55 protein-coding genes (2 of these 55 running past the window's edge) are annotated in these 56082 nt (G+C 63.3%); 26 read left to right on the top strand and 29 right to left on the bottom strand.

From position 1 onward, the window contains the following. The 3 genes in view from LRQ04_RS03100 to LRQ04_RS03090 are tightly spaced (at most 28 nt apart) and all read right to left on the bottom strand, a layout consistent with a single transcriptional unit that may run on beyond the window. Positions 1-349, bottom strand: partial view of an enoyl-CoA hydratase/isomerase family protein gene (locus LRQ04_RS03100; protein WP_235517611.1) — the 5' end (the start) only. Its footprint begins 464 nt before the window's first position; 349 of the gene's 813 nt are visible here — the first part of the coding sequence; it begins with the start codon at positions 347-349; its stop codon lies off the left edge, out of view. Beyond that, positions 346-1578: a CaiB/BaiF CoA-transferase family protein gene (locus tag LRQ04_RS03095; RefSeq protein WP_235517610.1), complete on the bottom strand. Its 1233-nt coding sequence runs from the start codon at positions 1576-1578 to the stop codon at positions 346-348. The genes LRQ04_RS03100 and LRQ04_RS03095 overlap by 4 nt, the downstream gene beginning before the upstream one ends. A 28-nt stretch (positions 1579-1606) precedes the next feature. Beyond that, a complete protein-coding gene (locus LRQ04_RS03090; RefSeq protein WP_235517608.1) occupies positions 1607-2992 on the bottom strand; it encodes an SLC13 family permease in 1386 nt (461 codons plus the stop codon). A 111-nt stretch (positions 2993-3103) separates the two neighbouring features. Here LRQ04_RS03090 and LRQ04_RS03085 point away from each other — a divergent pair, with 111 nt between their 5' ends. The 12 genes from LRQ04_RS03085 (at position 3104) to LRQ04_RS03030 (ending at position 13827) form a co-directional block, all read left to right on the top strand. Next, positions 3104-3868, top strand: a complete 765-nt coding sequence (locus LRQ04_RS03085) for an IclR family transcriptional regulator (protein ID WP_235517605.1) — start codon at positions 3104-3106, stop codon at positions 3866-3868. 384 nt (positions 3869-4252) lie between these two features. Continuing rightward, positions 4253-4516 carry a hypothetical protein gene (locus tag LRQ04_RS03080; protein WP_235517603.1) on the top strand — a complete coding sequence of 88 codons (264 nt, stop codon included), beginning with the start codon at positions 4253-4255 and terminating at the stop codon, positions 4514-4516. 102 nt (positions 4517-4618) lie between these two features. Beyond that, a complete protein-coding gene (locus LRQ04_RS03075; protein WP_235517602.1) occupies positions 4619-4822 on the top strand; it encodes a hypothetical protein in 204 nt (67 codons plus the stop codon). After that, entirely contained in the window at positions 4819-5304 is a 486-nt protein-coding gene (locus LRQ04_RS03070; RefSeq protein WP_235517600.1) for a hypothetical protein, read from the top strand. The genes LRQ04_RS03075 and LRQ04_RS03070 overlap by 4 nt, the downstream gene beginning before the upstream one ends. Continuing rightward, complete coding sequence (locus LRQ04_RS03065) at positions 5301-6530, top strand: Nramp family divalent metal transporter (RefSeq protein WP_235517598.1); 1230 nt, start codon at positions 5301-5303, stop codon at positions 6528-6530. Before LRQ04_RS03070 ends, LRQ04_RS03065 begins: the two co-directional genes overlap by 4 nt. Continuing rightward, on the top strand, positions 6527-6949 hold the full coding sequence (locus tag LRQ04_RS03060; protein WP_235517594.1) for a hypothetical protein: 423 nt from the start codon (positions 6527-6529) through the stop codon (positions 6947-6949). Before LRQ04_RS03065 ends, LRQ04_RS03060 begins: the two co-directional genes overlap by 4 nt. Continuing rightward, on the top strand, positions 6936-7271 hold the full coding sequence (locus LRQ04_RS03055; RefSeq protein ID WP_235517593.1) for a PRC-barrel domain-containing protein: 336 nt from the start codon (positions 6936-6938) through the stop codon (positions 7269-7271). Before LRQ04_RS03060 ends, LRQ04_RS03055 begins: the two co-directional genes overlap by 14 nt. A 126-nt stretch (positions 7272-7397) precedes the next feature. Next, on the top strand, positions 7398-7775 hold the full coding sequence (locus LRQ04_RS03050) for a hypothetical protein (protein WP_235517592.1): 378 nt from the start codon (positions 7398-7400) through the stop codon (positions 7773-7775). A gap of 117 nt (positions 7776-7892) precedes the next feature. Then, positions 7893-8408, top strand: a complete 516-nt coding sequence (locus LRQ04_RS03045) for an SRPBCC family protein (RefSeq protein ID WP_235517591.1) — start codon at positions 7893-7895, stop codon at positions 8406-8408. Between the two features lie 127 nt (positions 8409-8535). Next, positions 8536-10059, top strand: coding sequence for a CYTH and CHAD domain-containing protein (locus LRQ04_RS03040; RefSeq protein ID WP_235517582.1), 1524 nt, complete (start codon positions 8536-8538; stop codon positions 10057-10059). Positions 10060-10138: 79 nt separating this feature from the next. After that, positions 10139-11872, top strand: coding sequence for an ABC transporter ATP-binding protein (locus LRQ04_RS03035; protein WP_235517580.1), 1734 nt, complete (start codon positions 10139-10141; stop codon positions 11870-11872). Further along, positions 11869-13827 carry an ABC transporter ATP-binding protein gene (locus LRQ04_RS03030; RefSeq protein ID WP_305082597.1) on the top strand — a complete coding sequence of 653 codons (1959 nt, stop codon included), beginning with the start codon at positions 11869-11871 and terminating at the stop codon, positions 13825-13827. The genes LRQ04_RS03035 and LRQ04_RS03030 overlap by 4 nt, the downstream gene beginning before the upstream one ends. 19 nt (positions 13828-13846) lie before the next feature. On the opposite strand, the gene LRQ04_RS03025 is transcribed toward LRQ04_RS03030, so the two are convergent. The 6 genes from LRQ04_RS03025 to LRQ04_RS20565 form a co-directional block, all read right to left on the bottom strand. After that, complete coding sequence (locus LRQ04_RS03025) at positions 13847-14542, bottom strand: hypothetical protein (RefSeq protein ID WP_235517578.1); 696 nt, start codon at positions 14540-14542, stop codon at positions 13847-13849. Between the two features lie 63 nt (positions 14543-14605). Then, positions 14606-15178 carry an MOSC domain-containing protein gene (locus LRQ04_RS03020; RefSeq protein WP_235517576.1) on the bottom strand — a complete coding sequence of 191 codons (573 nt, stop codon included), beginning with the start codon at positions 15176-15178 and terminating at the stop codon, positions 14606-14608. Beyond that, the gene (locus LRQ04_RS03015; protein ID WP_235517575.1) at positions 15168-15650 is read right to left on the bottom strand and encodes an NUDIX domain-containing protein; all 483 of its coding nucleotides are present in this window, start codon (positions 15648-15650) and stop codon (positions 15168-15170) included. Before LRQ04_RS03015 ends, LRQ04_RS03020 begins: the two co-directional genes overlap by 11 nt. Positions 15651-15728: 78 nt before the next feature. Beyond that, positions 15729-17063 (bottom strand): glycoside hydrolase family 5 protein, encoded by a 1335-nt coding sequence (locus tag LRQ04_RS03010; protein WP_235517573.1) that lies wholly within the window; start codon positions 17061-17063, stop codon positions 15729-15731. Continuing rightward, positions 17060-18676 (bottom strand): glycosyltransferase family 39 protein, encoded by a 1617-nt coding sequence (locus LRQ04_RS03005; RefSeq protein WP_235517571.1) that lies wholly within the window; start codon positions 18674-18676, stop codon positions 17060-17062. The genes LRQ04_RS03010 and LRQ04_RS03005 overlap by 4 nt, the downstream gene beginning before the upstream one ends. After that, positions 18670-18792: a hypothetical protein gene (locus LRQ04_RS20565; RefSeq protein ID WP_255773709.1), complete on the bottom strand. Its 123-nt coding sequence runs from the start codon at positions 18790-18792 to the stop codon at positions 18670-18672. The genes LRQ04_RS03005 and LRQ04_RS20565 overlap by 7 nt, the downstream gene beginning before the upstream one ends. Positions 18793-19149: 357 nt before the next feature. On the opposite strand from LRQ04_RS20565, the gene LRQ04_RS03000 reads away from it, so the two are divergent. Further along, complete coding sequence (locus LRQ04_RS03000) at positions 19150-20475, top strand: hypothetical protein (RefSeq protein WP_235517569.1); 1326 nt, start codon at positions 19150-19152, stop codon at positions 20473-20475. 85 nt (positions 20476-20560) lie between these two features. On the opposite strand, the gene LRQ04_RS02995 is transcribed toward LRQ04_RS03000, so the two are convergent. The 4 genes from LRQ04_RS02995 to LRQ04_RS02980 form a co-directional block, all read right to left on the bottom strand. Then, positions 20561-20740 carry a hypothetical protein gene (locus LRQ04_RS02995; RefSeq protein WP_211713326.1) on the bottom strand — a complete coding sequence of 60 codons (180 nt, stop codon included), beginning with the start codon at positions 20738-20740 and terminating at the stop codon, positions 20561-20563. 6 nt (positions 20741-20746) lie between these two features. Beyond that, positions 20747-21877: a glycosyltransferase family 2 protein gene (locus LRQ04_RS02990; RefSeq protein ID WP_235517567.1), complete on the bottom strand. Its 1131-nt coding sequence runs from the start codon at positions 21875-21877 to the stop codon at positions 20747-20749. 186 nt (positions 21878-22063) lie between these two features. Beyond that, positions 22064-22234 carry a hypothetical protein gene (locus tag LRQ04_RS02985; protein ID WP_186313584.1) on the bottom strand — a complete coding sequence of 57 codons (171 nt, stop codon included), beginning with the start codon at positions 22232-22234 and terminating at the stop codon, positions 22064-22066. Positions 22235-22414: 180 nt separating this feature from the next. After that, positions 22415-23245, bottom strand: coding sequence for an oxidoreductase (locus LRQ04_RS02980; protein WP_235517566.1), 831 nt, complete (start codon positions 23243-23245; stop codon positions 22415-22417). Positions 23246-23711: 466 nt separating this feature from the next. Between LRQ04_RS02980 and LRQ04_RS02975 the strand changes: the two genes are divergently transcribed. The 3 genes from LRQ04_RS02975 to LRQ04_RS02965 all read left to right on the top strand — a co-directional run bounded on the left by LRQ04_RS02975 (position 23712) and on the right by LRQ04_RS02965 (position 25322). After that, complete coding sequence (locus LRQ04_RS02975) at positions 23712-24008, top strand: hypothetical protein (protein WP_235517563.1); 297 nt, start codon at positions 23712-23714, stop codon at positions 24006-24008. Positions 24009-24082: 74 nt separating this feature from the next. After that, complete coding sequence (locus tag LRQ04_RS02970) at positions 24083-24520, top strand: hypothetical protein (RefSeq protein ID WP_235517559.1); 438 nt, start codon at positions 24083-24085, stop codon at positions 24518-24520. 79 nt (positions 24521-24599) lie between these two features. After that, positions 24600-25322, top strand: coding sequence for a zeta toxin family protein (locus tag LRQ04_RS02965; RefSeq protein WP_235517558.1), 723 nt, complete (start codon positions 24600-24602; stop codon positions 25320-25322). Between the two features lie 99 nt (positions 25323-25421). Here the strand turns inward: LRQ04_RS02965 and LRQ04_RS02960 are convergent, their stop codons facing one another. Genes LRQ04_RS02960 through LRQ04_RS02950 form a run of 3 tightly spaced genes read right to left on the bottom strand, consistent with a single transcriptional unit; the run spans position 25422 to position 28248 of the window. Beyond that, the gene (locus LRQ04_RS02960; RefSeq protein WP_235517556.1) at positions 25422-25961 is read right to left on the bottom strand and encodes a GNAT family N-acetyltransferase; all 540 of its coding nucleotides are present in this window, start codon (positions 25959-25961) and stop codon (positions 25422-25424) included. Beyond that, the gene (locus tag LRQ04_RS02955) at positions 25958-27307 is read right to left on the bottom strand and encodes an LLM class flavin-dependent oxidoreductase (protein WP_235517554.1); all 1350 of its coding nucleotides are present in this window, start codon (positions 27305-27307) and stop codon (positions 25958-25960) included. Before LRQ04_RS02955 ends, LRQ04_RS02960 begins: the two co-directional genes overlap by 4 nt. A gap of 56 nt (positions 27308-27363) precedes the next feature. Continuing rightward, positions 27364-28248 (bottom strand): MetQ/NlpA family ABC transporter substrate-binding protein, encoded by an 885-nt coding sequence (locus tag LRQ04_RS02950; protein WP_235517552.1) that lies wholly within the window; start codon positions 28246-28248, stop codon positions 27364-27366. Positions 28249-28436: 188 nt separating this feature from the next. Between LRQ04_RS02950 and LRQ04_RS02945 the strand changes: the two genes are divergently transcribed. The 4 genes from LRQ04_RS02945 (at position 28437) to LRQ04_RS02930 (ending at position 31738) form a co-directional block, all read left to right on the top strand. Continuing rightward, positions 28437-29570: a methionine ABC transporter ATP-binding protein gene (locus LRQ04_RS02945; RefSeq protein WP_235517545.1), complete on the top strand. Its 1134-nt coding sequence runs from the start codon at positions 28437-28439 to the stop codon at positions 29568-29570. Beyond that, positions 29570-30229: a methionine ABC transporter permease gene (locus LRQ04_RS02940; protein WP_235517544.1), complete on the top strand. Its 660-nt coding sequence runs from the start codon at positions 29570-29572 to the stop codon at positions 30227-30229. The genes LRQ04_RS02945 and LRQ04_RS02940 overlap by 1 nt, the downstream gene beginning before the upstream one ends. Positions 30230-30248: 19 nt before the next feature. Next, the gene (locus LRQ04_RS02935) at positions 30249-31403 is read left to right on the top strand and encodes an LLM class flavin-dependent oxidoreductase (RefSeq protein WP_235517543.1); all 1155 of its coding nucleotides are present in this window, start codon (positions 30249-30251) and stop codon (positions 31401-31403) included. 134 nt (positions 31404-31537) lie between these two features. Next, a complete protein-coding gene (locus LRQ04_RS02930; RefSeq protein WP_235517542.1) occupies positions 31538-31738 on the top strand; it encodes a hypothetical protein in 201 nt (66 codons plus the stop codon). Here the strand turns inward: LRQ04_RS02930 and LRQ04_RS02925 are convergent. Both LRQ04_RS02925 and LRQ04_RS02920 read right to left on the bottom strand, forming a co-directional pair. Then, positions 31735-32142, bottom strand: coding sequence for a rhodanese-like domain-containing protein (locus LRQ04_RS02925; RefSeq protein WP_235517541.1), 408 nt, complete (start codon positions 32140-32142; stop codon positions 31735-31737). The genes LRQ04_RS02930 and LRQ04_RS02925 overlap by 4 nt on opposite strands. Before the next feature lie 36 nt (positions 32143-32178). Next, entirely contained in the window at positions 32179-33321 is a 1143-nt protein-coding gene (locus LRQ04_RS02920) for an LLM class flavin-dependent oxidoreductase (RefSeq protein WP_235517539.1), read from the bottom strand. 453 nt (positions 33322-33774) lie between these two features. Between LRQ04_RS02920 and LRQ04_RS02915 the strand changes: the two genes are divergently transcribed. Then, positions 33775-35793: a rhamnogalacturonan lyase gene (locus LRQ04_RS02915; RefSeq protein ID WP_255773708.1), complete on the top strand. Its 2019-nt coding sequence runs from the start codon at positions 33775-33777 to the stop codon at positions 35791-35793. A gap of 60 nt (positions 35794-35853) precedes the next feature. On the opposite strand, the gene LRQ04_RS02910 is transcribed toward LRQ04_RS02915, so the two are convergent. The 4 genes from LRQ04_RS02910 to LRQ04_RS02895 all read right to left on the bottom strand — a co-directional run bounded on the left by LRQ04_RS02910 (position 35854) and on the right by LRQ04_RS02895 (position 39783). Continuing rightward, positions 35854-36579 carry an SRPBCC family protein gene (locus tag LRQ04_RS02910; protein ID WP_235517538.1) on the bottom strand — a complete coding sequence of 242 codons (726 nt, stop codon included), beginning with the start codon at positions 36577-36579 and terminating at the stop codon, positions 35854-35856. Positions 36580-36669: 90 nt separating this feature from the next. Next, complete coding sequence (locus tag LRQ04_RS02905; protein WP_235517535.1) at positions 36670-37890, bottom strand: amidohydrolase family protein; 1221 nt, start codon at positions 37888-37890, stop codon at positions 36670-36672. 1 nt (position 37891) lies between these two features. Continuing rightward, the gene (locus tag LRQ04_RS02900; protein WP_235517533.1) at positions 37892-38383 is read right to left on the bottom strand and encodes a GAF domain-containing protein; all 492 of its coding nucleotides are present in this window, start codon (positions 38381-38383) and stop codon (positions 37892-37894) included. Next, positions 38380-39783, bottom strand: coding sequence for an MFS transporter (locus LRQ04_RS02895; protein WP_235517531.1), 1404 nt, complete (start codon positions 39781-39783; stop codon positions 38380-38382). The genes LRQ04_RS02900 and LRQ04_RS02895 overlap by 4 nt, the downstream gene beginning before the upstream one ends. Before the next feature lie 108 nt (positions 39784-39891). On the opposite strand from LRQ04_RS02895, the gene LRQ04_RS02890 reads away from it, so the two are divergent. Then, entirely contained in the window at positions 39892-40770 is an 879-nt protein-coding gene (locus LRQ04_RS02890; RefSeq protein ID WP_235517530.1) for a MurR/RpiR family transcriptional regulator, read from the top strand. A gap of 7 nt (positions 40771-40777) precedes the next feature. On the opposite strand, the gene LRQ04_RS02885 is transcribed toward LRQ04_RS02890, so the two are convergent. Beyond that, positions 40778-43441, bottom strand: coding sequence for a Tat pathway signal sequence domain protein (locus LRQ04_RS02885; protein ID WP_235517529.1), 2664 nt, complete (start codon positions 43439-43441; stop codon positions 40778-40780). Positions 43442-43635: 194 nt separating this feature from the next. Here LRQ04_RS02885 and LRQ04_RS02880 point away from each other — a divergent pair, with 194 nt between their 5' ends. Further along, positions 43636-44229, top strand: a complete 594-nt coding sequence (locus LRQ04_RS02880; protein WP_235517528.1) for an adenylate kinase — start codon at positions 43636-43638, stop codon at positions 44227-44229. Here the strand turns inward: LRQ04_RS02880 and LRQ04_RS02875 are convergent. Genes LRQ04_RS02875 through LRQ04_RS02865 form a run of 3 tightly spaced genes read right to left on the bottom strand, consistent with a single transcriptional unit; the run spans position 44226 to position 47418 of the window. Continuing rightward, positions 44226-44975, bottom strand: coding sequence for a glycosyltransferase family 2 protein (locus tag LRQ04_RS02875; protein WP_235517527.1), 750 nt, complete (start codon positions 44973-44975; stop codon positions 44226-44228). The two genes, LRQ04_RS02880 and LRQ04_RS02875, sit on opposite strands and share 4 nt — an antisense overlap. After that, positions 44972-46351, bottom strand: coding sequence for a bifunctional PIG-L family deacetylase/class I SAM-dependent methyltransferase (locus tag LRQ04_RS02870; protein ID WP_235517526.1), 1380 nt, complete (start codon positions 46349-46351; stop codon positions 44972-44974). The genes LRQ04_RS02875 and LRQ04_RS02870 overlap by 4 nt, the downstream gene beginning before the upstream one ends. After that, positions 46345-47418, bottom strand: a complete 1074-nt coding sequence (locus LRQ04_RS02865; protein ID WP_235517524.1) for an acyl-CoA dehydrogenase family protein — start codon at positions 47416-47418, stop codon at positions 46345-46347. Before LRQ04_RS02865 ends, LRQ04_RS02870 begins: the two co-directional genes overlap by 7 nt. A 263-nt stretch (positions 47419-47681) precedes the next feature. Here LRQ04_RS02865 and LRQ04_RS02860 point away from each other — a divergent pair, with 263 nt between their 5' ends. Together LRQ04_RS02860 and LRQ04_RS02855 are read left to right on the top strand one after the other, a co-directional pair. Then, on the top strand, positions 47682-49964 hold the full coding sequence (locus LRQ04_RS02860; protein ID WP_235517523.1) for a bifunctional SulP family inorganic anion transporter/carbonic anhydrase: 2283 nt from the start codon (positions 47682-47684) through the stop codon (positions 49962-49964). Positions 49965-50151: 187 nt separating this feature from the next. Next, positions 50152-50748, top strand: coding sequence for a DUF1992 domain-containing protein (locus LRQ04_RS02855; protein WP_235517521.1), 597 nt, complete (start codon positions 50152-50154; stop codon positions 50746-50748). Positions 50749-50825: 77 nt separating this feature from the next. Here the strand turns inward: LRQ04_RS02855 and LRQ04_RS02850 are convergent, their stop codons facing one another. Together LRQ04_RS02850 and LRQ04_RS02845 are read right to left on the bottom strand one after the other, a co-directional pair. Then, positions 50826-52154 (bottom strand): ammonium transporter, encoded by a 1329-nt coding sequence (locus tag LRQ04_RS02850; protein WP_235517519.1) that lies wholly within the window; start codon positions 52152-52154, stop codon positions 50826-50828. A gap of 170 nt (positions 52155-52324) precedes the next feature. Continuing rightward, positions 52325-53566 (bottom strand): MFS transporter, encoded by a 1242-nt coding sequence (locus LRQ04_RS02845; RefSeq protein ID WP_235517518.1) that lies wholly within the window; start codon positions 53564-53566, stop codon positions 52325-52327. A gap of 147 nt (positions 53567-53713) precedes the next feature. Here LRQ04_RS02845 and LRQ04_RS02840 point away from each other — a divergent pair, with 147 nt between their 5' ends. Continuing rightward, on the top strand, positions 53714-54445 hold the full coding sequence (locus LRQ04_RS02840; protein ID WP_235517517.1) for a glutamine amidotransferase: 732 nt from the start codon (positions 53714-53716) through the stop codon (positions 54443-54445). Positions 54446-54716: 271 nt separating this feature from the next. Here the strand turns inward: LRQ04_RS02840 and LRQ04_RS02835 are convergent, their stop codons facing one another. After that, positions 54717-56082 carry the 3' portion of an FAD-dependent oxidoreductase gene (locus LRQ04_RS02835; RefSeq protein ID WP_235517508.1) on the bottom strand. 263 nt of this gene lie beyond the right edge of the window, so only the last 1366 of its 1629 coding nucleotides appear in the window; its start codon lies beyond the right edge, outside the window; the stop codon is at positions 54717-54719.

The following is a 56082-nucleotide window of genomic DNA, read 5'->3' as shown; positions in this document are numbered from 1 at the left end:
CCATGCACGCGCCGTCCACCAAGGCCACCGTCGGCTTCGCCACGGAAGCAATGGCGGAATCGGCCAGGCTGAGATGGTCCACCGTGGAACCATCGGGTTGTGGGTCGGTCAGGACGGAGGAGAGCTCGCTGATGGACGCGCCAGCGCAAAACGTGTCCCCGGCGCCGCGCAACACGATTACTGAAACATCAGGATCGGCGTCCAAGCGAGGCATGATTTCCTGGAACTCCAGGCACATGGCTTTAGTCAGGGCGTTGCGCTGGGCAAGGTTGGAGATCTCCACTGTCGCCACACCGCCGGCAACTGAAACGGAAAGGCGGCCGGTGCGCACCTCGGAGGCGATGCTCATGAGCGTGCTCCCGCGTCCGCGGAAGTCCGGAATGCCGGCCCGCACACAACGCGACCCTCGCGCTCAAGCCGGGACACGTCGTCGTGCGTCATTCCACGTTCCAACAGAACCTCCGCTGTGTGCTCGCCAAGAAGCGGCGGCGGCGTATGGATTTCGCTCGCCTCGCCGTCCAGGCTCAGCGGCCCGCGCAGGAGGGGGAGTTCGGAACCGTCCCGTCGCTGGCGGCGCTGAATGAGCTTCAACGCGGCCACTTGCTCAGTAGCCAGCGCCTGCGTGTAGTTGAAGATGGGCCCGCAAGGGATACCGGCTTGGCTGATCAGCGGAACCCACTCGGAAGCGGGCCTGGTGGCAAGCGAGGACTCAATGAGTTCTGTCAGCTGATCGCGGTTGGCCGAACGATCCGCTCCGGTGGCGAACCGGGGATCCTCCAGCGCGGAGGGAACGCCGATCAGCGTGCAGAACGCCCGCCATTGCTTGTCGCTTCCCACGGCGATGTTGATGGATTCCGTGGAGGTGGCAAACGTGCCGTAAGGCGCGATGACGGGGTGGTTGTTGCCTTGCGGGGTGGCTGCTTCACCAAGGCTAAGGGCTTTCTGGCCCTGGAATGCGGACAGATTCAGCGCGGTTTCAAGCAAGGAAGTAGACACCCGGCCGGGCCGTTCGCCGTTCCGGGCGCCGAGCAGCGCGGAGACGATGCCGAACGCACAAACCATTCCGGATGTGATGTCCACGATCGGAAGACCCACACGATATGTTTCCCCGGGTCCAGGCCCTGTGACGGACATCAGGCCCGACATTCCCTGGATGACCTGGTCCAGTCCGGCGTCGTCCTTGAGGGGCCCGGTGTTCCCGAACCCGCTGACGGAACCCAACACGAGGTCCGGGTTGACTTCCTCGAGTCGCGCGGCTGTGAAGCCCATTTTGTCCAGCGTGCCGGGTTTGAAGTTTTCCACCAGGACATCGGCATCGGCGATCAAGCCGGCGAGGATCTCGCGACCCTCGGCAGAATAGAAGTCCAGGCACACGGAAGCCTTGTTGCGGTTGACGGAGTCGAAGTAGAGGCTGTGGCCGTCCTGGAATGGCGGCCATTGCCGGGCGGTGTCACCGCCGTTGACGCTTTCCACCTTGATGATCCTGGCGCCCATGTCAGCCAGGAGTGCCGTGCAATAGGGCCCGGCGAGAGCCCGGCTGAGGTCGATCACGGTGATCCCGCGGAGTGGTTTGAGCATGGTTTGTGTACCTAACGTTGGAGCGGATTCAGAGGCTGGAGGGCAACACCAGGGCACCCACCAGAAGGAGCGGGCCGACCACTACCATGGACAGGCCCCACCGGGTGAGGAGGGTGGTGATGCGGGGACGTTCGTCGGCGTCGACTGTGGCTACGAACGTGGCGCCGACAGTGGAGAACGGTGAAACGTCCACTATGGATGAACACACGCCCAGCGCCGCGATGACCGCCCACCCGGCGATGTCACCGGAGGCCACCAGTGGCAAGGCAAGCGGCACAAGGGCCGCGAGCATGCCGGTGGTGGAAGCGAACGCGGACACGAGGCCGCCGATCGCGCAGATCACCAGCGCGGCCAGGAGCGGGGTTCCGACGGCGCCGGCTGCTTCGCCGAGCAGGGTGACCGCTCCCATGGTCTGAAGCACTCCGACGAACGTGATGATCCCGCCCACCAGCAGGACCGTGGACCAGTCGATCTTGGCCACGGCCGACTTGCCGGACTGCGGATCGCACAAGGTGAGGACCGAGGCGAAAGCGAAGCACAGAACGCCGATGTCCGGGCTGGCGCCGAGCGCGGACATCAGGATGACGGTGATGACCAAACCCGCCATGCAGAGCACAGTGATGACCTGGTTGCGGTTGAGTTGAGGGACCGATGCCGGTGCCTCCGCGGGTGGGCCGTCCAGGACTTGGACGGTTTGTTGTGCCGCTTGCTTGCCCCTCGCGATGTTGCCGTCGCGCTCAAACGGGTGCGACGGCGTCGGGCGTTCTTTGCTGAATCGTGGCACAACTGTGCCAAAACCCTCTGCGGCACGGGTGTTGAGCAGTTTGAAGCCGCCGAAGAGGACGTAAGCGGCAGCAACGAGGGCCAGGTTGGTGCCCAGTGCCACGCTGAAGAGAACCAGTGGGTCGAGGTCGATTCCCGCTGCCCGCGCCGTGCCGTAGGTGACGATGCCGAACAAGCTGGTGGGCGCGAATCCTCCAGCACTGAGGCCCGAGCCGATGGCGATCCCCATGAGCATGCGGTCGATGCCGTACCGCTTGGCCAGCGGCATCCCAATGGGCGCCATGACCAGTCCGGCCAGGGGCGAACCCATGGCAGAGATTCCAATGGTCAGCGCGAAGAAGGCCAAGGGCAGGAAGAATGCCCTGTCGCCCACTTTGGCGATGGCCCGCTCAATGATCACGTCGATGGTCCCGTTCGCTTGGGCGATCGCGAAGAAATAGGTGACGCCTACCAGGAGGACCAGGATTCCGATGGGGAATCCCGCTACTACCTTGTCGATGGTCATCCCCGCCATCCACACGCCGACGCCTGCTGCCGCTGCGAACATGAGCACTCCGATGTGCACTTTGCGCAGGGTAGCCATGACGAACACGCCCACAAAGATGGCGAGAGCCGCGATTTGTAATTCCATAGCCCGTTCTCCAATCAAACTTCTTCGGTTCACTGGATGAACCAACGGTTCATTTTGGGAAGTCGCCTGTAATGTAGAGGACAGGGAAAAGGCCGTCAAGCGGGAGAGTGGATGAGTACGCAGAGTGTGGTCACGGCAATCCGGGTGCTTGAAGCGGTCTCCGACAACCAGCCGGCGGGTTTGTCCGAACTCAGCCGGGAAGTGGATGTTCCCAAGGCCACGGTTCTCCGGGTCCTGAGGACACTGGGGGAGCTGGGCTGGGTTTCGCAGTCCGAAGCCCAGGCCGGCAAATGGGTGCTGACGAATCACGCGTTCGCTGTTGCCAGCCGTGGAAGCAGTGGATCTGTTATCCGCGACGCCGCCATGGGCCCACTCAACGCGCTGCAGCTGGACACCACCGAAACAGTCCACCTGGCGGTGCCGGACCGCGGCTATATGCTCATCATCGAGCGCCTGGACACGCCGCACGTACTCCGGGCTTTCCTGCCGCTGGGCTCGCGTTTGCCCATGCACGCTTCCTCGACCGGCATGGCGTACCTGTCAGCCGCCGATGAAGCTTTCGTCGACGAATACCTGGCCGGTCCGCTTGAAGCACTGACACCGCAAACCGTCGTGGACCCGGCCAAGCTCCGGGCGATGATCGGAGACACGCGGGCCCGCGGATATTCCATCAACGAGCAGGGGCTCAGCACTGGCATCACCTCGATCGGTGTTCCGCTTCTGGGGCCCGGCGGCGTGGCGGCGGGATCGATCTCCATTTCGGGGCCCTCAAGCAGGATTGTTCCCACCAAGTACCAGGAGTACGGCGAGGCTGCAGCAGGAACCGCCCGGGAGATCAGTCGTGCTCTGGGAGCTTCTTCATCAAAAGGTTACTAAGTTTCCTGACCAACTACTGCGCTGGAAGTCATTGCACGCCTATCATGATGCTGTGAACGTGCTTCTGCCGGGCAATTGTTCGTTTGAACTCTTTTCCGGGAGGGTACGTAAGCGATAAGGAGATGAATTTCTCCGATCGGTGCCCGTTGGCATGGGTGGCGCTCCTCCGGGGGTACCAGCGGACGCCTTCCTGAATAGACAAACATTTATTGAAGGGATGCGTAGCTCAATGAACACACTCCTGATAATCGCTGGCGTAATTGCGATCATCTTGCTTCTCGTCGGTGGATTTAACCAAGCCCTCAGTTTCCTGCTGTGGGTAGGAATTATCCTGCTGGTGCTGGCCCTCATTGGATGGGTGCTGGGCCGGGGCCGGTCTCGCGTATGACAACTGATCCAAGCGAAGTTGCCGGCTACGCCCAGGTTCGCGACGGAACAACTACGCCCGGGCGCCCCCTTCCCAGGGACCCGGACGTGCCCGGAACCGGTGGGCAGGTGCCGGTCAGCGACGGTCCCGAGGAAGCTCCAGAGGATGCCGTTGATGCCGGACCCAGCGAATCAGCAAATCCGCCGGGACCGGCAGAGGAAAAGGATGAGAAAACCGCGGATAATCGCGGTTTGACCACCGAAACCAATCCCACGGACTGACAGTGGGCTTTTGCGGCCGCGGGCGGAAGAAATTCCGGCTGCGGCCGCACTCGTAATCAGTGACTGCGGCGGGGTGCAGCCAACTCAGCGATTGAGGTTGATATGCGGTTCGGTTCAATCATCGGGCTTCTGGTAGTGGTGTGGCTGGTTATTGGAGCGGTGGCTGCCGGCCAGCGGGGTTACTACAGCGACCCGCCCGCGCAATGCTCGCAGTTTGCAACCATTGCGCTCAACATCGTCGCGGGTCCACTGAATTACACCGGCCTGAATCCCCAAGGCGGGTGTGAGATTCCGAAGCCGTCATGACCCGAAGCCGGAAGCTCCTGGCAGCAACCCTGGCCGCCTTGGTCTTCCTGGGCGGACTGCTTTCCGGGTGCGCCCAAAGCCCTTCAGCGGACTCCCTTAAAGGCCCCGCCAAGGAAGCCGCCTCCGCTGTCCGGACCGCTTCCCTTACGGTGGACCTCAGGCTCCAAGAACGCGCGACGGCGGCGGCGGCGACTACCACTGCGGACGACATGCTCAAGGGCATGCAATCCGCCACCGATCAGCTGGAACATTTCGGCGCGAAAACGCAGGATGAACAGTCGCTGCGGGACAGTATGCTGGCAATCTTCTCCACCATCTCCCGGTCTCTCCTCCACGCCAGGGACGCCCTCGCCGCACCCACCTCAGCACCCGGCGGCGGAACCGACCTCGCCGGAATTGCACAGCTCCCTGCGGTCCAGGGTGAGCTCCGGGCGGCCACTGAACAACTTGACGAACTCATGACCAAGGCCGGCATCCAGTGAAACGGCTCCTCGGTGTTGCACTCGGCATCCTGACAGCGATCGGGGGCTTTGTCGACATCGGGGACCTTGTGACCAACGCTGTGGTTGGCTCCCGATTCGGCCTCTCACTCGCATGGGTTGTTCTTGTGGGTGTGGTGGGTATCTGCCTGTTCGCCAATATGTCCGGACGGGTTGCCGCCGTCTCTGGACGGGCCACCTTTGAAGTGATCCGGGAACGCATGGGTGCGAGGGCGGGCCTTGCCAATCTCACCGCATCCTTCCTGATCAACCTCATGACTGTCACTGCGGAGATCGGCGGAATTGCCCTTGCCCTCCAGCTGGCCAGCGGCGTTTCCTACATGCTGTGGGTTCCGTTCGCCCTGATCGCGGTATGGCTGGTGATTTGGCGGGTGAAGTTCAGCATCATGGAAAACGTGACAGGACTTGTGGGCCTGTCCCTGGTGGTCTTCGCCGTGGCGCTCTTCCTGCTCAAACCGGACTGGGGTTCGCTGGCCTCCCAGGCGCTGCATCCTTCAGTCCCGTCAGAGGAGGGCCCGGGGACGTACTGGTACTACGCGATCGCCCTGTTTGGAGCGGCCATGACGCCCTACGAAGTGTTCTTCTTCTCCTCCGGTGCCGTGGAGGAACGCTGGAAGGTCAAGGACTTGGTGCAATCACGGATCAACGTCCTGTTGGGCTTCCCGCTGGGAGGTTTCCTGTCCCTCGCCATCGCGGCGTGCGCCGCCGTCGTCCTCCTGCCGGCCGGCATCAGCGTGACGACGCTGTCGCAGGTGGCCCTGCCGGTGATCCAGGCGGGCGGTCAACTGGCTCTGGCTGTCCTGATCCTCGGCGTTGTCGCCGCGACTTTCGGTGCTGCGCTGGAAACGACCCTGTCCAGCGGATACACGCTGGCCCAGTTCTTCGGTTGGTCTTGGGGTAAGTTCCGGCGCCCGGCGGAGGCGGCCCGCTTCCACGTGGCCATGATCGTGGTCCTGCTGGCGGGTGTCGCTGTCCTGGCCACCGGTGTGGACCCTATCCTGGTCACCGAATATTCCGTGGTGTTTTCCGCGATAGCGCTGCCGCTGACCTACCTGCCCATCCTGATCGTGGCGAACGATCCCCAGTATATGGGCAAGCACGTCAACGGCCGGGCTGTGAACATTGTGGCCTTCGTTTACCTGGTCATCATCTTGGTGGCCTCTGTGGCGGCCATCCCCCTCATGATTGCGACGGGAGCAGGGGCATGAGAAAAGCGAAACCGCTCCCGGCTCAGGACATCAAGCCCGCGCCGCGCCAGGCCGGCTTGGTGCTGGATGCCCAGCTGCACTTGCTGGACCGGCAAATACTGGACGTCGACGGCGTACCCGTCACCACGGTTGACGACGTGGAGTTGAGCGGCCCCGCACCTGGAGAACCCATCCCCGAAGGAACCGAGGCGCCCCACATCACCGCCTTGCTGACCGGAGCCGTCCTCGGGACGCGCATCTTTGGCGGCAGGCCGCCGTCGAGCAGGTTCATCAGGATCCCGTGGGAAGTGGTGGCTGGCGTGGACACGGTAGTGTCCTTGGGTGTCCGGGCCAATTCGCTCGATGCTTCCTGGCTTGAGCGCTGGATGCGCGACCAGATCATCGCCAAAATTCCTGGAGGCCGGCATGATCCTGAATGACCTTTTGGGTACAGATGTCGTGGACAGCACCGGCCAGCGGTTGGGTGAGGTGTCGGACGTCCGGTTTGCCCTGGACGCTGCTCCGGCGCAGCTTCTGAGCCGGGCCCGGATGGTGGGCGTCGTGGTCTGTCCCAGGACGGCCACATCGTTCCTTGGGTATGAACGGATGGACGTGAACCAGCCTTGGCCCCTAGCCCAGCTGCTGAGGTGGCGGCATCGGGGATCGTTCCTGGTGTTGTGGGAGGACATCGCGGTGATGGGTCCCGACGGCGTGAGGCTGCGCTCCGAGTTCACGGCGTACGAATCAACATTGCCAAGGTAGCCGCTGTTTGCAAATGCTAAGTTTGCTGATTAGTTTGGTAGTAGGGCATGGACATGCCATAGAACGCCCTTAGGGGTTCGAAGAGTTCCATATACACGTTCACCGCTTTTGGAAAGGACAGGTCGCATGGACAAGCAGAACGCCACACCGGAAGAGGAAGTGGGCGGCTACGGCACTCCCACCGCGGAGCAGGAAGCCGGCGGTGGCCAAGCGCAGCCCCGGGTGGAGGAAGACCTCTCCGAAGCCGGTCTCAGCCAGGACAGCCCCGACGGCGAAACGTTCGCCACCGGTGCGCCGAACCTCAGCCACTTGGACCCCGAAGACTCGGACAGCTCAGGGGAGCCGGGCGCTGGTCGCTTCGGCGGGACTGAAGACCAGTCGCACGCCGAGCAGTCCTTGCAGCCGGACGGCAACGACGATGACCTGCCGGACGGCAGCGGCAACGACCTCCCCCAAGAGGAGTCTCCGAATGACGATGACGAAGAAGATTTCGACGCCGGCTAAAAACTCCAGCTGGCGCGCTTAAGCAGGCGCGCCTCCGGTTAAGCAGCCAGCCGGCTGGCGTGCCACTGGCACAACCCGCAATAAAGCACCCGAGACGCGATCGAAGGAGCAAAACCTATGGCCACCGTAAACAAGTCAATTGAAGTAGACGTCCCCGTATCCGTCGCCTACAACCAATGGACACAGTTCGAGACGTTCCCCGAGTTCATGAACGGGGTGGACGCTGTTGAGCAGATCGACGAAACGGGCCTCCACTTCTCAACCAACGTGGGCGGGGTAAAGCGCGAGTACAACGCGCAGATCGTGGAACAGGTCCCGGACACCTTGGTCAGCTGGGCCAGCGTGGACGGCCCCCGCAACGGCGGCACGGTGAGCTTCGAGTCGCTCGAACCTGCCAGGACCCGGGTCTCGGTCGAGATCGTGTGGGAGCCGGAGAGCCTGGCGGAGAAGGCCGGCTCAGCGCTCGGCGCGGACAGCCTGCGTGTGGGCGCCGACTTGGACAAGTTCAAGAAGTTCATCGAAGCGCAAGGGCACGAAACCGGTGCTTGGCGCGGCACGGTAACCGGCGGCGACGTTGACGACACCGGCGCCGGACCCGCGGACTCAGCCCCGTCGCGTCCACCCAGCATCTAGCGCGGCGCCGCCCGCTGATTCACACTGGATACAGCACCAATAGATAGCTCCATCGAGGGCCGGCACCGTCACGGGCCGGCCCTCGTGGCATACCCGGAACTGAAACCGCAGAGGAGAACAGACCGCCATGGCAACGTCGGGGAACATTGAGTCTGAGCGGAAATTTGATGCCGACGCCTCCACTCCGCTTCCCGACCTCCAAGGCATGGAGGGGGTCGCCCGGGTGGGTGAGCCAGCGGTCCATCAGCTCGAAGCCGTCTACTTCGACACCAAGCAACTGGCACTCGCTGCCCGCGGGATCACGCTGCGCCGACGTTCCGGTGGTACCGACGCCGGCTGGCACCTGAAACTTCCGCATAGCCCGGGCAACAGGACGGAAGTCCAGGCCCCACTGGGCTCCGTGGATTCCGTTCCCGATGAACTCCTGGAACGCGTCCTTGCCTACACCCGCGGTCGGCCGCTGGCGGCGATCGCCACATTGAATACCGAACGCACCAGCTTCGCCCTCTACGGTGACGACGGCGGACGACTTGCCGATTTCGTCGACGACCAGGTGCGTGCCCTCGTAACCATCGATGGGCCGCGTGAGTCCCGCTGGCGCGAGTGGGAGCTCGAACTGGCGGCGAAGGACGGGCAAGACGATGCATTGCTGGAGGCTCTCGCCGGACAGTTGGCGGACGCCGGAGCCGTGCCCAGCAAGCGTGCCTCCAAGTTGGCCACGGCCCTGGGCGATTCATGGCCGCCGCCCCGGAAAGCAGCTGGGCATTCTTCCAGCGGCAAGGCCCCGGCCGTAACTCCGGTGCTGGAGTACCTGGAGTCGCAAATCGCTGACCTGCTTCTCCAGGACGCGCACGTCCGGCAGGACCGGGACGACGCCGTGCATCAAATGCGCTCCCTGATCCGGCGGATCCGTTCGGTGCTGCACACCTACAGAAAGCTCTTCGATCCAGCGGCAGTGGAAGGGCTTGAATCTGAACTGAAGTCCTTGGCCGAAACGCTGGGCCGCTACCGGGATGCGGAGGTCCTGCACGAACGGCTTCGCGCGTCCCTGGACGAGTTGCCGGCGAAGCTGGTGCTGGGTCCGGTGCATGACGAACTCGACCAGCGCATGCAGGTCAGGTTGGACACGGCGTTGTCGGCCATCCGGGAGCGATTGGACAGTGCGCGTTACTACAAGCTGCTGGAACGGCTCGAGGAGTTCACCCAAGCCCCACCCACCACCCTCAAGGGGAGCCGTCCGGCCGGCAAAACGACCGCCAAGCTCGTCAACAAGGCCGCCCAACGGCTCGGCAAACGCCATGACGCCGCGGTGGGTGCCGCCGTCGGGCCCCAACGCGACAAGGCTTTCCATGAGGTCCGGAAGGCAGCCAAGAAGCTGCGTTTCGCCGCCGCGGCTGTAGGAAGCGTGCACGGCAAGCGCGCCGGCAGGATTGAGGACGCGGCCCACAAGGTGCAGTCGATCCTGGGGGAGCACCAGGACAGTGCCATGGCCCGCGAAGAGCTGCTGAAACTGGGCTCGGCGTCGGACGTCGGGAACGCGGCGTTCACCTACGGGGTGCTTCATGCGCAGGAGCGCAGTGCGGCAGATGCGACAGAGCTCCAGTACCTGCAGAGCGGCAAGAAAGCGCGAAAACTACGACTCAAGCCCTGACACAGCATTGACCCTAGTTGCCCGCGGCAACCAGACGTAAACTGGCCTTCGGTTCATACAGCGTCTGCTTGGAGATCTCATGCTTTGGAAGGTCCTTGTCCGGTTCCTGCGGCCGCATCAGCGGCTGTTGATTGCCGTCGTCGTCTTCCAGTTGGCGCAGTCCATCGCCTCCCTGTACCTGCCCACACTCAACGCGGACATCATCGATAACGGTGTGGCCACCGGCGATACCGACTACATCCTGCGCATGGGCGGGCTCATGCTGCTGATTACCCTGCTGCAGATAGCGTGTGCCGTGGTGGCCGTGTACTTCGGCGCCAAAGCGGCCATGGGGATGGGGCGCGACGTCCGCGACGCGATCTTCAGCCGGGTCGGCGAGTTTTCCGAGCAGGAGGTCACCAGGTTCGGTGCGCCATCCCTGATCACACGCTCCACCAACGACGTCCAGCAGATCCAGCAACTGGTCCTTATGTCCTGCACCCTGATGGTCGCGGCGCCCATGCTCAGCATCGGCGGGGTGATCATGGCCGTGCGACAGGACGCGCAACTGTCCTGGCTGATTGCGGTCTGCGTCCCTGTCCTGCTGGTGGCGGTCGGCCTGATCGTGACGCGGATGGTGCCGCTGTTCCGCAAAATGCAGGTGAGGATCGACGCCGTCAACCGCGTCCTGCGCGAGCAGCTCACCGGTATCCGGGTGGTCCGGGCGTTCGTGCGCGAAGACATGGAGACAGCCCGTTTCGGTAAAGCCAACGACGACGTCACTGACGTAGCGCTGCGGGCGGGCCGTCTCATGGCGCTCATGTTCCCTGTAGTCATGCTGGTCATGAACGTCTCCAGCGTTGCGGTGATCTGGTTCGGCTCCTTCAGGATCGAGGACGGGTCCATGCAAGTGGGGACCCTGATCGCGTTCCTGAGCTACCTGATGCAGATCCTCATGTCCGTCATGATGGCCACGTTCATGGCCGTGATGATTCCCCGGGCGTCCGTTTCCGCCGACCGGATCGGTGAGGTGCTCGATACCCCCTCCAGCGTCCAGCCGCCGTCGAACCCGGTAGCCGCCGGCATCCGCCGGGGCGAGCTGGCCATGCACGACGTCGGATTCGCCTACCCGGGTGCCGAGCAACCTGTACTGAGCGGCGTCACTTTCACCGCCGCCGCAGGGCAGACCACCGCGATCATCGGCAGCACCGGTGCCGGTAAAACCACTCTGGTGAACCTTATGCCGCGCCTGTTCGACGCCACCAGCGGATCCGTGGAAATGGACGGCGTTGACGTCCGGGACCTGCACCCCGACAAACTATGGGGCCACATCGGCCTGGTGCCGCAACGGCCGTACCTGTTCTCCGGAACGGTCCGCAGCAACCTCCAATACGGCAAGCCCGACGCTACCGAGGAAGAGATGTGGCAGGCACTGTCCGTGGCCCAGGCGCGGGACTTCGTCGAAGAAATGGAAGGTGGCCTCGACGCAGCCATCTCCCAGGGCGGCACCAACGTCTCGGGCGGGCAGCGCCAGCGGCTCGCGATTGCGCGGGCCTTGGTGAAGCAGCCGGAACTGTACATTTTTGATGATTCGTTCTCCTCGCTGGACACCGCAACGGACGCCCGGCTGCGGCAGGCACTCAAACGGCACACCAACGGAGCCACCCTGGTGATCATCGCCCAACGCGTGTCCAGCATCGCCGACGCGGACCAGATCCTGGTGCTCGACGACGGCAGGATCGTGGGGCAGGGAACGCACGATGAGTTGCTGGAGTCCTCCGAAACCTACCGCGAAATCGTGTCGTCCCAGCTCGCATCGGAGGAAGCAGCATGAGCACGGCCACCCGGGGACCCCAACGGCCCGCCATGGGTCCAGGACGCGGCGGACCCTTCGCCGGGATGAACGTCCCGGCCGAGAAAGCATCCAACTTCGGCGCCTCCGCCCGGCGCCTGCTGGGAACCCTCCATCCGGAGCGGTTCTGGCTGACCCTGGTCCTGGTGTTCGCCGTGGTCAGCGTTGCGCTGTCCGTGATCGGGCCCCGGCTGCTTGGCGAAGGCACCAACCTGATCTTTGCCGGCGTCGTCTCCAAACAGCTGCCCGCAGGCGTCACCAAAGCCGAGGTGATCGACAGGCTCCGCGCCTCAGGCGAGGGCAGCAAAGCCGACATGCTCAGTGCCATGACCCTCACACCCGGCGTCGGAATCGACTTCGGCGCGCTGTCCTCCGTGCTGCTCTGGGCGCTGGCCTTGTATGTCCTGGCCTCCGCGTTCGGTTGGATGCAGGCGTACGTCCTCAACGGCGTCGTCCAGCGCACCGTCTACCGGCTGCGTGAGCGGATAGAAGCCAAAATCCACCGACTGCCGCTCCGGTACTTCGACTCCATCCAACGCGGCGAGCTACTCAGCCGGGTGACCAATGATGTGGACAACATCTCCCAAAGCCTGCAGCAATCCATCAGCCAGGTTGTATCGTCCCTGCTCACCGTGTTGGGCGTGCTGGTGATGATGTTCATCCTCTCGCCACTGCTGGCGCTGATCGCCCTGGTGACCATCCCCCTGACCCTGGGCATCACCATGCTGATCGCCAAACGGTCCCAGAAAATGTTCGTGGCCCAGTGGAAAAACACCGGCGAACTCAACGGCCAGATCGAGGAAACCTACACCGGCCACGCGTTGGTGAAGGTGTTCGGGCGGCAGAACGAGGTCCAGGAGAAGTTCCGCGCGAAGAACGCGGAGCTGTACCAGGCCAGCTTCGGGGCGCAGTTCGTGAGTGGGCTGATCATGCCGGCCATGACATTCATCGGCAACCTCGTCTATGTGGGTATCGCCGTGGTGGGAGGCCTGCAGGTCGCCTCCGGTGCCATGCAACTGGGCGATGTGCAGGCGTTCATCCAGTACTCGCGGCAGTTCACCATGCCGCTGGCCCAGCTCGGATCCATGGCCAACATGCTCCAATCCGGGGTCGCATCCGCCGAACGCGTCTTCAACCTGCTCGATGAAAAGGAGGAGTCCGAAGAGCCGGCAGCTACCGCAACCGGTCCCTCCCGCGGCCGGCTCGTGTTCGAGAACGTGTCCTTCCGCTACTCGCCGGACAAGCCGCTGATCACGGACCTCAGCCTGGTCGCCGAGCCGGGGCAGAGCATTGCGATCGTTGGGCCCACGGGTGCCGGCAAGACAACGCTGGTGAACCTCATGATGCGGTTCTACGACCTCGACGGCGGCCGGATCACCTTGGACGGCGTGGACATCGCGTCCCTGTCACGGCAGGAACTGCGCTCGCGGATGGGCATGGTGCTGCAGGATACGTGGCTGTTTGGCGGGACCCTCCGGGACAACATCGCCTACGGGCGGCCCACAGCTTCCGAATCCGAGATTGTTGAAGCCGCACAGGCAACCTATGTCGACCGCTTCGTGCGGTCGCTCCCGGAAGGTTACGACACCCTGCTCGACGACGAGGGCGGCAATGTGTCGGCAGGTGAGAAGCAGTTGCTGACCATCGCGCGTGCTTTCCTTTCCCGTCCGTCCGTGCTGATCCTGGATGAAGCAACCAGCTCCGTTGATACGCGGACCGAGGTGTTGGTGCAAAAGGCCATGAACGCGCTGCGCTCGGACCGTACCAGCTTTGTAATCGCGCACCGGCTTTCCACTATCCGCGACGCAGACCTCATCCTGGTCATGGAGGCCGGGCAGATCGTGGAGCAGGGGACGCACTCGGAGCTGTTGGCCGCCGGGGGAGCGTACTCCAGGCTGTACGAGGCACAGTTCGCAGCACCGGCCGCCGAAGTTTAGGGCCCTTGGGGGCAGCGGCTCAGCCCCGTTGTCGGGCCAGCGCGTAGGACGGTTCGCGGAGGCGTCGTGTCCAGTCGTACGTTCCTGCACCGGGGAGGGGGTTGAGGACGGGATCGAAACGCTCGTCCGAATCCTGACCGTCGGCCACGGTGAGCGTCAACGTCCCAAAGCGGCACCAAGGACCCAACGGGCTGGCGTGATGGAGTTCCAGTGTCCACGGCCCACGTCCAAGAGCGGCACGGAACGCCCGGGGTTCAACGGGCAATTGCCCAGGTCCTTCAATGGTGCGTGCTGCTATCAGAACGGGTCCGGAGTCCGATTTGTAGGGCATCATGCTGGAGAACACGGCGGATGCGGCGTTGCGTCGGAGCCGGAGGATGAACCTGCCGATTCCTGTGGGACCGGTGGTAGCCAGCAACATGTCGGCCTGCTTGCCCTGTTCCGTGAAGCGTATGGCCAGGCCAATGATGTCCGGCAGGGCGTCGGGCAATCCGATCGAGCGCGAAAGCCGCGCATTCACCGGGTTGGTCCCTGAATCGTCCAGCCACGGGATGCCAGACGGCCTGCGGTGCCCTGGATCCCGCTTCAGCGTTCCCACCAGGTGGATGCCCGTCGGATGGATGGGGCGGTGCGGGCGGGTGACCTTGATGGCCCGGAAGAGACCGGCAAAGGTGGCCCCGGCCATTCCTTGTGCCCTGCTGCTCAATGTACCCATCTGATCACCCTATGCGGGACACACCCGGAAAGACAGCAACCTGATGAATGGGTGGATTGATTCCTAGGGCAGGCGTGAGGGGCGGAGCACGTTTGCTTCGCCGGCCTTGGCTGGGTCCAGGGGAACCGGGCTCACCAGAGTGGCTGGGCCCTTATTCAGCAGTCCACCCGAAATGATCTGGCATCGCACGCCGCCGCGGCCCCGCATCGCTTTGTGGGCGCCGGGAGCAAGCATTTGGTCCATCCATGCGCACGGGTGGGCTGGGCGGCCCGCCTTCAACCGCACCGCATCGTCCCCGGACTCCAGGGTGAATTCGTGTCCGAGCAAGGGCGCCAGCTCGGCACCCCTGAGGACAACATTGCGGCGCGTCAGCAACGGGTCAAAAGGCCCGGCGTCGAGTTCGTCCGCGATTGCCTCCAACGCCTCTACTGAGAAGAGCGTGACTGCTGCGTCCATGTGGGCGGCCTTGCCGAAGAACCTGTCCCCAACAATTCCCTTGCCGGTGACCAGTTCCGCGTGGTGGGCATCCGTGGTGGGGACATCCGCAGCCCCCTCCCGGGCACGACCAAAGTAGGCATGCGCCGGCGACACCAATAGGTGCAGAACCTCGACGTCGTACCTGTATTCAGTGGCCATCCCTTAACGCTAGCCGACTGACCAACGCATCAACGATGGGCAGCTGCCCTTTGACCAGCTTGGTCCGGGCCGTGGCTTCATCAAACCAACGTGCGTCATCAATTTCGGGGAATTCCTTGATGGCCCCTGAGCCTTTTGGCCACTCCATGGGGAAGGTGTTGCTGACAATTGTGTCCGGCTGGAATTCCCTGGCTTCGGCGGCGAAAGCGGTGATGAGTTTGCCGGAGGGCTGCCGGAAAACCCCCAATAATTCGTAGTCCACGGATGGGGGAGGGGAGCCAATTTCCTCCAGAAATTCCCGTTTCGCTGCGTCCAGGGCGTCTTCATCGTCAGTGAATTCGCCCTTGGGAATGGACCACGCGTGCTGGTCTTTCCGTGACCAGAATGGGCCGCCCATGTGGGCTATCCATAGTTCCAACGGACCAGATGGAGGCTGCCGGTAAAGAAGTATGCCTGCGCTGCGAATTGCCATGTTTTCCTTCGAACCATCCAGGACGTCCAAGGTCAGGAACCGAGCCTACCGGATGCGTTGCCCTAGAGGATTGCTGCATCAACGCCCGTCTGCCCGGAGCTGCTGGATCGCCCTGCCGTAGTCCGCTACGCCCACCTCCCTTCCGGCGTGGCCCTCGCCCCGGAAGAGGTCCTCTTCGAAACCGAACAGGAACATGCTCATCCCGCACTCCGCGGCGTACTCGGGCGCCAGCCGCAACTGATCGGCAAGGCTGTGGGAGAGCGGGGAACCCCCAGTGAAGGGCGCATCTGGAGGGCCGGGATTTTCGCCGACCAACCCGAGCCCGGAGCGCCTCGCCAATGCACTGGTGTATCTGTGGGACGACCATTCAGAGACGTCATCCTGGACCACTCTGGTTTGGTCATCCGGGCGGCAGTGGTCCTGCGGGGGATCGGCTGCCCCTGCCACCACATCAGAGACGTCGTCCAGACCAGTGAAGTCAATAGCCAGTCCGGGCAACGCTGCCAACACCGCGAACTGGGCAACGTAATCAAGGCCGCGTTCCAGGGCACCATCCGGGTTGGCGCGGCCATCGAGGCGTCCCTCCGCCGCTTTCCCGACGTCGGCAGGCAAGGCGCCCCGGCCGGCCACCGGAACGTGAACCAGCCCTTGGTAGCCGAGCTTCCGCAACTCGCCCACCTGCCAAACCACCGCATCCACAGCTGATCCCGTGTACCAGTCCCACCAGTTCCGGACCTGCTCAGGCGTTACCAATCGTCCGTTCCACGATCGGGAGCCCGGAACCCAACCTGGCATGGGCGACCGTGCCGCGCCTTCGGCCAGTCCGATCCCGCGTTGGGGAGCGTCACCAAAGGCCCAATACTCGCGTTCATTTCCGCCATCCTCGGGTCCCGGATATCCCAGCTCACCGCTGGCATCCGTACCAACCCTTATGGCCGTGAAGTGCTCTAGCCCGAGATCCGATGCGACGCGGGCCAGATATTTTTGGGCGGCATCCCGGGTTGCAGCGCTGAAGATCAGCTCCGCTCCGCCGTGGCGGGCTACGCCTCCGGAGCTGCCCTTCAGGACACCGCCGGTCAACCGCCGGACCCAGTTCGGCGCATAGTGAAGGCCCGGTGACAGGATCACTCCCATTCCGGCCTGGCGGCACGCGTCCAACCGTGCCTGCACCTCAGCGACGTAGCGTGAATCCACCCGGCCTTCCACTGGCTCGTAGCGATCCCAAGCCAGTGGCAGCTCCACTACGGTAACTCCAACCGTCCGAAGCGCGGCCAGACGGTCCGGGGAACAGCTGGAGCCCAGGACGCCGAAAGCCATCGAGGCAGGGCTGACGCGCCCGGTTCCGGCCGAACAGCCAACAGTTGAGCCCAGGATCATCAACGCCAGGAAGGTCAAGAGGCTAACGCGCCTCATGGGTAACCCCCGGTCACCGGTGGCAGCGTCATTCCGCCCGCCACAGCGGCGTCCAGCTTGTCGCGATCCAGTTTCCACACCACCGTGTTCCCGGACGTTGGCCCGGAGAAGGTGAAGACGGGCTGGGCATTCTTCTCTAGCCAGTCCAGGAACGCAGGTGATGCGTAGCCGTACCCTTCGCCCAGTTGCCTGCCTTGCGTCAGGACATACTCCGCGTTCCGGTCATGCAGTGACTGCAAGGACGGCAAAACCTCCCAGCCCTCGTGCGGCAAAAGTGCGAACTCACCCGTGACGGACGTCAGCCCTACTATCGCGGACGGAGGCAGCTCCGTCGTCATGAAGGCCCGCGCACGGACCAGTCCGTCGTCAACCACTGACCTTGCCTGAACACCCAAAAACAGGCCCAGGCCTGTCATGAGGATGACGACGGCGGTTACGGCACCCCGCAGGCGGGGTCGCCACGTCACCACCATGACCGTGGCTACAGGCGTTGAAACCAAGGCCGCCAGCACCACGCAATAGCCGAACTGCTCCTCAGCCGCACCGAAAAACACGGAGTAGACGCCCACCAGGCCGGTGATTAATGAGAACAAGCCAATAATGCGTCGTTCCACCAGCGGCGAGGCGGCGGCCAGCACGCCGGCCACGATGGAAAGTCCAAGAAGCACGTAGCTTGTGCCGAAGCGCCCCAACAGAACCATCAGCCGATCCAGCAGGCCGACACCAGGGACGGCATTGAAGCCGGTCATTTGCACCACGCCGGCCATTCTCAGGACACCCACGGACTTTTGTTCCAGGAACTGGGGGAGCAAACCACCCGCGGTGATCAAGCTCAGATAGATGAGGTACGGAACCACGGAACAACCCACAATCCGCAGTGCAGTCAGCGGAGGAACCGTTCGCCGCCAGAGCACACCGGCCAGCAATGGGACCACGGTGAAAATCGCCGTCATGTCTTTCATGACGATCGCCAGTCCAAAAACCAATCCTGCTGCTGTTTCGAGCCTTAGCCTGGTGTGTGTCCGTTCACGCTTGAGCAGCAGCAGGACCAGGAGCCAGCCGGACAGGACCGCCAGGCCAGTGGGCGTCTCCATCATCAACCGACCGTCCATTCGGAGCACGAAGGGGTCGCTGGCCAGGATGATGCCGGCCACGGTGGCGGGCCCCAGCCCTACCAGACGGCGGACCAGCATGAAGCAGACAACAACGGTGGCCACGCCCAGGAAGGCGTTGAACCAGCGCAGTTGAAGTGCCAGGTCCATGGGATGCCCATCGAGGCCCAGGATCCGGATAACCAAGGCATTGAGTGCGTAGGAGCCGGGAGGATGAAGGAAAAAGGGAGAGCCGGAAGTTGAAGGTACCTGTCCAGCCGCAAGTTGCCTGGCCAGATCGGCGTATGTCACCTCGTCGATGAAGACGTCGTTGGCCCGCTCGACTCCTGTCACTCGGAATACCAGGGCAAGCAGACCCACCAGCCCGGCAAACCACACAGGATGCCGGGCGAGCTTAGAGCTCCAGGACTCCTTCCGGATCCGGACCCGCAGCATGGGTGTCCCGGATTGGTCCTGTGCGTTCGTGGGATGCCCGGGAATTATTGTGCTCGAGGTCAGCATGTAGGGGCTTGGGTGTTCCCGATGTGCGGTGTCTTGGCTTCGGCGGAGGACAGCTCACCCGGGGCTGCGTTGGGCAAAACCGGTCCGGGCTCAGCGGTGCCGCTGCGGCTTGTCATTGGATGAGTCTCCGATCGAATGTCCATGTCTTTCTGCGACAAGGCATGTGTCCTGTCACTTGGTTAGTGCAGGCAAACGAGTGATCGTGACGCGGCCGGAGTCGCCCCGGAATGCAGCGCCAGAGGTAGTGCGACGTCCCGCCGTTATCCAATTGATGTAGTAGTGCCGATTTTGCTGGCCCATTTCGCTTCCGACAGGACCCTGCCTAATCGATAATCGAGGAGTTGCACGTTCCTCGGGGGTGGAACGTCACGGCGGCCTCGGGCAATTGCCGGAGGCATTTCTGGGCGCATCAGCAGGAGGACACAGCTATGGCATTGTCAGTGAAGCTCCTTCCACATGGGGGAAGAAAAGCAATGGGATTGGCCGTCATTGCGGCGGTAGGTTTATCGATGTTCACGGGTATGGGCCCCTCAAGTGCCGCGGATACCACGCCGATGGCTGATGATCCCGGGCCGGTGGGCAGTTTTGCGTGGAAGGGATTCAACTGGCAAAAGCGTTTTTGGGGTGGGGCGCCCATGTACAACGCCAGCTGGGACGCCAACAATGTGAGCAATCCTGACGCCAACGGGTACGTCAAACTCTCCATCACCAATCCCACCGGGTCCGCTCCCAAGGGGGCGGAGTTCCAGTCCACCCGTGAAGGATTTGGCTATGGCACCTACAGCACCACGGTGGAAAAGGACGTCAGCGCCCTGCAGAAGGAAGTTGTATGGGGTTGCCTGTTCACGTACGACCCCGCAGCGGAACCCGGGTACACCGAAATCGATCTTTGCGAAGCATCGGCATGGGGTGGCGGAGCGGCTTACGGTGAGAACTGGCCGGTAACGCAGGGGCATGGCTACTGGTTCGATGCCACCAAGCCGCCGGGGCAGGGGAACAACACTGTCACCTTCGATGTCACCAATGCCCCGATTCTCACGCACAGGATGGTGTGGGAACCGGGCAAGATCACTTTTGAGACATTCGCGGGCGAGGGCTATACCGGACCGCTTCTGAAGAGGACTGTCCTCCAGGGATCCACGGTTCCGGTTCCCGCCAAGGAACAGATCCATTTCAACCTTTGGGTGACCGGGGGTGGCGGTGGAAACGCCGCAGCTGTTGCTCCGGAATCCGTCACCATCCGCGATTTCTCCTTTGTCCCGGGCATCCCGCTGACAGCCCCGACTCCCACGGTGACCGGTACGGCAGCGGTGGGTTCAACGTTGACGGCCGCGCCGGGAACGTGGACCACAGGCACCGCATTGACGTATCAGTGGTACAGGAATGGAGTGGCGATTGCAGGCGCCACCAACGCAACCCGCGTCTTGGCTGCGGCAGACCAAGGCACCAAATTGACTGTCCGCGTCACCGGAACCAAAGCCGGGTACGCAACAACAACCAAGGAGTCCGCGCCAACGGCAACAGTTGTCGCAGGCACCCTGGTGGCACCGGTTCCCACCATCACTGGCACGTTGACCGTGGGCTCCACACTGACAGCCAATACGGGCACCTGGACCTCAGGAACCACCCTGACGTACCAGTGGTATCGGTCAGGGGTGGCGATTTCGGGGGCAACGGCTAAAACCTACACGCTGGTGAGCGCTGACCAGGCCGACACGATGAGTGTGAAGGTCACAGGCACCAACCCTGGTTACACCACGGCGGCCAAAACATCCGCCAGCACAGCGGTTGTGGCCTGAGTCTTAAAACAACGGGCCCGCAGTTGTGTCGCGCTGGGGGGAAAGCGACACACCTGCGGGCCTGTTGGGCTTTGGGGAGAAGCGGCTAGGCCTTCTTCTCGGCACGGACTGGGACGATCCTCTTGATGGCGAGGCCCAGGGCGAGCATTGCGAAGGCAGCCAGGGCGAACCAGAACAGATCGCCTGCGCCTGTCATGGCGAGCGTTCCTGAGCCTGTGGCACCTACGAATGCGCCTGCTGCGGGTCCTGCTGGGTTGTTGTACATCTGTGATTACCAAACTTTCTTGCGGTTGAGGGCTGCATCCAGGTAGGCCTTGGCGTGAACGGCCTGGAGGAAGATATCGATGACGGTTTCGTACATGGTGGCGGCCAGCAGCATGTACCTCCAGCCGCGGAAACGCAGTGTGACGATGCGTTCCAGGACGAAGATGCCGGTGACTGCGATCCAGAATGGCTGGAGGTTCAGGCCCATTCCGGTGGTCAAAGCAAAAATGATGGAGCCGAAGTAGGCGATGGTTACTACGACGCCGATCATGGACAGGAACTGCCGGCCCCAGTAAGCGCGCGTTACCTTGGTCCAGCCGTACTGCACGCAGTTCTCCACAGCGCCCCGCTTCCAGCGGAGCCGTTGCGCCCAGAGTTCACGCCAGGTGGGCATGACCTCGGTGACCAGGGTGCAATTGGAGGGCGAAGCGATGCGGTACCCGAGGGTCAGCAGGGCGAAGGAAAGCTCGTTGTCTTCGGTGAGGACGGAGGTGTCGTAGACGCCGCCCTTGCCGTTTCCGGGAGGCAAGGTGCCCGCCAAACGGGCTGCGACCACATCGCGCAACGTCTTGACCCTGAACAGTGCGGCCGTTCCGGTCACCACCAGGCATTTGCCGTGGAGGCGCTTGACGTCCCTTGCGTAGCGGGCGTACTCGTTGCGCTGCAGGTGGCCCACAAAACCGCCGCCGGGACCACCGCTGAACACGCCACCAACGGCGCCGAGCAGATCGTCCTTGAGCAGGTTGGCGGTGGCGTTCTCGATGAAGTCCAGGGCCAGCTGGGAGTCGGCGTCCTGGACCAGCACCAAGTCTTCGGGATCGGCGTCCGGAAGCAATTGGCTGAGTGCGAAGTTCAGGGCACCGGCCTTCTTGTCCTTGTTACCGACGGTTGGCAGGACCTCAACGCCCTGGGCAAGCGCCAAAGTCTCGGTGTCATCGGTGCAGTTATCGGCGACCACGATGATGCGGTCCGGGCGGCGGGTTTGGTTCTTCAGAGATACCAGCGTCTCGGTGATTCCGGCCGATTCGTTGTGGGCCGGGACCAGGACTGTTACTACTCCGCCGGCGGCACGGTGGGATCCGCGCGGTGAGGCATCCGTGTCCGGTGCGTCTGCACGAACCGTGATTTCCGTGAGCATTGTGATCCCTCCGTTCGTTTGTTGAAGCGTTGACTCACTTAGAGTTCCAACGCCAACGCAAGAAATACGCAGGCAAAGCGTCAAGGAAAACTCAAGGTTTGCTCAGGACTTCCAGACGGACTTAAACGCAAGAGGACGACGCCGGCAAGTACCGGCGTCGTCCTCTTGTGTTTTGGTTTGGGCTGCTTAGCGGCTCAAGGCGACCGTAAAGGTTTTCGGTCCGCTAAGGGTTACTGCGATGCCGCAGTTTTCGGCGGCGGCGCGGTGTGAGAGGGACTGGATGGCGGCATCGATGGTGTGGTCGATGGCCGACTTGTCCCAGATTTTCAGCGTGATGGAGTCAGTATGTGTCGTCATTGTCAGTACTTTCACTCAGGCCGTTATCAGCCCCAAGCCTCTTTGCCCGGGGCCGCATCCTCGTCGGTGAGGATTGCTGATTCAGCTTGTAAGGGAACGAATTCCCTCATTCATGGTTCATGTTGCGCACCGCGATTGACAAGCGAATCCGGCCAAGTGTGACCGATTACACGTTGCTCATTACTCCGTGTAACCGGTGCTGGCACTGTGCTCGCGCCAACGGTCAACCTCAGCGCGCATCGCTTCCTCCACGGCGTCGTAGGCATAAACGGCATCCGCTCCTAGCAACAGGAAAGCCGGGGTCTGCTCGGCTTCGACTGCGCTGATGATCACTTGGGCAGCCTTGTCCGGATCGCCCGGCTGGGTGCCGTGGACAGTGTCGTTTTCCTTACGGCGTTTCCCGGCCGTGTCAGCGTAGTCCGCGATTGCCTCGGCCGACTGGGTGAGCGAACGCCCGGCGAAGTCGGTTCGGAATCCACCCGGTTCCACGGCCGTGACGGAGATCCCCAACGGCTGGAGTTCCTTGTGCAGCGAACCCGAGATTCCCTCCAGGGCAGCCTTGGACGCAGAGTAGTACCCCGATCCGGGCGGGCAGATCCGGGCACCAATGGAGGAGATGTTCACGATCGCTCCCGCTCGCCTGGAGCGCATGCCCGGAAGGACAGCCTTGATCATGGCGACCGGGCCGAACAGGTTGGTGTCGAACAGTGTGCGGACGTCGGCGTCGTCGCCCTCTTCGATGGCTGCACGGTAACCGTAGCCGGCGTTGTTGACCAGGACGTCCACGCCGCCGAAACGCTCCGTTGCCTGCTGAACCGCCGCGTCCACCTGGGACTGATCGGTGACGTCGAGCGACACGGCGAGGGCCGTCGTCGGGAATTCCGCGGCCAGGTCCTGCAGCGAATCCGTGTTGCGGGCAGTGACGACGGCGTTATCGCCTTTTGCGAGGACCGCTTGGGCGAGGGCCCTGCCGAGTCCGGTGGAGCAGCCTGTGATGAGCCAGGTAGTCATGATGTTCCTTTTCCTAGGGGACCATTCCATTGGAACGCTACTCCTGGGATTGCGGGAGTGCCCGGCCTTCCGGGTACTGCCGGGGCCTCCCTTAGGCCGGCGGGAGGATCTCGTTGTTGCTCAGGCCGAAAACCGGGCTCAGAGGGCAGGGACGGTGATCAGGTGCGTGCTGATATTCTGCATCGGCCCACGGCGCTTCAGTTGTGTGGCTCAAGGGAATGGACCATCGGGGGAAACCGTGCCAAGAACAGACAGAAACAACAACGAGTGGCCGACTTGGATGAAAGTAGTCCAGTACACGCTGCTAGGGGCAGGGCTGGTGGCGACTCTTGCATTACCTATCTTTCTGCTTCATTTGGCAACAAATGCTCTTGCAGACAACAAATCGCTGGCGGATCAGTACAGCGCCTGGTCTTCAGCGCTAGTGGCACTTGGCCCCTCCCTCTACACGACAAGTCTTCTGGCCATGTTCAGTAGGCTGCCTCTGTTAGCACGTATCGGATTTAGCCTCATTGCCACCGCCCTAGCCGTTTACAGCTACGTTCAGTTGTGGCAGATCGGCAAGGATTTCTATATCCCCATGGTTTTGGGTATCGCAGGCGTTATTTACTGCGTTCTTGCCGACCTCTTCACTCCGGTTAGCCCGCTCAAGGCAAAGGCTTCCACGGCGGGTCTCTTCCCCACGTTGGTGACGTTGGCGGTCGCGTTCGTTTTCGCTGTCGTCCTCGGTGCGCGTGACAACCACGCCTCACGGAATCGGTGACGATTACAGCAGCCTACCTTCTTGATTCATGGTGAATCAGCAAGGTAGGCTGACAGCAGAAGAGGAGGTGTCGAATGATCACCATGGACAGCAATCTTGCTGCAATGCATCATGAGGCGCTGCAGCGTCAGGCTCGACAGCGGGTCGATTTGCTTGATGAGCTTCGGGCGGTTCGGAACGTCGCGAATCGGAACTTCAATCAGCGTGATATCGCCGAGATCCTTGTGACAAGCCAGGCCAAAGTCCACCGGTTGCTAAAGGCCATCGAACGCAGAGGCGGAGACCTGAGCCCCGATCCGGAGGAAGTGATCCTCCGCGCCTTCGCCTATGACACGTCCCGCGACAAACTTGTGGCTGATCTGAAAGCGTTCGCTTACTCCTTCGGCGAAGATGCACCATACCCGAACGAAGGTCGTGTGCCCGGGACGTGGGACCAAGTAGTGGTGGCCGTGGCCCAGGGTCTCCTCAGCGAAACCGAGTTCCAGGAGGTAAGGGCGGCAATTGGCCGTTGACCGGGACGACGTCCATTCCGCTCTTACCCAACTCTTTTCTCCAGGTGGTGCACTGGAAACGCCACCTTCAGAACTGGCCGTGTACTTCGATGACTTAGCTATAGCGCGCACCGCGAAGGCACACATGCGTCTTCAGGACGATGTGTCAACGGGCGGCCATGCGGTGGTAGTCACGGCTGGTCCGCCTGGTGCGGGAAAGTCGGAGGCAAGAGAGACGATGGCGCTTCAGAGGTATCGCGTCATCGACCCCGATGTGGCCAAAGATCTGCTCCTCAGGGATGCGGATGCCAATGGTCTGCTGGCATACAGGCACACTCACGTCCTGCCTGACGGAAAGCCCGTCGGCATACGGGAACTTGCCGCGCACATCCATTCAGCTTCTTCGCGGACCACGGATGTCGTACGGCGGTTGGCGTTGAGCGCAGGCGAGAACGTCGTCTTGGACGGAACCCTATCTTGGAGGCCACTCATCGATGTCTACATCAACGAGTTGTTCAGCGCAGGATACGAGGACCTGGAAGTAGTGAACGTTGAGGCTCCTCTGCATGTCGCAACTGAGCGCGCCAGAACACGATGGTGGCACGGGAGGCAACGTGATCTTGACCTCGGTGGGAGGTTCGTTGCCGAAAAGGTCATTCAGGGTTACTACGAAAATCACTCATGGCAATCTTCTTGCGCGGCCAACGCCTTGATTCTGGCCGAGCGCGCGGCAGACGAACTGGGTGCCGGTAAGCTAAGCCGGTTCGACGTAGATCCTGCAACAGGGGTTGTGACCTTGTCTTCTGAAACGGTTTTCAGGTAGCCATGCCACGGTCGATGTCGAACCAAAACCCCTGATGATTGCCAGAGACCGCAGAAGTTCGAACTCTGCAGCCATCGGGCATTTGCGGTGGGGCCTCCCTTATGCCGGCGGGAGCTCCAGCGTGTAGACCACCAGCTGCACCTTCGGCGCCGGGCGCTCCTTCTCACGCTCGGGCCGGCGGACGTACCCCAGCCTGCGGTAGAGGCGCTGCGAGTTTTCATTATCGACGGCGGTGTCCAGCACTACGCGCACCGCTCCCTGTGCGGCGGCCAAGCGGGCGGATTCGTCCAGGAGTTTCTGGCCAAGACCAGTCCTGCGCGCGTCCGGGTGCACAGCCAGCAACCGCAGCTCCACCTCGCCTTCCTCCGCCTGACGACTGAGGCGTGAACCAAAGGGGAGGAGGCTTGCCGTGCCCACCAGTCGCCCGGTTTCCAGGTCCTCGGCGACCAGCAGGAGTCCTTCGCGGGCCCGCGCCGCCGCGTCCAGCAAAAGCTCCAGCCGCAGTTCGTCCGGTTGACTGGCGCCCGGGAGGTGATGGCCGAAGCCTTCGTACGTCAGCCGCCCCACGGCGTCGTACTCTTCGGGGCGGGCCTGGCGGATCACGTGGGTGCCGGTGTCGACGGTCGGTGTGGTGGTCATGGTTGTCCTTTCGGCTGCGGATCGAGTCCCAGATGCGATTTCAAGGTGGTGCCTGCGTACTCAGTGCGCGCGAGGCCGCGTTCCTGGAGCAGCGGAATGACGCCCGTGGCGAAGCGCTCCAGGTCCTGGGGGAGGAGCGAGAACATGAGATTGAAGCCGTCGGCCGCGCCCTCAGCGTGCCATCGCTCCAGGGAGTCGGCCACGTGCTGCGGGGTGCCGATGAAGTCGAGGTTCCGCTTGTCGCCAGTGAGGATTGAGTAGAGGTCCTTGAGCGTGACCTCGTCTTCACGCCCGCTGATCTGTTCGCCGGCGGAACGGAAATCGGTCCGGGGCTGCGCGATGGTGAGGATGCCGGACTGGGCCACCGTGGCGTCCGCCCCAAGGCCTGTGAAGTCCAACTGGCCTGCGAAATACTCCTGCAGGAAATCCAGGACCTGCTGATCCGTGATGAGGCTGTCCAGTTCACGGATCCGTTCCAAGGCCTCGTCCCGGGTGTCTGCGACTATCGGCGAGATCGCTTGGTAGACGTAGATTTCGTCGGGATTCCGGCCGAAGGCCCTTGCCTGGGCCCTCACGGAATCGCGGTATTGCCTCGCCTGCGGAATGTCGGGATGGCTGGCGAAGAGGGCGTTGGCGAACCGGGCGCCCAACTGCTGTCCTGGCACCGAAGTGCCCGCCTGGGCCAGCAACGGAGAGTGCTGTGGGGAGGGGCCGATGTTGAGCGGACCTGCGACCTTGAAGAACTCGCCCTTGTAGTCCAGGCGGCGAAGTTTGTGGCGGTCGAAGAACCGGCCGTTGACCTTGTCATAGAGGAAAGCGTCGCTGTCCCAGGAATTCCAGAGGCCTTGGGTCACCTCAACGAACTCCTCAGCACGGCGGTAGCGGAGACTGTGGTCGAAGTGCTCATCGGCGCTGAAATTGCCCGCAGTGCTGTTGGTGAGGTCCCGGGTTGTGACAATGTTCCAACCGACGCGTCCGCCGCTGATGTGGTCCGCGGTGAGGGCAGCCCGGGCGAAATTGAAGGGCTCGTCATAGGACGTGGATGAGGTGGCGATGAGGCCGATATTTCTGGTGACTGCGCCAAGGGCCGTGACCAGGCCGATGGGGTCAAAGCGGTTGAGGATGCCCGGGTTGGACGTCTCATCGATCGCCAGGGAATCGCCCAGGAAGATCGCGTCGAATTTCGCGCCCTCGGCTGTCCGGGCGAGCTTTACCTGGTGCTCAAAGTCGATGCTGGCCTGCGGAAAGGCCGTTTCGTGCCGCCAGGAAGCCAAATGGATGCCGGTGCCTACGAGGTAGGCGAAGAAATGGATCTGCTGGCGTTCACGGGTGAGTGTCTGGTTCATGGCCTGTTCCTGGGTGCCGTGAGGGTGCCCGCTGTGTGGCGGGCACCCTAACGCGGCTACTTGGTCTTCTTGATGGCGTCTTCTTCGGCGGTCAGGACTTCCTGCAGCTTGGCAGCGGTCCAGTCAGCCTTGAACTGCAGGTTGCCGTCGTTGAGCTTGGTGACCGCAGCTTCGACCTCGGGCGTGTGATAGGCGTCCACGATCTTCTTCCAGGTGGGATCATCCTTGCGATCAGCCTTCACCACGAAGCCGTTGATGTACGGTGCCAGGGACTCAGAGTTGAGGTCTTCCTTGAAGATGATCTTGTCATCGCCAAGTCCGCCCTTCTGTGCCTGGGTGTTGTTAACAACCGCGGCTTCAGTGGTGCCCTTGAGCGCATTGACCGTCTGGTTGCTGTCCACCGGGACAACCTTGATCTTGCTCGACGTGATTTCGGCGGGTGTGGAGAGTGAGTTGCCGCCATCCTTGAGCTGCAGCAAGCCTGCTGTCTGAAGGTTGAGCAGGGCACGCGCCTGGTTGGTGGGGTTGTTGGGGATGGCAACCTCGGCGTCGGCCGGAAGCTCCTGCACAGACTTGAACTTCTCCGAGTACAGCGCCAGCGGGTAGACGGCAGTAGCTCCGACCGGGACCAGCGTGCCGTTGCTGTTCACGTTGAACTGCGACAAGTACTTCAGGTGCTGGAACAGGTTGATGTCCACCTGTCCCTGCTGGGTTGCCGTGTTGATCTGGGCGCCGTCGGTGAAGTTCTTAACTTCGAGGTCGATGCCTTGGTCCTTGAGCTTGTTCTTCAGGATGGTCCAGTGTTGTTCGGCGCCGTCGTCGACGCCGATAACCACCTTGGTGTTCGCAGAGGTCGTGGAACCGCTTGACGCACCTCCGCAGGCCGAGAGCGATAGGGCGGCGATGAGGCCGACGGCGGCGACTAACAAGCGGTTCTTCATGATGCTTCTCCGTACAAAGGGTCTGATGCGAATGGAAAGGTACGGGGTGTTCCCCCTGCCTCACGCTAGGCAGGGTGACCGGTGGGAATCGAACGCTTTCGCAACACTCCGACGCGCGCCGTCAAGGAAAGAAACCGCAGGTCACAGGGGGTCACTGGGTTCGATGAGCGCACCACGACGCTGCTGAAATGGGCATTCAAACAACCCAGAAGGAGGCTCCGGTGAGCGCGATCGTTTCCCTGCGCGGAGTCAGCAAGCTGTTCCCTGTCCAAGGAAGCAAACGCAGCCACCGCGCCGAACCAGTGCGTGCCGTTGATAGCGTCACCTTGGACATCGAAGAGGGCACGGTGGTAGGCATCGTCGGGTACTCCGGAGCCGGAAAATCCACTTTGGTGCGCCTGCTCAATGGCCTGGAACGTCCCACCGAAGGCCAGGTCTTCGTCAAGGGACAGGAAATCTCGTCCCTCCCCGAAAGCCGGCTGCGCACCGTCCGCAGCGGGATCGGCATGATCTTCCAGCAGTTCAACCTGCTCAAGTCCCGCACCGTCTACGGGAACGTCGCATATCCGTTGAAAGTGGCCGGCTGGCCCAAGGACAAGATCAAGCCCCGAGTGGATGAGCTCCTCGAATTCGTGGGCATCGCCGACAAAGCAGGCTCCTATCCCCGGCGACTGTCCGGCGGACAGCAGCAACGCGTGGGCATCGCCCGGGCGCTCGCCAACGCCCCGGACATCCTGCTCGCCGACGAGGCCACCAGCGCCCTGGATCCCGAAACCACCCGTGACGTACTCCGGCTGCTCCGCCGCATCAACAAAGAACTCGGAACCACCGTGGTTGTGATCACCCACGAAATGCACGTGGTCCGGGAAATCTGCGACACCGTGGTGATGATGGAATCGGGCCGTGTGGTGGAGTCCGGGCCCACCTATTCCGTTTTCGCCGATCCCCAGAGCAGCTCTACCCAGCGCTTCGTGGCCACGGCCGTGCACGGAACGCCGGAACCCGACACCGTCAGCCGCCTCTCCGCTGCGCACCCCGGGCTGCTGGTGTCCCTCGGCATCTCCGAAGCCGCCCCCACACCTCTGGTTGCGGCCACCTTCGAGCGCCACGGTGTCGGCTCCAGCGTGGTGTTCGGCGGCGTCACCGAAATCCAAAACAAGATCCTCGGCACACTCACGTACGAGCTCACCGGAAGTGGCGCATCCATTGACGCCGCCCTCGCCGAACTGGGCGAGGTCACCGCCGTCGAACGCCAACTTCCGACGGCGGCACCAGCCGAAAGTCTCGCGCCGCACCTTGCCAGCGTCGGAAAGGAAGCATGATGACCGACTGGACAACCCTCCTGCCCGTCCTGGGCGAATCCTTCCAACAGACCATCTACATGGTGGTCATCACGGTCCTGCTCAGCGGGCTGGCCGGACTGGTCCTCGGCGTGACTCTGTATGCGACGCGTCCCGGCAACCTGTTCGCAAACAAGGCCGTGTTCTCGGCCCTGAACTTCCTGGTCAACATCATCCGGCCCATTCCGTTCATCATCTTCATCACGGCAATCGCACCCCTGACGCTGATCATCATGGGTACCACCATTGGAACGACGGCGGCCATCCTGCCCATGGCGTTGATGGCCGGCGTCGTCATTGGTCGCGTGGTGGAGCAGAACCTTGTGGCCTCCGATCCCGGCGTGGTGGAAGCTGCCCGGGCCATAGGCGACAGCAGGCTGCACATCCTGTGGGCCGTGGTGATTCCCGAGTCGTTGGCGCCGCTGATCCTGGGCTACACGTTCATGATCATCGCGATCGTAGACATGTCGGCCATGGCCGGGTACATCGGTGGTGGCGGGCTCGGCAACTTCGCCATCATGTACGGCTATCAGCAGTTCAACTGGGAAGTCACGCTGGTGACCGTCCTGATCATCATCGTCATGGTGCAGGCCGCGCAGTTGCTGGGCAACTTCCTGGCCCAACGCATCCTTCGCCGCTAACGTCTTTGGAGACTTTCTAATGCCTATCGAATTCCTCGGCATGGGCGCCGGCAACGATTCCACAGAGACTTCGCCTGCCACCACGCCCTTCTTCGATCCCTCTTATGCTGCGAAGATTGCGCGGATCCACGAAGAGAACAACTGGGACCACGTCCTGTTCGCCTACAACTCCGCCACACAGGATCCATCCGTCCATGCCACGTGGGTTGCCGCCAATACCGAGCGGATCCAACTGCGGTTGGCGCACCGGCCCAATGTTTCGCACCCGACGTTCGCCGCGCGGTCCTTCCTGTCCTTGGACCACATTGCCCAGGGCCGGCTCACAGTCCACTTCATCACCGGCGGCAGCCAAGCGGATCAGGCACGGGAGGGAGACTTCGTTGCCAAGGATGCCCGGTACGGCCGCACGCAGGAGTACATGCAGATTGTGCGCCGGGCGTGGTCGGGAGGCTCATTCGACTGGAACGGAGAGCACTACCAGTTCACGGACTTCGCTTCGGGGTTGGCACCCTTCAACGGGAAACGACCGGGAATCTCCTTTGGTGGATCCTCCGAGGCAGCTTGGTCCGTGGGTGCAGCTGAGGCCGATATCTACGCCCTGTTTGGGGAACCCCTTGCCGATGCCGCGGGGCAGCAGGAGCAGATCCTTTCACGGGCCGCTGCCCTGGGGCGGACTGATCCGTTGCGCTGGCAGATTGCCTTCAGGCCGATTGTCGCGGCAACCGATGAACTCGCATGGGAGAAGGCACACGCCATCCTGGGAAGGTTCCAGGCCCGGCGTTCCGCGGGCGAGGTCATCGACCCCGTCCGGCACTACACTGCGAAGGCTGAAGCCGCCGGAACCCAACGGCTGCTGGCCGCCGCTGAACGCGGCGACCTCCACGACCGCGCCCTCTGGACCGCGCTCGCCAAGGCGGCCGGTGGCGGTGGAGGAAGCGCGACGGCGTTGGTCGGCTCCTACGACACCGTCACCCAAGCGATCCTTGACTATCACGAGCTGGGATTCGAGATCTTCGGACTCCGCGGGTACGACTTTGTCCCGGACGCCATCGAGTTCGGACAACGCGTGATCCCGCAGTTGAAGCAGGAAGTGGCGCACCGGGAGCGTTCGGTTGCTCCCGAAGCCTTCCGCGCGGCCCACGCCGACGCCCGCGCCCGCCTCCTCCGCCACTGACCCTCGCTCACGTTCCACCCCTTTGGGGCGGTCGCTCTCTCACGTTCCGCCCCTTTGGGGCGGTCGCTCTCTCACGTTCCGTTGTCACAGGTCCCAGGAGTTCGGTTACCCGGGGGATGGGATGCTGCATCCTGTTGGGCGTCGCGCTTCTGGCGGGCGGACTGGACTGGCTCCGCGAGGTGCGGCGGCCCGCAAACGAAAGTGCCGTCGTCGTGATTCCCAGCAAGGAGAGCACGACGACGGCAACGGAACCGGCCGTAGCCGGTCCGGTAACGCCAGGCACGACGGCGGGTGGCAGCCAGCGCCCGGAAGTCACCGAGTCGGTGGACGCCTAAGCAGTTTCAGCCGGCGGTGCGGTGGGGCCGGTGGTGGGTACGCCGGCGTCGCGCAGGGCGGGGAAACCGCCGTCGACGTGCACGGCATGGTCGTAGCCCAGCACCTTGAGCTTCTCCGCGACCGGACGTGAGCCGTTCACGGAACCGCAGAAAACCACAATCTTCTGCTCGGTCCCGGTCACCTGGGGAAGGCGATGGGTGGACTCCGGATTGAAGTCCTCCTCGACGTGCTCGCGGTTGACAACTACGGCTCCGGGGACGGCGCCGGTGCTGGCACGACCACCCTCACTGCGGACATCGATCAGCAGTGCGCCCTGCTCAATGAGCTTGGCCGCTTCGGCAGCCGTGACCAGCTGCGCGTCTTCCTGGACTGTGGTCTCCGGGGCTGTGGTTTCGATGGACATATGTGCTCCTTTGTTGGTGAGTGGAAATCGAAAAAGCTAAAGGCCCCAGGCCTCGGCGAGCAACTGGTAGGAGTTCACCCGGTCTGCGGGGTCGTGGGCGATGGTGGTGATCAGCAGTTCCTGCGCGCCCGTGACGCGCTGCAGCGTCAGGAGATGCTCCCTGACCTGATGCGGATCCCCGACGAACCTGGTGTCCAACCGGTCTTTGACCAAGGCCAGGGCTTCGGCGTCCAAACTCCGTTCCAAGGCGTCTTCCGGCGAAGGGTAGGGGATAGCACCCTGGCCGCTACGGATTCCATGAACCCATTGCCCAAAACCGCGGGCGAGCCGCTGTGCCTGACGTTCGTCGGCGGCCACCAGCACGTCTGCTGAGACGATCACATGGGGTGCCTGCAAAGTGACGGATGGCTCAAAATGGGTGCGGTACTCGGCGATGGAGTCCAGCACGCCGGCAGGTGCCACGTGGTAATTGGCGCCGAAGGGAAGCCCGAGCTTTCCGGCCAGCCGGGCACTGGGGCCGGCAGTGGAACCGTGAATCCAGAACTGGGGTGACTCACCCAGAGCCGGCGTCGCGGTGACCTCCTCCCCGTGCTGCGTCCGGTATTCCCCGCTGAAGAATCCGATGATGTCCTGGATGTCGTTTTCGAAGTTGTCCGTGTCGCCTGGGAATCGGCCCAGCAGTTCACTCTGAAGCCGGAATTTCCGCGGCAAAACGGCGCCGAAGATCGGGCGGGCCGCAGGGATCAACAGCCCGTCCACTACTCGGTCTGTCGCCTCGGCCGAGGCGACAGGCGGCACCACGCCCGGAGCGGGGTCGCTTGAGGACTTTGGCGGGCCGGAGCGTCCGAAACCCAGATCCAGGCGGTCGGGGAACACTGCGGCGAGCGTCCCGATGCTCTCGGCAATTTGGAGTGGCCGGTAATTCCCCAGCAGGGTGGCTGCAGTCCCCACCCGGATGGTCTTAGTGGCTGACGCTACTAATCCGGCCAGGACATGCGGGGCCGAGCCTGCAACCCCAGTGTTGAGGTGATGCTCGGCCAGCCAGTACCGCGAATAACCGGAAGCCTCGGCAGCAGCGGCAAGGCCCAGCGTGCTGCGCAACGCCTCGCCGGGTGTCTGCCCGGCGGACACCGGGCTGAGGTCTAGGACGGACAGGGGAGTGACTGAGGGCTTCGGCATGGCACGACACTACGGAGGCCCGTGTCTGCGCCCAAGCTGCGCCGTCACCGCGCTCAACTGGAGTCAATGTTGCTCAACGGGGCGCAATCCACCGTCACATGGGAGGCCGGGTGGGATGTGAGTAGGCGTCGGGTTGAAGGGGGTGGGATGTGAGTGAGGGTTGGGGTGAAGGGGGTGGGATGTGAGTGAGGGTTGGGGTGAAGGGGGTGGGATGTGAGTGAGGGTTGGGGTGGCCACAAAAGTGAACATCAAGAAACGAAAACTCACAGTTATTTCCTGTCACACCCTTGACCGCTTAATTGAAACGCTGATAAACCTTGATGTCGGAAAGCGTTTTCACTCACGGCAAACCCCCGCCACTCGCATAGGAGTGGCCGGTCGATCCAATTAGTGAAACGTTCCAAACCGCGAGGGTGCAGACCAACTGCACCCCGGCATCAAAGGAGATGTTCTTTGGTTTACCCTTCGAAATGTTCCCCGAACTCCCGACGCACACCACTTCTCCCTCTGGCAATCACAGCGACCCTGGCGGCAGCTGCCCTGGCCTTCACCGGAGTTCCCCTTGCCCATGCAGCGCTACCCGCAGCGTCCCGGAGTGTACAAGGCAACCAGTCCGCCGTCGTCAACGCCGCGAAGGACCAGGCGCTCAAGCGCCAGGTGGAAAACCTGGACCGCGCGCCCGTGGCCCTCCTGACTGATCCGGGCGTGACCGTGAGTTGGCGCATGCTGGGCCTGGACAAGGACAGCATCGGCTTCCAGGTGCTTCGCGACGGTGTCAACATCACCCCGGAGCCGATCCGCAACTCAACCTTCTTCGTGGACCCGCAAGGAACCGCAACCTCCAGCTACGTGATCAAGACGGTCGGCAACGGGCAGGGCCAGGACAAGCTGACCGACGCCGTGAAGCCGCTCGCGCAAAACTACCTGGCCATCAAGCTGGACAAGCCTGCCGACGGCGTTACCCCGGATGGCAAGCCGTACACCTACTCCGCCAATGACGCGACGGTGGCGGACCTGGACGGAGACGGTAAGTACGAAGTCATCCAGACCTGGTCCCCTTCCAACGCCAAGGACAACTCCCAGTCCGGCTACACGGGCAACGTCTACGTTGATGCCTACAAACTCGACGGCACCAAGCTCTGGCGCATCGACCTCGGCCACAACATCCGCGCCGGCGCGCACTACACCCAGGTGCTGGCGTACGACTTCGACGGCGACGGAAAGGCAGAGGTTTCGTTCAAAACCGCGGATGGCACCAAGGATGCGGCCGGCACCGTGATTGGAAACGCCGACGCCGACTTCCGCAACAGCGCCGGTTATGTCCTGTCCGGTCCGGAATTCCTCACTGTCTTCAAGGGTGAAACGGGCACCATCATGGACACAGTGGCTTACGAGCCTGAGCGCGGATCGGTGGCCAGTTGGGGCGACAACTACGGCAACCGCGTGGACCGCTTCCTCGCTGCAGTGGCCTACCTCGATGGCCAGCACCCATCCATGATGTTCAGCCGTGGTTACTACACGCGCACGGTGCTGGTGACCTACGACTTGGTCAACGGCAAGCTTCAAAAGCGTTGGACGTTCGACTCCAACCAGGCGGGTGACGAATATAAGGGCCAGGGCAACCACAACTTGTCTGTTGCAGACGTTGACCAGGACGGTAAGGACGAGTTCGTGTTCGGCTCCATGACCATCGATGACGATGGGAAGCCGCTGTACAACACCAAGCTCGGCCACGGCGATGCCATCCACACCGGCGACCTTGATCCGTCCAGGCCCGGCTTGGAGACCTTCGCCGTCCACGAAAGCATGAGCCAGAGCGGCAACCGCGGCGCAACGTTCCGCGATGCCGCCACGGGTGAGGTGCTGTGGAGCATTCCGGCCATTAAGGACACTGGCCGCGGCGCTGCTGGTGACATCGATCCACGGTATGAAGGCGCGGAGGGCTGGGCTGTGGGCGGTTCCGCTGCCTGGAATTCGCCGGTGGGTCAGCTGATGTCCGCAAAGGGTGAGCTGATCGCGGAGAACATCCCGGCCGCGAACTTCCTGGCCTGGTGGGATGGCGACCTGCTGCGTGAGATCGTGGACCACGATTACGACGCCACTGTATCCCGTGGTGTGCCGACCATCTCCAAGTGGAACTGGGAAACGGAAACCAGTGACCGGCTCCTGACCGCTGAGGGTGCCCGCAGCAACAACACCACCAAGGGGAACCCGTCCATCCAGGCTGACATCCTGGGCGACTGGCGCGAAGAGATCGCGTGGCCGTCCACGGACAGCTCCGAGCTGCGGATCTACACCACTACGGCTCCCACCGAGGTCCGTCTCCGGACCCTGATGCACGACACTGTGTACCGCACGGCGGTGGCCCGGGAGAACGTGGCGTACAACCAGCCGCCGCACCCGAGTTTCTTCATTGGTGAGGGCATGCAGGCTCCGGCGATGCCCGCCGTCGTCTACACCGGCAAGAAGTAGCCCACACAAACAAAACCGCCCGGGTCGTGTTGACCCGGGCGGCTTTTGGCGTCGGCGGACCTAGTGCTGTCCCGGCAGCCATCCGCTCTGCGGCGGTATGAATCCGGGACCGCGGTCTGCGTCGTCGTCGCCACGTTCCGCGGCGCTGCGGGTATCGCTTTCCGCGGTTCCGTCCGAGTCGCCGTCGTCGTCGGCCAACCCGTTCGTCTGGTCGAAGGGATGGGTGACGGGATCGACGATCGGCGTCGTGTCCGTTGCGCTGGTGTCATGCCCGACGGCGGTGGCCGCGGTTCCCGTGGCGGTCGCCGTAGTCGGGGCGCCGGTCGCCGGAGGGGCCGTGGTGGTCCCGGCAGTAGGCGCGGTTTCCGGTGCCTGCTTTTCGATGTGCTCCTTGAACTTCTTCAAGTCCGACTCCGCCTGCCTTTCAATAACGTGCAGCTTGTCACCCAGGAACTCCAGGACGCCATGGGGCTCGTATTCCAGCGACAAGTGCAGGGATGTCTGGCTGGGTCCGGCTTCTTTGAACTCCACCCAGCCCGCATTTTTGACGCCCTCGACGGCAGCCCATGCCACGGCGCGGTCTACGTCCTGCTGAACGATCTTTGCTTCCCACGTACGGTGGACGCCGGCGATTTCGGCGACCCATTCCAAACGGTCTTCGCCAAGCCGTGTCACCCGTTCGACTCCGCCCATGAACTGCGGGAACTCTTCAAACCGGGTCCACTGTCTGTAGGCCGTACTGATCGGAACGTTGACCATGATGGTCTTGTCCACTTTTGTGCTCACAATGTCCTCCTCCTGCTCGATTCGGTATTGATCAGCATGCTTACATTATCGGGCTTTTCGGAGGGGAATAACAGGCCCCGGCGGCAGGACCTAAGAGATCACGCGGCCGTTCTGGATCAGGTGTTCCAAATGCTCGGAGATGTCGGCAAGTACGGAGATGTCGGCCACCGGATCCGCGCCCAGGACCAGCATGTCCGCGTCCGCGCCAGGTGCGATCACGCCAAGTTCACCTTCGCGCTCAAGCAGCTGGGCCGCCGTCGTGGTTGCTGCGCGGATGGCGGCGATAGCCGGCTGGACCTTGCCCAGCAGCCTGAACTGTTCGTTCTGGTGGCGGTGCATCCCACCCAGGAGGTCCGAACCGAAGGCCATTTTCACGCCGGCCTCGTGGGCGCGGGCTATTGCCTCGAGGCCGCTGGTGAGCACCGAGTCCACCTTGGCCCACATTTCTTCCGTGAGCCCAAACTCCTTGCCCTCTTCCTTGAGCGCCCAGTAGGTGACCAGGGTGGGAACCAGGAAGGCGTCCTTTTCGAGGAACAATTTCAGGCTTTCGTCGTCCAGCAGGTTGCCGTGTTCGATCGAGCGGACACCAGCTTCCAGTGCGCGGTTGATGGCGCGGGCGGTGTACGCGTGCGCCGCCACATAGCGGTTTGCGGCCTGCGCTTCTTCCACGGCCGCGCGCATTTCCTCCATGGAGTACTGGGTGGAGTCGATGCGATCGGTGGGGGAGGAGACCCCGCCGGATGCCATGATCTTGATATGGTGGGCGCCCTTTCGGATCTCATCCCGGGCTGCGGCGCGGACGGCATCCACGCCGTCAGCCACGCGGCCTATGCCGCAGCACCCGCGACCATTGGGGTCATGGTCTTCGCCGGGGAGGCGCATGTCGCCGTGACCACCGGTCTGGCTCAACGCGTGGCCGCAGAAGTGGATCTTCGGACCCTCAAGAAGCCCTTCCTCCTGCGCCATCGCCAGGCCAAAATCGGCGCCGGAGAGGTCGCGGACGGTGGTAAAGCCGCGCTGCAGCATCTCTCCCATGATGCGGGCGGTCTGCGCATAGACATACGACGCCGGTGTATAGGTGAGGGAGCGGAAGTCGGCGCTGGAAGCCACCACGTGAACGTGGGCATCAATCAGGCCCGGGATGACGAACTTGCCGGTCCCATCGATGACCCGCGCACCTTCAGGAACCTCGGCATCAGGGCCGACGCTGCTGATCTTTCCGTCGACGCTGACGACGTCGGCCGTGGAGTAGGTGCCTGCGTCAACGTCCAGGACGCTGGCGTTGCGAATAACGAGTGGTGTGGTGTTCATATTAAACGGTGTCCTTCCCGGGGACTTCGACTTCGGTGGGATGGGCTTCAAAGGCCTGCACAAGTTCTGCTTGGTTCGTGGTGACGACGCCGACGGCGGTGTCCACACTTTGCTGCGTGTACTTGCCTTCAGCGTCGAGGAGGGCAAGGACGCCCACCACGTTGCTTTCCGGATCGAGGACCGGGATGTTGATCACGGCACCGCAGCCGAGTTGTTGGATGAGCGCGGAGTCGGCAAAGACTTCCTTCAGCGCGTCCAGGTCTGCCGCGAGGAACGGCTTCTTGTCCTCGATGACGGTTCCGAGCCACCCGGGGGAGATCTCAACTGTCTTTTCGCCGCCCACCGGATACTCTGCGGGGTGGCTTGTGAAGAGGCGCTTCAGGCTGGAGCGCTGGGGGATCCATTGAAGGGCGGTAAAAAGGACGACGCCTGGGTCCTGCTGCAGCGCATCGAAGGCCTGCTGGAAAGTAGTGTCCGATTCCATGAAGCTCATTTGGTGACCGTTCCTGCGTGGTTGTCTGGCGCTGCGTCATGCTCGGCGCGGGCGTTGATGTCCTCCAGGGATTTCCCTGCGGTGGAAGCTCCGAAGATCACGACACCCAGGACGCCGATGGTCAGCACCACCGTGGTCATGGTGAACACGCCGCCGAAGCCGAGCGAGGCTGCGAAGATGCCGATGATGGAAGGTGCCAGGATGCTGCCGATGCGGCCAACGGCACTGGCCAGGCCAACGCCCGTAGCGCGCATCCAGGTGGGGAAGAGCTCCGGGGTGTAGGCGTAGACGCCGGCGTAGGTGCCGTTGAGGAAGAAGGACAACGTTGCGGCGGCCAGCAGGATCATGCCGGAATCGTTGGACTGGCTCAGCCAGAAGGCACTGATGGCCGATCCTGCCAGATAAAGGGCGATGGTGTTTTTGCGGTCAATCCGATCGCACAACCAGGCTGCGGAGAAGTAGCCGGGGATCTGCGCAAGGTAGATCAGGATGGAGAACTCGAAGCTCTTGGTGACCGTGATGCCGCGGCCGACCAGCAGCGTGGGAATCCAGGAGAAGAAGCCATAGTAGGAGAACGTGATCACGAACCAAATCAGCCAGATCACCGCTGTCCGGCGGCGCATCGCCTTGGACCACATGAACGTCAGGGCATTCCAGACGCTGATCTTCTGCTCGTGCTTAGTGATCTCTTCAGTACCGGGTCCAAGGGGTGCGAGTTCCTTGCCAGTGGCTTTCACAACGCTCTGCTCAAAGCGTTCCACTACCGCCGTCGCCTCCGCGACGCGCCCCCGGCTGATCAGGAAGCGGGGTGATTCGGGCAGGCTCCGGCGCCACCAGAGCAGGAGAAGAATGGGGACTGCGGTGATGACCTGGGCCCAGCGCCAGCCATCCTCGCCCATGGGAACCACGAAGCGGCCAATCAATGCTGCGGCCACAAAGCCGAAGGAGAAGAAGCCGGCAAGGGTTCCAATGAACCAGCCGCGGCGCTTGGGGGGAATGAACTCGGAGAGGAACGGGGCGATGATCACGCTTTCCGCGCCTGCGCCGAGTCCTGCAAAGATCCGTGCAATCAGGAAGATTTCGAAGTTGGGGGCCATCGCCGCAATGATCGACATGAGGCAGTAGAAGGCCAATGCCCACAACATGACCTTCTTACGGCCGAATCGGTCACCCATCCAGCCCGACAGGATTGCCCCGAAGAAGAAGCCGAACGGGGCTGCCGAGCCGACCAATCCCAGGCTGGCCGTGCTGAGGCCCCAGAGTTCCTGGATGCGCGGGAGCAGGAAAGCGACCACTGCCCCGTCCATGCCGTCGAACGAATAGCCGAGGCCCCCGATAAGGAGAAGCTTGTAGTGTGGTCGACTGAGAGCCAGACGATCCAGGCGTGCTGTGAGAGACATGGTGATTCCTGCCAAAGTGGGCCAAGTTGTACATTTTGAGGAATATGCACAGGTCTGTGCAGAAGCGATGTATCGAAGTTACGGCCAAAGTGTGAGGTAGGTCAATAGGTGGAAGAAGATTTCGACTCGTCAACATTGACCGAGTGGCTGGACGATCGTGTCCAGGGGCGGAAGCTCGCGGCCCGGCAAATGCAGGTCATCGGCATCCTCCGGTCCCAGCCGCGGCTCGCCTCTTATGGCTCCGTCAGCGACATCGCCGCGGTTGCTGCTTCCAACGCCTCCACGGTGACCAGAACCGCGCAATCATTGGGATTCAAGGGTTGGGTGGATTTCCAATTCGAGCTCAGGTCGCGGTTCCTGGCATCACTTAGTGCCGTGGAAGTCGCGGCCGAACACAACGGCCACATCAGTAGTCCTGCACAGGCTGCGGTCTCCACGGACCGGGCCAATTTGGCGCACTTCGAGCGCACGCTGGATGCCAACACTGTTCATGAAATTGCGAAGTTGATCGCGGGGGCGCGGCAGACCTTCATCGTCGCGGCAGGCAGCTACGCCATTCCCGGCAAGGCCCTGGAGCACAACGCCATCATTGCCGGCTACAACGTTCGGCTCCTGGATGCCGACGTCGCCGCCCTCACCAACGCCATAGCCCGGCTCGGCGCCGAAGATCTGGTCATCGCGATCAGCCTGTGGCGGGTCTACGACAGCACCATGAGGGCCGTCGACATCGCCCACAACCTGGGCACGCCCATAGTTTCCATTACTGATAGCGCGGGATCACCGGTGGCGGTGCACGCGGACCACAGGATCGTGGTGCCCACCGAGGGTGCCGGGTTCTTTCCCTCCCTGACAGGTGCGGTGACCGCGGTCCAGGCGATCGCCGTCGAGCTGGCATCCCTGGACCGCGAACGGTCAAACCTCAACATCGCCGCGTCGGAGCGGACCTGGGACCAGATGCGGATCATGCATCCCAGGTCCAGCTCCTAGCAAGAAATTACGACGCCGGGACCTCCTCCGGCGCCTCTGTGGACGCCGGCAGCTGGTCGCCGATGAGGGCCAGGTTCTGGATGACCGCGAGCCCGAATTGGGCGGTGTCATTGGTGGATACCGTCGGTGCTTCGTCAACAGGCTGAAGCACGTACGGGGGAAGGATTTTCCTGAGCGTAAAGGCCTCGGCATGGTTCAGGTTTTCTCCGCCCTCGGCAAAGCTGTCCCACGCCAGGGACGCCAGTTCCGGAGACCCCAGCTTCGCAGCCGCGTATGCAGTCAGGCGGCTGTGTGCTTGGGTGAGGTAGATGCCGGCCAGAGGTTGGCCGACTTCAGCGGCCTGTTCCTCCGGGGTGGCCAGGAACAGGCGGCAATACTGCATCCAGGCCCTTTCGAAGGCGGCATCAGGCACCAGGCTGACCAGTTCGCTGCAGATTTCCACCAAACCGAACACGGCACTCAGGTGGGAGACGCTGATGACTTCCCTGCCGGCGTCGAACCTTCCCGTGTCCAAGTCGTAAAGCGCTTCGCCGGTCAGGAAACCGTACTTCAGGGCACCGATATCGGCCATGGTTCCAAGCAGCCGGTCGCGGGAGCGGGGATTGCCCGTGCGCTCCCAATCGGTGAGCCACGTTGCAGCCAGTGAACCCCAGTCCGTACCCAGCCCGACGCCCAAAGCGCCGCGGTCCGGGCGGTAAGTATCGGCGTCGGGCCTTACTTTGCGGACGGGGTCCAAACCCAGGAAGTTCCGATCACTGTCCACGAGCTCGGTGAGGAGGTCGCCAGTGCGTTCATCAGCGGTCAGGTAGTAGTAGAAGCGCCGATATGCCGGGGTGCTGATGCGCAGTTGCTTGGCGCTGCAACCCCAGTGCTGGACGTTATGCCGGGAACCCAGGCCGCGCCACGGACCGAGGTGGTAGACATCCACTTCGCCGGTGTGGCGGGTCATCGCCTCGGCGTAGCGGAAGACGTCCGCGCGGCCTGTGCGCAGGTACATGTACCAGAGCCAAAGGTCCGGGGAGAGCTCGGAGTTATCCCACGCGTAACCGCCCACGTCATAGCGCCACACATGCCGGTCCGTGTCGTAGGTGTGCATCACGTCGCCGTAATTCCAGAACCCGTACCAGCGCCGCTGCTCCGTTTGGCCTTGGTAGAAATCGAACAGGAAGTCCAGCTTGTCTTCCAGCTCTGCCCGGACAGGGGTGCTGCGGTCCACGGGAGCCCAGTCACCGAAGACGCCGGCTTGGTGAAGGTACTCCGGGGAGGGCTGCAGCAGCGGGGGAGTGGAGGCTGCCCGGGCGTCGGCGGCGAGGCTCTCCGTGCTGGGCGTTGAGTCGTAGGCGTACAGCGTGAGTTCGTGCGTCCGGGCGATCCCGGTTGGGTTTCCGAAGCCGGGCTCGTAATCCTCATACGTGATTTCCAGGCCCTCAAGCTGGTCCTCGAACGTGTCCTGGCCCAGGCCGTCGTGGTAGAAGCGGAGATCCATCGGCTGGGCTTCGGGGGAATAGAGCCAAGCGGTTACTGTCGCGTTGCTTGTTGCGGCGCCGCGGATATCCAGCTGCCCCGGGTGCGACTGCCAAAAGTTCCTCACTCCGATACCGAAACCGCCGCGTAGATCGCTCAGCGAACAGAAACCAGCTGACCGGGTTCCGCCGGAAATGCCCACCCATCCGTGGCCTGGCGCGGTCCGTTTCCGCAGCTCGAAGCCGTCGGCGGTCAGTTGGGTGAGGGTGTAATCATTCCAGCTGGGGATGAGGCGGAGGCGCTCTGAAACCAGCGGGCTCCACTCACTGAGCGGCGGGGTGGCCTCACCGGCAATCTGCGCGGCGCGGACAGCTTCTCCCGGATCCCGGCGCAAACCGGTCAGGCCGCGGACTGCTTCCACCAGGAAACCGCCGTCAGCACCGGCGATGCGGACGTGGCGATCATGCAATTCACTGGCAAGCGGTACCGTGAATTCAACACCGAGACCCGCAAGGAAATCCTCCTCTGCATTGCCGTCCCAAATGAACGAGTGCACCATCCTGACGCTACGGGCGCCTGAGTAGAAGTAGAAGCGGACAGTGAAGGGGAGCCATTCCCTGCTGCCATCCTCGGCACTGTGCCGCCCCTCGATCCGAACCACCGCCCGGACCGGGCCGCGCTGTTCCACTGTGACGCCTGAAACCTGGCTGGTGTAGGCCTCGCGTGGAGCGCTGCCTGCTCCCTCGGCCAGGTTGTTCTGCAGGAGGCTCACGAGCCGGGCATCCTTGGCTACGGCCTCGCCGGCGCGACGGAGCTCGCTGAACAGCGTTTCGCCGCTCCTGGGGATGACCATGTCGAGCATGCCTGTGGAGACGGTGACGGCGTCGTCCGTTTCGGCGACCGTCACCTCGGGTGAGTGTTCGACGGCGGCTGCCGGGCCGCCGTCGTGCGTATCGGTTGAGTGGGTGACATGGTAGGCGTCGGAGGGCTGATCCGTTGCTCCGATGGCGATGCCGGCCCATTTGAGGGAACCGTCGGGCCACGTGGCGAGCGGCCAGGCCTGGGCATTGACGGCAACTCCATTCATGTCGCGCACCTGGAGGTGGTCCGCGCCCGCTGCGGTGCCGCGCTGGAACGGCATGCCCCAGGTCGTGCCGCTGCTGAGCCTGGCGGGCGGTTCGGCGTCGATCCACCTGAGCTGAGTCATGTTCATTCCACCTAAAGTCTGGGAAAACGCTTTCTTTGAGACGTTTCAATAACTTACCCGCGCGTGCGAATGGCTGCAAGGGGGTGGTTGGATACTGGGATCGATGAACCAACAAATTCGCGTGACCCGGGCGCTCCGACCTGCCGCGGGCGTATGGTTTAAGTCCCGGCCGCCTCTCGAAACGGACCAGAGCCATGGCGCGATTGATCATCATGGGCCCTCCCGGTTCCGGCAAAGGCACACAGGCGGAGCACATCGCCAGGCACTTCCGGATCCCTGCCATTTCAACGGGAGAGTTGTTCCGCGACCACATTCGCCAAGAGACGGAGTTGGGGGACGAGGCCAGTGCGTACATTGATCACGGCGAGTTCGTGCCGGACCATGTCACCACGGCCATGCTGAAGCAACGCTTGGACGAAGATGATGCTGGAGAGGGGTTCCTGCTGGATGGCTACCCGCGGACGGTGATCCAGGTGGCTGCCTTGGATGAGATGCTCACCGTTCGAGGTCAGGCTCTTGACGCAGCCCTGGCGTTGACGGTCGACGATCATGAGTTGCTGGACCGGATGCTCCGCCGCGCCCAGGAACAGGGACGCAGCGATGACACTGCGCCGGTTATTCGTCGCCGTTTGGAACTCTACCGTGAGCATACAAGGCCGGTTCTGGAGGCCTACTCAAACCGTGGGATATTGCTGACGGTGAATGGATCCGGCGAGAGGGAAGCGATTACTGAGGCCGCGATTGCCGCCATCGAAGGGGCCTTGGCGAATAAGGCCGTAGGAGCCTAGCTCCCTGTCGCGGCTGGAACGTCAGCGCCGAGTGCCAGCAGATACGCTGCGAATCCCTCGGGTGCCCGGGCCTCAGTCCGGCCGGAGGTGAGAACCCTGATGGAATCCGTGGCAGCCACCCTGAATCCTTGGTGACGGGTGCGCTCCACCAGGCGCCTGTCCTCATGGGCCCGGAGATGCGGGAAACCCCCTGCGGCGAGGTACGCCGAGGCCCTGATACCCAGGTTGGCGCCGTAGATGTGCTGATGGTTTTCGCGAAAGGGGTGTAGTTCCAGCCATCGACGAAGCACGGCCGGGTCCACATCGTAGGCATCCGGTTCCACCGACCCCAGAACGACGTCAGCGCCGCCGTTGGCCAACCCGACTTGGCGTACCAGCCAATTCGGCGGGACCACCGAGTCGGCATCGGTGTTGGCGAGCCACAAGCTCCCTGTTGCTTCCGCCGGATGGGGGAGCAGGGCCGTCCGGATGCCGTAGTCCCGGCAAGCTCCCGCGCTCCGCAGTTGCACGCTGACTAACGTGAAACGCGGGTCCGCCGCGACGTGGGCGGCGGTGATCCCGGCCGAACGGTCGGTGCAGCTGTCCAGGACCACAGTGACAGTGGCAGGCATACCCGGATGCTCCCGCTCCAGGGTGTCCAACGCTGTACCCAGTGCTGCCAGCGCCCTGCCGATGTGCTGTTCCTCGTCGTGGGCGGGCATGGTGACCGCGATGCGTTGGATCCGCTGCCTGGTGCCCCCGGTCATGTCGGGCCGTCACTGACGGCCGGGGCCGGTGCAACCAGGGTTTCCAGCACGAAATCCTTCTCGCGGTAGAGCCCCAACGTTGGCCAGGCAAGTTGTTGCCGGGCCATCGAGTGAACGGCTTCCGCGTCCAACTGCCAGCCTGAGATGGGGTGGCGCCAGTGGCACAGGAGCAGCGTACCGCCCGGTTTCATGGCGGCCTTGATGTGCCGGAAAACTTCAGCCAGCTCTTCCGGTGCCAGGTAATAGCCCATCTCGGAGAGCACTACCAGGTCAAAGGAGCCCTCGGGCCACTCCTGGGGGATGGTGAGGTGCCGCGCTTCGGCGGAGGGGTACGCCGAAAGCCGCTCGGCCGCCTTTTTGGCCGCAATACCGCTGGCTTCAACACCGAGGAACGCCTGGCAACGTTGAGCGAGTTCCTCGCTGAGGGTGCCGATGGAGCAACCGAGTTCCAGCCCGGATTCGTACGATTCCTCCGGGAGGGCAGCCAAGGTCAGTGCGCGTTTTCGGCGCTCGTACCAGCTGGTTGTATAGGCCCAGGGGTCGTCTCCCTTGGCGTGGACTTCGTCAAAGATCCGTTCAGCGTCGGCGGCGGTGTTGTTTCCTGCCTTCGACGGTTGCCAAGCGAAGGTTTCCCATGGCCTTTCGAAGTGCTCCAGGAACGTCCCCGACAAGAGTGTTCCGTCGCCGGGTTCCTCCGACAACGGTTCGATCTGGGACGTGTGGGCGCCCATGGCCTTTCCCTTCGTTTCCAGCTCACGCCCGGACAATGGCACCCGCACCCAGGATTGCCATGTTGGGTCGTCCAGGCCCGCCCACAACCAGTACCAGATGGGGTATTCCAAGAGCCCGTGGCCGTCCTCTTCAGCAACCTTGGCCGCTGTTGCGCCAACAGCATCGTGGTCGGTGTGGCCGTCCTGGCGGTACGGGGCAACGATGACGATGTTCTCCGTTGGCCGGTTGTGCGCGGAAATGGCGTCGCGTATGGCCTCGGCAATGCGGCCCGCGTTGGCGGCCAACTTGCCGTCGGGCAGTCCCAGGAACTTCCAGGTCGCGCTGGGAGCCAGCCCGGACACAGCCGCGTCGAACTCAGCGAGCCGGACGGCGGCAAGCTGTTCCGGCGTCGTGGTTGGTGATTCCGGGTGGGATGCTTCGCCGGCCGTGCACAGCAGGAGTTCCACCGCAGCTCCGGATGAATGCAGTTTGGCCACTAACCCGCCCGCGCCCAAAGTTTCATCGTCCGGGTGCGCAGCCAGGACGACGAAAGCCATGTCCGCGAGTTCGTCCTGGCCCAAAGGGAGCTCGGGCAGCGCAGCAACGCCGCTGGACAGCCATTCCGCCTCGGTCGTGCCTGTGTCTGTGTGCGAAAAAGCTACCACCGGCGGTCCCCTTTCAACACCAGCGCCCCCAGCTGGGCGTCGTCCCGCATGGCGTGATGCTGGCGGACATAGAGGGACAAATCCGCCATCCGCTTGCCGTACTGTTCGTTGAACGCCAACGGCCCGGGGCCCAGATTTTGCGTCACCAGGGTCTGGACGCGTTCGACGGCGGAGGCAACAGTTCCGCGGACGCGCAAGGCTTCGGGCCAAGGGCTTTCGCCCGGGTCGCCTGGTTCTGCGAGGTCGCCGGCGTCGATGCGCTCAGCCGTTTGAGCCAGGTATCCGGTGACGGACGCGATGATCCGGTCCACCTCGCCCAATGAAGCAAGGGCGATCTGGTCCGGTTCCCGGCCGTTGTCCGATGCCCTGGCCAGGGAGTCGCGGAAGTCGCGGGCCACGGCTACTGCGCCTCCAAGCCAACATGCGGCCACTCCCATGCCACCCCACGCGAAGCCGGGGCGCTCGAAATACCAGCCCGCGCCGCCAACGGGCGTAGCGGGGACGTGGTCGAAGTGCACCGTTCCGCTCGGGATTTCCTTGAGCCCGCGGCTGGTCCATTCGGGGGTTTCGGCTGTCACGCCGGAGTGCTTCAGGTTCACTGCGAAGGCGGCCCGGGTGTTGTCGGCAGCAACATGCGCGGTGACGATTGCCCCGTCCAGCTGCGCGGCGAGGGAGCACCATGGCTTCGAGCCACTGAGCACGTAGCTGCCGTCAGCTTCCTGCTTGGCCTCGAGCTTCAGGCCTGGACCTTCGGCGGCGAAAACTCCCCATGCTCCCTCGGGATGGGGCTGTTCGGCCTGGGCCAGGATTCCGACGGCGTCAAGGTGCGGTTCGAGCACCCGCCCCGCCGCGACATCCACGGACGTGATCGAAGCGAGGAGTTCCCAGAGCTTGGCCGTGTTCCCATTTCCGGGCGTAGGAGCTGTCTGTCCGATATCCTCGGCGATAGCCAACAGGGCTGGAACGTCGCCGACGGCTGCGCTCACCTTTCCCAGTACGGGATCCAGTGCTTGCAGCTGTACGGGCGCGGAGCTGATGCGTACGGGCTGCACTTCTGTATTGCTCATGGACCCAGCCTATTCTAAGGAACCTTAGTTTTGGTGAGCCCGGCGAGAAGACGACGGCGTAAGTTGCCCGCCGTCGCGTTCTCGCCTTGCGGACCTCGCACCACGGACCCTTCCAACGCACTCCACCCCCGCAAAAGTTCCCCTTGGTCCCAAGATGAAGCGCATCTTCACAGCTTTTGTCATGCTTGTCACATCTTGTTGTCATTAACCGTGACAGTTTCCGTAGCTTGGAGGAGTCAGCATTCCCGAGCCAAAGGAACACCATGCCGCAGTCCAACGAATCCGCCACCATCCCCACCGATTCACACAGCCCGCCGGGACGAACCAAGCCAAGCTTCCTCAGCAACCTGGGGGCGGATCTCCCCGCGTCACTGGTGGTATTCCTGGTCGCCCTCCCGCTGTCCCTCGGCATCGCCGCAGCCTCAGGGGCTCCCATCATGGCCGGGCTCATCGCAGCCGCGGTCGGAGGAATCGTCGCCGGCAGCCTGGGTGGCTCACCACTCCAGGTGAGTGGCCCAGCCGCCGGCCTGACCGTCGTCGTCGCCGGCCTGGTAGCCGAGTTCGGCTGGCAGGTGACCTGTGCGATCACCGCTGCGGCCGGCGTCGTGCAGTTGCTGATGGGGGTGAGCCGTATCGGGCGGGCAGCGCTGGCAGTGTCGCCGGTAGTGGTCAAGGCCATGCTCGCAGGCATCGGCATCACGATCATCCTGCAGCAACTCCATGTGCTGCTGGGTGGCCAAGCCGCGGGCTCCGCCGTCGAAAATCTGGCGGGCCTCCCCACCGCCATCACCAACGTCGAGCTGCATTCAGCGCTGCTGGGCCTGGCCGTCGTCGTGATCCTCCTGGCCTGGAAGTACCTTCCTGCAATGGTGCGGAAAGTCCCCGGGCCGCTGGCCGCCGTCGTCGCCGTGACAGCGCTGTCAGTAGCAGTGGCCCCGAGCGTTGAGCGCATCAGCTTCAGCGGTTCAATCCTGGACGCCGTCGCGCTGCCCAGCCTGCCCGACGGCAACTGGCGCGCCGCAGCGATGGCTGTCATCACTGTGGCGCTGATCGCTAGCATCGAATCGCTGCTGTCCGCCGTGGCCGTTGACAAGATGCACGGCAGTTCGCGGACCAACCTGAACCGAGAGCTCGTCGGCCAAGGCTCCGCCAACATGGTCTCCGGCATGCTCGGCGGACTCCCGGTAACCGGCGTGATCGTCCGCAGCGCCACCAACGTCGAAGCTGGAGCGAAAAGCCGTACGTCTGCCATTCTGCACGGCGTGTGGGTCCTGGTGTTCTCCCTGCTGTTCGCCGGCCTCATCCAGTTGATTCCCCTGTCCGTGCTGGCGGGCCTGCTGCTGGTGATCGGTGCCAAGCTCATCAAGGTCGCCGACATCCGCACCAGCCTCCGCACCGGCGACCTGCTGGTTTACGCAGTGACGCTGGTGTGCGTGGTGGCCCTGAACTTGCTCGAAGGAGTGCTCATCGGCCTGGCTCTCGCTGCTGTTTGTGTGCTGTGGCGGGTGCTTCGCGCTCAAATCCACGCCCATGCCCCGGCCGGTTCCGGACTGCCGTGGCGGGTCACCATTGCCGGCTCTTGCAGCTTCTTCGCCTTGCCGCGGCTCAACCGTGTCCTGCATTCGGTGCCCGAAGGCCAGAACGCCGTAGTGGAACTCAACGCCGACTACCTCGACCACGCCTTCCGCGAAGCCCTGGTTGCCTGGCAGAAGCAGCACCGCAACACCGGCGCCTCCGTGGCCCTGGAAGAGCACGGCACCACCGCTTTCACCGATGCCGAAGACAACACCCCCCAGCGCCAGGACCCCCGCGAATTTCCGCTTCCGCCCAAGACGTCCTGGTTGCCGTCCGCTGGAGGCCCAACAGCGCACGACGACGACGGCGGGCGGCTGCCGCTGCGCTCAATCCTCCTGGGCATCGACAAATACCACCGACGCCACGCGGACAAGGTCCGTCCGTTGGTGCAGGACCTGACGGAAGGCCAAAATCCGGACACATTGTTCGTGGCCTGCGTGGATTCCCGGGTCAATCCCAACCTCATCACCAGCAGTGGGCCAGGCGACCTCCTGACCCTGCGGAACATCGGCAACGTGGTGTGCAGCGACGGCCGCGATGCTTCGATCGACTCGGCGCTTTCCTTCGCGGTGAAGGGTTTGTCAGTGGACTCGATCGTGATCTGCGGCCACTCCAACTGCGGTGCGATGAACGCCGTCATCGCCGACTTTGAAGGAGCTGCGCCTGCCTTGGGCAACGGATTCGATTCCTGGCTGGAACATGCGCGGCCAAGCTACTCGGCCCTGCTTTCCGGACATCCCGTGGCATTGGCTGCGGCTGCCGAGGGCTACAGCCGCGTGGACCAACTCAGCATGGTCAACGTGGCTTTGCAGCTCAGGAAGCTCGAGGACCACCCTGTGACCGGGCCGGCACTTCTGTCCGGCCGGGTGCAGCCCGTTGGCTTGTTTTACGACATCTGCACGGCCCGCGTTGTGCTGGTCACCCCCGAGGGCATCGAGCAACTCGATCCGAGCATGGCGGTTCGGTCCTAGATCCGGAGCCACCCACTCTGGACCTACAACCACCCCGACACACCGCTTTCACGGCGTGTCGGGGCTGGCTTGTTTCCATAGTCGGTGGCGGGGGTACAGGCCCAAGCAGGCGCAGTATGCGGAATACTGGGAATCAGAACCACGATGTCCGGCAGGGGAGGACTGCCGTGCGAGGAGGTGTCCACAAGTGAACTCCGGGAACAATGCCTTCAGGCGGAAACTCGAGCGCGGTGCTGAGCTGCGCGCTGTCCGCGGCTGGGGTGGGAACGCGGAAGAAGACGCGGAGATCGAAGCCGCGGACGCCGCGGAACGGGAGAAACGCCGCAAGGTGGACGACGCCGCCCGGGTCGAGTACCTGATCCGGGACGCCATGGACCAGGGCAAGTTCGACAACCTCAAGTACGCGGGTAAACCCATTCCGGGCCTGGGTGAACACTACGATCCCGATTGGTGGGTCAAAGGCCTCATACAACGGGAGAAGCTCAGTGGAATCGGACCCCCCGCGATCCTGCTGCGGATCGAGGATTCCGAACTCGATGCCAAACTGGACCAGCAGTACACGGAGAAACAAGTCCGGGACATCCTCGAGGACTTCAACAAGCGGGTGATTGAGGCCCGACGGCAACTCCAGGGCGGCCCACCCGTGATCACCAAGCTCAGGGATGTGGACGTTGAGCTTGAAAAGTGGCGCGGGCGAAGGGCCGCCGCAGCTCCTCCCGAGCCCGAGGCTGGACCAGTGGCCAAGCGCACATGGTGGCAGCGCATCTGGAACGGTTCAGGATGAAACCTTAGCGACGCAAGCAGCAGCCGACGGCGGAAGCCGGGTTCCGCCGTCGGCTGCTGCTTTTGAATGTGGTGCCGTCAGGCGAAGCTGTCTTCCTTGACCTGTTCGGATTTCGGGGCTGCGGGCTTCCGGCCGATCAGCGCGGAAAGGTGCGCCTGCTGCTGGCGGAAGTGGCCGTGGGCGGTGAGCCCGAATTCGTAGGCCGATTCGGCGTGCTGGGTGAGGTCCACTCCGGTGACTTCGTGCTCCAGGGGAACCCGGAAGCCGATGGTCTTGTGGATGGCCCGGCCGATGACCAGGGTGCCCACGCCGGAGAGTGCGATGGTGATCAGCACGGCCATGGTCTGGGCAATGAGTTGTTGGGGACCGCCGCCGTAGAGTAGGCCGCCCGCGACGCCGTCCTCCGGGAAGGCGATGAAGCCCAGGGAGAGCGTGCCGATCACGCCGGCGCCGAAGTGGACGCCCACGACGTCGAGGGAATCGTCGAAACCGAACTTGTACTTCAGGTCCACGAACACAGCGCAGGCGGCGCCGGCCACCAAGCCCAGGCCCAATGCGGCGAGCGGGGTGATGTTGGCGCAGGAAGGGGTGATCGCAACGAGGCCGGCGACCACGCCTGATGCCGCACCCAGGGAGGTGGGGTGTCCGTGGCGGACCTTCTCGACGACGAGCCAGCTGAGCATGGCCGCCGCCGGTGCCACCAGGGTGTTGACCCAGATGAGGCCGGCCTGCGCGGCGGTGGTAGCAGCGCCGCCGTTGAAACCGAACCAGCCAAACCAGAGGATGGCTGCCCCGATCATGATGAACGGCACGTTGTGTGGGCGGTGGTTGGGGTCCTTGGCGAAGCCGTGACGCTTTCCCACGATCAATGCGAGGACGAAAGCGGCGGTTCCGGAACTAACCTCAACCACTGCACCACCGGCGAAGTCGATGACCTGGCCGAAGATCTGAGTGAGGGCACCGCCGGCGCTCATCAGGCCACCGCCCCACACCATGTACGCCAGGGGGCAGTAGACCACGGTGACCCAGATGGGTACGAACAAGGCCCAGGCGCCGAACTTGGTCCGGTCAGCGATTGCACCGCTGATGAGGGCCACAGTGATGATGGCGAAGGTTGCTGCAAAGGTGGCCTTGATGAGATCCGGTGAACCCATGAGGTCCTGCAGGCCGAAGTGCGCGAACGGATTTCCGAACAGGCCCAGGATGCCGTCGCCGGTGGTCATCGAGTAGCCCCACAGGACCCACACCACGCCCACGATGCCGGCGGAGATGAAGCTCATCATGATCATGTTCAGGGCGGCCTTGGCGCGGGTCATGCCGCCGTAGAAAAGGCCGAGGCCGGGGGTCATGAAAAGCACCATTGCCGATGACAACATCAGCCAGACGTGTTGCGCAGAGATCTCCACCTGCGTTCCCTTCAAGCTTGTCCGAAACGGGGCCGTTGTTTCACGGCCCACACCTACCCCCCGATCAATATTCGGTGAGCTATGTTTCCGACTCAGAAGAGCTAAGTTGCAGGAAAGTTACAGAAATCCTTCATTCGTGAAGATCACGTCACTGGCATGTTTCGGCAATGTTAACGGCGCTTCTCGCGGGGCCCGGCCGGGTAGCCGCCGCGACGGCTGGCAATAATGATCACCAGCGCTACGGCAGTGGGAATTGCCGCGGCAAACGGGACCAGTTGCGCGCCCACAGTGGTGAGGGCGAAGGCCCCATAGACCGCTCCGACGGCGATACCCAGTTGGATGGTCACCACGGTGAGGCCGTTGGCAGCATCCTTGTGCTCTCCACCCGCACGCAGGATCGCCGCCTGGTTGTAGATACCCACTGCGCCGAAAGCGATGCCCCAAAGCGTCATCAGCGCGAATGCACCCACCCAGGTGCCGCCCAGCGCGGGGAGCAGGGCGAACGCCAGGGTCAGGAGTCCGACGGCGGCAATCACCGAGCGTCGCGGGTGGTTGTCAGCGGTCATGCCGGCAATCCAGATACCCACCAGGCTGGCAACTCCCACCACGGAGAGAGAGAGGCTCGTAGCGGATTCCGGGAGTCCGGAGGCGAGGAGGAACGGGGCAACATATGTGAAAAGTGTGAAGTGGGCCAGCAGCAGGAGGGGCCAGGCGATGGCAATGGCCACGACGCCGGGCAGTTTCATGGCTGCCCGGAGGGAGGGAGTTTTTTGGCTGGCGTGATCGTGGGCGCCCGGGAGAAGCCAGAAAGCCAGGACTGCCAGAAGCACGCCCACTCCGGCCAGGACCAGGAAGGAAGTACGCCACGTCATGAGCGAGCCCATGAGCGTGCCAATGGGAGCGCCGACTGCCAGTGCGATGCTGTTGCCGCTGAAGACCACAGCCATGGATTTACCCACGGAGTGGGCCGGGACGATGCGCGCCACGTAGGGAGCCATGCTGGACCACAGCATGCCGTGCGCGATGCCGCCAAGGAGCCTGGCCCCGATCGCCCACCCCAGGGCGGGGCTCAACGCCAAGAGCACATTGCTCAGGGCGAAGGCCAGCACAGTGGCGATCAGCAGGGTCTTCCGGGGAACCCTTCCGGCAAGGAACCGTGAAAGAGGCAAGGCCGTGAAGACGATGATGGCCGCATACACCGCTGTCAGGGAGCCCACGGCGGATTCGTCAACGCCGAGGTCGCGGCTGATTTGGGGGAGCAAGCCCGACGGCAGGAGTTCGGTGGTCACCGCCGTGAAGCCCGCTGCCGCCAGAACAAGGAGTCCGCCCCACGGGATCTTCTTGGGCTGCTGCCTTTCTGCTGCCGGTGGCTTGGGCGATTGCGGTTGGACGGCCACAGGGTCCTGCTTCAAATATTGCTCCTCGGGGATGGGGCGTGCTGTTCAAAGGGGGTCAAGCCAACGATATGCGGCGACACCGGCGCGAGGGAGTCACTGTTAGTCACCCCCTTACCCGCAACACACTTTGTCCGCCAGCCATTCCGCGCGCAGACTGTCCTTGTGAAGCCCTTCCTCCTGCTGGCCACCCGCGCCGAAGATGCCGCAGCCGATGACGAGTATCAGGCCTACCTCCGGTACTGCGGCCTGGAACCTGAAGAACTGGTCCGTTTGCGGTTGGAATCCGAGCCGTTGCCGCCCCTTGAACTATCCGATTTCTCCGGAGTGATCGTCGGTGGCAGTCCCTATACGTCTAGCGATCCTGTGGAAGAAAAGAGCCCAACCCAGATCCGGGTAGAGGCGGAACTCTCAGCGCTGCTGGACCGCATAGTTGCCGAGGACTTCCCGTTCTTGGGAGCCTGCTACGGCGTTGGCACCTTGGGAGTGCACCAGGGCGCCGTCATCGACCGCCGATTCGGCGAACCCGTTGGGCCAACGGAGATCAAGCTGACAGCTGAGGGCGAACACGACCCCATGCTTAACGGCGTCCCCCATACGTTCGACGCGTTTGTCGGGCACAAGGAAGCGTGCAGCAAACTGCCTGCCCACGCGGTTTTGTTGGCGAGCTCGGCCGCGTGCCCTGTGCACATGTTCCGGATCAAGAACAATCTCTACGCCACGCAATTCCACCCCGAGCTCGACGCCGACGGCCTCATCACCCGCATCAACCTCTACAAGAACTCCGGTTACTTCCCGCCGTACACCGCGGACGAACTCATCGAAACGGCCCGAAGCTCATCGGTGACCGAGCCGATGCGGGTCCTGAGGAACTTCACGGAGCTCTACGCCCGCTAGCACCCCGTTGTGGGGCCTGCTTTGCGTGCTTGGGCCATAGGTTGGCGCGCAGAGCGGGCCTCGCAACGTGGGGTGGTGTGTTGTGAGGCCTGCTTTGCGGGCTTGGGTCATGGGTTGCCGCGCAGAGCGGGCCTGGCAATGTGGGGTGGGTGTGTTGTGGGGCCTGCTTTGCGGGCTTGGGCCATGGGTTGCCGCGCAGAGCGGGCCTGGCAACGCAAACGCCCGACGGCGGTAGTCGCCGTCGAGCGTTTGTGTCCCCCCCAAGGTGCGGCTACGCGAGCCGGGCCGCGAGATCTTCCCCAACAGCGAAGGCCCGGGTAATCGCCGACCCCAACGTAGCGCCACCTCCCGGATAGTTGTTCCGGAAGACACCGGCCGAGACGTTGCCCGCAGCGTAGAGCCCCGGAATGGCTTGCTGCCGATGGTCCAGCACACGCCCGTTGAAGTCCGTGGCCAGCCCGCCCGAGGTACCCAGCACCCCGGCGTGGATGGGCACGGCGTAGAAGGGAGCGGTGAGCAAAGGCGCCAGGCAAGGATTGGGCGTGTTGCCGGCGTCGCCCAGGAAACGGTCCTGCGGTGTCGCTCCCCGCCCAAATTCCGTGTCCACGCCCACGACCGCGTCGGCGTTGAACCGAGCAACCGTCGACTCCAGGCCGGCCGAATTGATGCCCACCTCCTTGGCCAGCAACTCCAGGCTCGGCGCGGACACCATCCACTCGGCAGGTTCGCCAGGCACAGACCCCGCCACCGGGTACTTGGCGAGATAGTCCGCGTCGAACACCAACCACGCAGGGTTGTTTTGCTGCCTGCCCGTGTGCGGATTAATGGAAGCGAACACCCGGCTGGCATCGTGATAATTCAAGGCTTCGTTGACGAAGCGTTTGCCGTCGCTGTTCACAGTGATGGAGCCCGGCAGGGTCATCTCCACGTTGCCCATGCGGCCCGAACGCTGTCCGTCATACTGATGGGCCGCCGTCGAAATAACCGGGACACCCCACACAGCCGACATGTCCTCCACAGCCGCCCCCGCCTTCAGTCCCAGCTGCAGGCCGTCGCCCTCGTTGGATGGTGCGCTGATCGGCGTCACGGGATAGGGCAGGAAAGCGCTGCGGAGGCGCGGGTTCCATTCGAATCCGCCCGAGGCAAGCACGACGGCGGTCGCGGCCACCGACACCCCGGCGGCGGTACCGCCAAGGGTCACCAGCCACCCGGACTCGTCACGCGACAACTCCTCCACAGGGCTCGACACCACGATGTGGACCCCGCGATCCAAGGCGCTCGCAACCAGGCTTCCCACCAGCGCCCCGCCCATGGTCCGGATGCCCGTGGCGGCGCGGTGCGCGAGCAGCGAAGGGTCAGCTGCGCGTCCATTGAGTTCGTCCCGCTCGGTCATGGTGAGCAGCGGGAAATAGGACGATGGCCGGATCAGCTCCGCCAAACCGGGGTACTCCTGGGGATCGAACGCGTTGTTGTCCAACCCCCTGCCACCGTTCGCGGAACCCTTCCACTCCATGTGGTAATCGGGGCGGGCTATGGGAACCATGGAGACGCTGGTGTTCGTGTTGAGGAACTCCACGGCTCGCGGCGCAGTGGAGACGTACCAATCGATTTCCCCGGCCGTCATCACGTGGCCAGCC

Origin of the sequence: Paenarthrobacter sp. AR 02 (assembly GCF_021538675.1) — a bacterium.
GTDB lineage: Bacteria > Actinomycetota > Actinomycetes > Actinomycetales > Micrococcaceae > Arthrobacter.
The sequence above is the reverse complement of the archived record's forward strand: the minus strand, read 5'-3'. Positions and strand labels throughout refer to the sequence as shown.

Coding starts and splice junctions, on each gene's coding strand:
- LRQ04_RS03095 (WP_235517610.1), bottom strand. CDS start 1,578: ATGCTCAAACCACTCCGCGGGATCACCGTGATCGACCTCAGCCGGGCT.
- LRQ04_RS03090 (WP_235517608.1), bottom strand. CDS start 2,992: ATGGAATTACAAATCGCGGCTCTCGCCATCTTTGTGGGCGTGTTCGTC.
- LRQ04_RS03085 (WP_235517605.1), top strand. CDS start 3,104: ATGAGTACGCAGAGTGTGGTCACGGCAATCCGGGTGCTTGAAGCGGTC.
- LRQ04_RS03080 (WP_235517603.1), top strand. CDS start 4,253: ATGACAACTGATCCAAGCGAAGTTGCCGGCTACGCCCAGGTTCGCGAC.
- LRQ04_RS03075 (WP_235517602.1), top strand. CDS start 4,619: ATGCGGTTCGGTTCAATCATCGGGCTTCTGGTAGTGGTGTGGCTGGTT.
- LRQ04_RS03070 (WP_235517600.1), top strand. CDS start 4,819: ATGACCCGAAGCCGGAAGCTCCTGGCAGCAACCCTGGCCGCCTTGGTC.
- LRQ04_RS03060 (WP_235517594.1), top strand. CDS start 6,527: ATGAGAAAAGCGAAACCGCTCCCGGCTCAGGACATCAAGCCCGCGCCG.
- LRQ04_RS03055 (WP_235517593.1), top strand. CDS start 6,936: ATGATCCTGAATGACCTTTTGGGTACAGATGTCGTGGACAGCACCGGC.
- LRQ04_RS03050 (WP_235517592.1), top strand. CDS start 7,398: ATGGACAAGCAGAACGCCACACCGGAAGAGGAAGTGGGCGGCTACGGC.
- LRQ04_RS03045 (WP_235517591.1), top strand. CDS start 7,893: ATGGCCACCGTAAACAAGTCAATTGAAGTAGACGTCCCCGTATCCGTC.
- LRQ04_RS03040 (WP_235517582.1), top strand. CDS start 8,536: ATGGCAACGTCGGGGAACATTGAGTCTGAGCGGAAATTTGATGCCGAC.
- LRQ04_RS03035 (WP_235517580.1), top strand. CDS start 10,139: ATGCTTTGGAAGGTCCTTGTCCGGTTCCTGCGGCCGCATCAGCGGCTG.
- LRQ04_RS03030 (WP_305082597.1), top strand. CDS start 11,869: ATGAGCACGGCCACCCGGGGACCCCAACGGCCCGCCATGGGTCCAGGA.
- LRQ04_RS03025 (WP_235517578.1), bottom strand. CDS start 14,542: ATGGGTACATTGAGCAGCAGGGCACAAGGAATGGCCGGGGCCACCTTT.
- LRQ04_RS03020 (WP_235517576.1), bottom strand. CDS start 15,178: ATGGCCACTGAATACAGGTACGACGTCGAGGTTCTGCACCTATTGGTG.
- LRQ04_RS03015 (WP_235517575.1), bottom strand. CDS start 15,650: ATGGCAATTCGCAGCGCAGGCATACTTCTTTACCGGCAGCCTCCATCT.
- LRQ04_RS03010 (WP_235517573.1), bottom strand. CDS start 17,063: ATGAGGCGCGTTAGCCTCTTGACCTTCCTGGCGTTGATGATCCTGGGC.
- LRQ04_RS03005 (WP_235517571.1), bottom strand. CDS start 18,676: ATGCTGACCTCGAGCACAATAATTCCCGGGCATCCCACGAACGCACAG.
- LRQ04_RS20565 (WP_255773709.1), bottom strand. CDS start 18,792: ATGACAAGCCGCAGCGGCACCGCTGAGCCCGGACCGGTTTTGCCCAAC.
- LRQ04_RS03000 (WP_235517569.1), top strand. CDS start 19,150: ATGGGATTGGCCGTCATTGCGGCGGTAGGTTTATCGATGTTCACGGGT.
- LRQ04_RS02995 (WP_211713326.1), bottom strand. CDS start 20,740: ATGTACAACAACCCAGCAGGACCCGCAGCAGGCGCATTCGTAGGTGCC.
- LRQ04_RS02990 (WP_235517567.1), bottom strand. CDS start 21,877: ATGCTCACGGAAATCACGGTTCGTGCAGACGCACCGGACACGGATGCC.
- LRQ04_RS02985 (WP_186313584.1), bottom strand. CDS start 22,234: ATGACGACACATACTGACTCCATCACGCTGAAAATCTGGGACAAGTCG.
- LRQ04_RS02980 (WP_235517566.1), bottom strand. CDS start 23,245: ATGACTACCTGGCTCATCACAGGCTGCTCCACCGGACTCGGCAGGGCC.
- LRQ04_RS02975 (WP_235517563.1), top strand. CDS start 23,712: ATGTTCAGTAGGCTGCCTCTGTTAGCACGTATCGGATTTAGCCTCATT.
- LRQ04_RS02970 (WP_235517559.1), top strand. CDS start 24,083: ATGATCACCATGGACAGCAATCTTGCTGCAATGCATCATGAGGCGCTG.
- LRQ04_RS02960 (WP_235517556.1), bottom strand. CDS start 25,961: ATGACCACCACACCGACCGTCGACACCGGCACCCACGTGATCCGCCAG.
- LRQ04_RS02955 (WP_235517554.1), bottom strand. CDS start 27,307: ATGAACCAGACACTCACCCGTGAACGCCAGCAGATCCATTTCTTCGCC.
- LRQ04_RS02950 (WP_235517552.1), bottom strand. CDS start 28,248: ATGAAGAACCGCTTGTTAGTCGCCGCCGTCGGCCTCATCGCCGCCCTA.
- LRQ04_RS02945 (WP_235517545.1), top strand. CDS start 28,437: ATGGGCATTCAAACAACCCAGAAGGAGGCTCCGGTGAGCGCGATCGTT.
- LRQ04_RS02940 (WP_235517544.1), top strand. CDS start 29,570: ATGACCGACTGGACAACCCTCCTGCCCGTCCTGGGCGAATCCTTCCAA.
- LRQ04_RS02935 (WP_235517543.1), top strand. CDS start 30,249: ATGCCTATCGAATTCCTCGGCATGGGCGCCGGCAACGATTCCACAGAG.
- LRQ04_RS02925 (WP_235517541.1), bottom strand. CDS start 32,142: ATGTCCATCGAAACCACAGCCCCGGAGACCACAGTCCAGGAAGACGCG.
- LRQ04_RS02920 (WP_235517539.1), bottom strand. CDS start 33,321: ATGCCGAAGCCCTCAGTCACTCCCCTGTCCGTCCTAGACCTCAGCCCG.
- LRQ04_RS02905 (WP_235517535.1), bottom strand. CDS start 37,890: ATGAACACCACACCACTCGTTATTCGCAACGCCAGCGTCCTGGACGTT.
- LRQ04_RS02900 (WP_235517533.1), bottom strand. CDS start 38,383: ATGAGCTTCATGGAATCGGACACTACTTTCCAGCAGGCCTTCGATGCG.
- LRQ04_RS02895 (WP_235517531.1), bottom strand. CDS start 39,783: ATGTCTCTCACAGCACGCCTGGATCGTCTGGCTCTCAGTCGACCACAC.
- LRQ04_RS02885 (WP_235517529.1), bottom strand. CDS start 43,441: ATGACTCAGCTCAGGTGGATCGACGCCGAACCGCCCGCCAGGCTCAGC.
- LRQ04_RS02880 (WP_235517528.1), top strand. CDS start 43,636: ATGGCGCGATTGATCATCATGGGCCCTCCCGGTTCCGGCAAAGGCACA.
- LRQ04_RS02875 (WP_235517527.1), bottom strand. CDS start 44,975: ATGACCGGGGGCACCAGGCAGCGGATCCAACGCATCGCGGTCACCATG.
- LRQ04_RS02865 (WP_235517524.1), bottom strand. CDS start 47,418: ATGAGCAATACAGAAGTGCAGCCCGTACGCATCAGCTCCGCGCCCGTA.
- LRQ04_RS02860 (WP_235517523.1), top strand. CDS start 47,682: ATGCCGCAGTCCAACGAATCCGCCACCATCCCCACCGATTCACACAGC.